Consider the following 57,671-nt stretch of genomic DNA (forward strand, 5'->3'; position numbering starts at 1 on the left):
GACATCCGCATCGCCTTTCGGCCCGGAAGTGTTTTGGTGGTGGGGCTCCCACTGCTTGTACGTACACGGTTTCAGGTTCTGTTTCACTCCCCTCGCCGGGGTTCTTTTCGCCTTTCCCTCACGGTACTGGTTCACTATCGGTCAGTCAGGAGTATTTAGCCTTGGAGGATGGTCCCCCCATCTTCAGACAGGATATCTCGTGTCCCGCCCTACTCATCGAACTCACAGCATGTGCATTTTTGTGTACGGGACTATCACCCTTTGTTGTGCGACTTTCCAGACGCTTCCACTAACACACACACTGATGATGGTTCTGGGCTCCTCCCCGTTCGCTCGCCGCTACTGGGGGAATCTCGGTTGATTTCTTTTCCTCGGGGTACTGAGATGTTTCAGTTCCCCCGGTTCGCCTCATCACACTATGTATTCATGTGATGATAGTGCAACGTATTGCACTGGGTTTCCCCATTCGGGTATCGTCGGGTATAACGGTTCATATCACCTTGCCGACGCTTTTCGCAGATTAGCACGCCCTTCATCGCCTCTGACTGCCTAGGCATCCACCGTGTACGCTTAGTCGCTTAACCTCACAACCCGAAGGTGTCTTTAAACACATTCGCGCTGCGATTTTTGAGAGACTCTGACGCAACAAAACCACTACCCTCGCGGATAATGTTCAGCTGCGTCGTTTCAAATTTCAGCTTGTTCCAGATTGTTAAAGAGCAATATCTTAAACACGACTCGTTAAAGTCATCTTTAAGATATTCGGTGATAATGTCTTTCACTCATTATCGGAATGGCGTCCCCAAGGGGATTCGAACCCCTGTTACAGCCGTGAAAGGGCAGTGTCCTAGGCCTCTAGACGATGGGGACCCGAAATCTGCTTATCGAATCAATGATTCGATAATTTCGGGTAAGGGCGAGATTTTTACACTAAAAATCAAGCGACATGGTTAGTTGTCACCGCCCTCACCTTGAGGTAATGCCTTGCTCGTTATTTTCATCAGACAATCTGTTGTGGACACTGCACTTTCCAATATCTCACTTCAGTTTAAGGAGGTGATCCAACCGCAGGTTCCCCTACGGTTACCTTGTTACGACTTCACCCCAGTCATGAATCACAAAGTGGTAAGCGCCCCCCCTAAGGTTAAGCTACCTACTTCTTTTGCAACCCACTCCCATGGTGTGACGGGCGGTGTGTACAAGGCCCGGGAACGTATTCACCGTAGCATTCTGATCTACGATTACTAGCGATTCCGACTTCATGGAGTCGAGTTGCAGACTCCAATCCGGACTACGACGCACTTTATGAGGTCCGCTTACTCTCGCAAGTTCGCTTCTCTTTGTATGCGCCATTGTAGCACGTGTGTAGCCCTACTCGTAAGGGCCATGATGACTTGACGTCATCCCCACCTTCCTCCGGTTTATCACCGGCAGTCTCCTTTGAGTTCCCGACCAAATCGCTGGCAACAAAGGATAAGGGTTGCGCTCGTTGCGGGACTTAACCCAACATTTCACAACACGAGCTGACGACAGCCATGCAGCACCTGTCTCAGAGCTCCCGAAGGCACAAACCCATCTCTGGGCTCTTCTCTGGATGTCAAGAGTAGGTAAGGTTCTTCGCGTTGCATCGAATTAAACCACATGCTCCACCGCTTGTGCGGGCCCCCGTCAATTCATTTGAGTTTTAACCTTGCGGCCGTACTCCCCAGGCGGTCGACTTAACGCGTTAGCTCCGGAAGCCACGGTTCAAGACCACAGCCTCCAAGTCGACATCGTTTACGGCGTGGACTACCAGGGTATCTAATCCTGTTTGCTCCCCACGCTTTCGCACCTGAGCGTCAGTCTTCGTCCAGGGGGCCGCCTTCGCCACCGGTATTCCTCCAGATCTCTACGCATTTCACCGCTACACCTGGAATTCTACCCCCCTCTACGAGACTCTAGCCTGTCAGTTTTGAATGCAGTTCCCAGGTTAAGCCCGGGGATTTCACATCCAACTTAACAGACCGCCTGCGTGCGCTTTACGCCCAGTCATTCCGATTAACGCTTGCACCCTCCGTATTACCGCGGCTGCTGGCACGGAGTTAGCCGGTGCTTCTTCTGCGGGTAACGTCAATCAACAAGATTATTAACCTTGTTGCCTTCCTCCCCGCTGAAAGTGCTTTACAACCCGAAGGCCTTCTTCACACACGCGGCATGGCTGCATCAGGGTTTCCCCCATTGTGCAATATTCCCCACTGCTGCCTCCCGTAGGAGTCTGGACCGTGTCTCAGTTCCAGTGTGGCTGGTCATCCTCTCAGACCAGCTAGGGATCGTCGCCTAGGTGAGCCTTTACCCCACCTACCAGCTAATCCCATCTGGGCACATCCGATGGCGTGAGGCCCTAAGGTCCCCCACTTTGCTCTCGCGAGGTTATGCGGTATTAGCTACCGTTTCCAGTAGTTATCCCCCTCCATCAGGCAGTTTCCCAGACATTACTCACCCGTCCGCCGCTCGTCACCCAAGGAGCAAGCTCCTCTGTGCTACCGCTCGACTTGCATGTGTTAGGCCTGCCGCCAGCGTTCAATCTGAGCCATGATCAAACTCTTCAATTTAAGATTTGTTTGATTCGCTACGTTAATAGCATGCTCAAAGAATTTATAACTGTTTATTCGTAATGAATTTACTGTCAGTCACTCTTCAAGACTTTTTATATCGTTTGCGGATATTGTCTTGTGAGTGTCCACACAGATTGTCTGATTAAATTGTTAAAGAGCAGTGCGCCGTGGCCTGAGCCGTTAACGCGAGGTGGCGTATATTACGCTTTCCTCTTGCAGAGTCAACGCTTATTTTAAGCGTTTTCCTCTTGCTTATCGACCCGGTTTGCATTCGCAGCGCCGTGTCGATGGAGGCGCATTATAGGGGGCAGATTCAGAAGCGCAAGCAAATATCTTGAACTTTCTTCCGGTTGCGCAACTTTCAGCCACCTGGTCGATTAAATGCGCGTTTTTATCCACTGAGGCAGATCCGCAAGGCTGTCGATGACGCCATCGGCCAGAGATTCGCCCAGTTCGGTGATCGGCTTTCCGCTACGAACCAGAACTTTTGTTCCCACCCCTGCGGCAATCGCCGCCTGCATATCTTCAGCCTTATCGCCAACAATATAGGAGGCAGCCATATCGATATTCAGATGGCGCTGGGCGGAAAGCAGCATTCCCGGTTGCGGTTTGCGGCAGTCGCATACCTGGCGATATTCCTCATTCCCTTGTTCAGGATGATGCGGACAAAAATAGATACCGTCTAAATCCACGCCGCGATCGGCCAAAGACCAATCCATCCATTCCGTCAGTTGCATAAACTGCTCTTCGCTAAACTTGCCGCGGGCAATGCCCGATTGATTGGTCACCACTACTAATGCGAACCCCATGCTTTTCAGTTCGCGCATGGCATCGATGACGCCCTCAATAAATTGGAATTGATCAATCTCATGTACGTAACCGTGATCGATATTGATCGTACCGTCACGATCGAGAAAAATTGCTGCAACACGCTGTGGCACTTACTTTGCTCCTGATGGCGTAAATTACCGCTAGTATCGCATGTTTTCATCGTCCGAGAGAATGCCGGGGTAACGACAATCCCGATTGACTCGGACGTCTAGACGCCCTAACATCCGACTAACATTCTGCTTAAACAGAATCTGATTTATCCAGCCATAGGCGCTTATAATAAAATATATGATTGAACTTTCTAATATTACCAAGATTTTCCAGCAAAACGGCCAAGCAATTACCGCACTTGCGGATGTCAGTCTTCATGTCCCGGCAGGACAAATCTACGGCGTAATCGGCGCATCAGGCGCCGGTAAAAGTACCCTGATCCGCTGCGTCAATTTATTAGAACGACCGACCCAAGGCAGGGTTCTGGTTGACGGACAGGACCTGACGCAGCTGACGGAGAGTCAGCTAACGCAGGCGCGTCGCCAGATTGGCATGATTTTCCAGCATTTTAATCTGCTCGCCTCGCGCACCGTGTTTGGCAATATCGCTCTGCCGCTGGAGCTTGATAACGCACCCAAGGCGGAAATTACGCGCCGGGTAAATGAATTACTGGATTTGGTCGATTTGTCGGACAAGCATGACGCCTACCCCGCCAACCTTTCCGGCGGGCAAAAGCAGCGGGTGGCGATCGCCCGCGCGCTGGCCAGTAATCCTAAAGTTTTATTATGCGATGAAGCGACCAGCGCGTTGGATCCGGCGACCACCCGCTCCATTCTGGCGCTGCTGAAAGATATCAACCGCCGTCTGAATCTGACCATCCTGCTGATCACCCACGAAATGGACGTGGTAAAACGAATTTGCGATCGGGTTGCGGTGATCAGCGGCGGACGCCTGATTGAAGAGGACACAGTGGGGCAATTGTTCTCCCATCCCAAAACGCCGCTGGCCCAGACATTTATCCAGTCCACGCTGCATCTGGATATCCCCGACGACTATCTTGCCCGCCTGACGCCAACCCAGCGGGAAGGCAGCGTGCCATTGCTGCGCATGGAGTTCAGCGGCCAGTCCGTCGATGCTCCGCTGCTGTCTGAAGTCGCCCGGCGTTTTAACGTTAATAACAATATTATCAGCGCCCAGATGGATTACGCCGGCGGGGTTAAATTCGGCATCATGCTGGCGGAAATGTACGGCCGGGAGGAAGATACCACCTCAGCCATACAGTATCTGAAGGATCACCATGCAAATATCGAGGTGCTAGGTTATGTCTGAAGCCATGATGTGGTTAATGGCCCGCGGCGTGTGGGAAACCGTGGCAATGACATTGGTTTCCGGCTTTTTTGGTTTTGTTCTGGGGCTGCCGGTCGGCGTTCTGTTATACACCACCCGTCCGGGGCAAATTATCGCCAACCCGAAACTTTATCGCGCGCTGTCAGCCCTGGTGAATATTTTCCGCTCCATTCCCTTTATTATTTTACTGGTGTGGATGATCCCCTTTACCCGGGTTATCGTGGGTACGTCCATCGGCCTGCAGGCGGCAATCGTCCCGCTCACCGTTGGCGCCGCGCCTTTTATCGCCCGCATGGTGGAAAACGCCCTGCTGGAAATTCCAACCGGCCTGATCGAGGCTTCACGCGCGATGGGCGCAACCCCGATGCAAATCATCAGAAAAATATTGTTGCCGGAAGCGCTGCCGGGCCTGATTAATGCCGCGACCATCACACTCATCACCCTGGTAGGCTATTCTGCAATGGGCGGAGCCGTTGGCGCCGGGGGACTGGGTCAAATTGGCTATCAGTATGGTTATATCGGCTATAACGCCACGGTAATGAATACGGTATTAATCTTGCTGGTTATTCTGGTTTATCTGATCCAATTCTGTGGCGACCGGGCAGTAAAGGCCGTCACGCATAAGTAAGCGTGAGAACACGCATGGGCCTTAGGTCCCATGCCATAAAGACTTTTAATTAGAGGTTAAGGATATGGCTATTAAATTGCGGTCCATCGCGACCATCGGCGCATTGATTGGAGCCCTGGCTCTGGCGGGATGCGGTCAGGAAGAGAAAGACCCGAATCATATTAAAGTGGGCGTTATCGTTGGCGCGGAACAACAGGTGGCTGAAGTTGCGCAAAAGGTCGCCAAAGATAAATACGGTCTGGACGTCGAATTGGTCACCTTTAACGATTATGTGCTGCCTAATGAAGCTTTGAGCAAAGGAGATATCGATCTGAATGCTTTCCAGCATAAGCCTTATCTGGATCAGCAAATTAAAGATCGCGGTTATAAGCTGGTCTCCGTGGGCAATAGTTTCGTTTACCCCATCGCCGGTTACTCCAAGAAAATAAAATCACTGGATGAATTGCAGAACGGCGATCAGGTCGCGTTGCCAAACGACCCGACCAACCTGGGCCGCTCTTTGCTGCTGTTGCAGAAAGTGGGGCTGATTAAACTGAAAGAAAATGTCGGCCTGCTGCCGACCGTTCTGGACGTGACCGAAAATCCGAAAAACCTCAAGCTGGTCGAGTTGGAAGCACCGCAGCTGCCGCGCTCGCTGGATGACGCGCAGATTGCATTGGCTATCATCAACACCACTTATGCCAGCCAGATTAATCTGACGCCGACCAAAGATGGTTTATTTGTCGAAGAGAAAGATTCTCCTTATGTGAATCTGCTGGTGGCGCGTGAAGACAATAAAGACGCTGAGAATGTGAAAAAATTCGTTCAGGCTTATCAATCGGATGAAGTGAACGACGCGGCCAACAAAATCTTTAACGGCGGCGCAGTAAAAGGCTGGTAAGCCAGTTATTATTTCTTTATAAAGTATATCGCTGAGACGGGCTGCGGCCCGTCTTGTTATTTATGCAATAGCTTGCTTCAATATCCGCTCTTTAAATAAAAAGCAGAGGAAATTTTATGCGTGCTCTACCTCTTGTGCTGTTAGCCATGTCGCTAACAGGATGTTCCCTGTTGCAGAAGTCACCGGCGCCCGCGCCTCAACCCGCCGAATCAAAAGTAGAGCCGGTTGCCAAACCCAAGCCAGTCCCGCGTCCCGCTCCCGCAGTGTTATACAAAAGCGCTGAAGAGCTGGTTGGTAAACCGTTCCGCGATCTGGGGGAAGTATCCGGCTCATCTTGCCAGGTAAGCGCCCAGGATGCGCCGCCCAATATCGCCAATGCCCGCAGAAGAATGCAAAACCGGGCCGCGGAGATAAAAGCCAATGCCGTTCTGCTGCATGAATGCCAGGTTATCAGCGGCGTGGCCGGCTGCTATCGTCAGGCCGTCTGTCAGGGCACCGCATTGAGAGTGTCTTCTCAATGACCCCATTTGTTTTCAATCAGATCGGCATTATCCGCTCGCCCTATAAAGAAAAATTCGCTATTCCGCGGCAGCCGGGTCTGATTGAAGATGGTGGAGGCGAACTCCGGCTATTATCACCCTACAATCAGGCGGAATGCGTACGCGGACTCGCTGACTTCAGCCATATCTGGATCCTGTTTGTTTTCCATCAAACCATGGAAGGAGGCTGGCGCCCTACCGTGCGGCCTCCCCGATTAGGCGGGAATGCCCGCATGGGTGTTTTTGCGACCCGTTCGACTTTCCGGCCGAATCCGATTGGGATGTCGCTGGTCGAACTGAAAACCATCCGCAGCGCAGGAGATTCCGTCACGCTGGAGCTGGGAAGCCTGGATCTGGTCGACGGAACGCCGGTGATCGATATCAAACCTTATCTGCCCTTTGCCGAAAGCCGGCCCCAGGCCCGGGCGGGTTTCGCCCAGTTGGCGCCAGAGGCCGAAATGGCGGTAACCTTCTCCCCGCTGGCGCAAAAGCAGATAGCCGGATATCAGAAGAAATATCCCAATCTGCAGCGCTTTATTACCCAGGTGTTGGCGCAGGACCCGCGTCCGGCTTATCGCCAGGGCGAAGATAGCCCACGGGAATATGCCGTTTTGCTGCTGGAATTTAACGTTCGCTGGCGGGTATCCGCCCGGCAAACCGAAGTGCTATGCCTTGAAACAACGGATTAGGGGAGGTCAAAACCCGAAAGCGTTTTTTAATTCCGCCGACTCTCTTTTGACGAACGCCCCACACTGGTAAACTAAGCCACTTTTTTATGCTTTCGGCTGCGCCGCAGCCCGATGTCATTTTCGTTTCCAACGGAAGTTAAAACACCATGCGTACTAGTCAATATCTGCTCTCCACGCTGAAGGAGACGCCCGCCGATGCGGAAGTGATCAGCCATCAGTTGATGCTCCGCGCCGGAATGATCCGCAAACTGGCCTCCGGCCTTTATATCTGGTTGCCGACGGGCTTACGGGTTCTGAAAAAAGTTGAAGCCATCGTGCGTGAGGAAATGAACCACGCCGGCGCCATCGAAGTCTCCATGCCGGTGGTTCAACCCGCCGATCTGTGGGTGGAGAGCGGCCGCTGGGAACAATACGGCCCGGAACTGCTGCGTCTTGTCGATCGCGGCGAACGTCCGTTCGTTCTTGGTCCCACGCATGAAGAAGTCATTACCGATCTGATTCGTAATGAAATCAGCTCGTATAAGCAGCTGCCGTTAAATTTCTTCCAGATTCAAACCAAATTCCGTGATGAAGTCCGCCCGCGGTTCGGCGTGATGCGTTCCCGCGAGTTCCTGATGAAGGATGCCTATTCTTTTCATACCTCGCAGGAATCATTGCAGGTCACCTACGATGCGATGTACGCCGCCTACAGTAAAATCTTCAGCCGTATGGATCTCGATTTCAGAGCGGTTCAGGCGGATACCGGCTCTATCGGCGGCAACGCTTCTCACGAATTCCAGGTGCTGGCGGCCAGCGGCGAAGACGATATTGTTTTCTCCACCGGCTCCGACTATGCCGCGAATATTGAACTGGCGGAAGCCACCGCGCCCAAGCTGGGACGCGCCGAAGCAACGGAAGAACTGCGTTTGGTGGATACGCCGAACGCCAAAACCATCGCCGCGCTGGTTGAGCAATTCAAGCTCCCCATAGAGAAAACCGTGAAAACGCTGCTGGTGAAGGCGGCGGAGGAAAGCGGCCATAAGCTGGTTGCCCTGCTGGTACGCGGCGATCATGAGCTGAATGAAGTTAAAGCGGAAAAACTTGCCCTGGTCGCCAGTCCGCTGACGTTCGCCACTGAAGAAGAGATCAGAGCCATTGTGGGCGCCGGCCCCGGCTCGCTGGGACCGGTCAATTTACCGGTTCCCGCCGTGGTCGATCGTACCGTTGCCGCTATGAGTGATTTTGGCGCCGGCGCCAACGTCGACGGCCAGCACTATTTCGGCATCAACTGGCAGCGCGATGTCGCGTTGCCGCTGGTGGCGGATATTCGTAACGTGGTGGAAGGCGATATCAGCCCGGATGGCAAAGGCACGCTGCAAATTAAACGCGGTATTGAAGTCGGCCACATTTTCCAGTTGGGCAGCAAATACTCCGAAGCGCTGAAAGCGACGGTGCAGGGAGAAGACGGGCGCAACCAGATCCTGCTGATGGGCTGCTATGGCATCGGCGTCACCCGGGTGGTGGCCGCCGCCATCGAGCAAAATCATGACGATCGCGGGATTATCTGGCCGGATGCCATCGCGCCTTTCCACGTGGCCATTTTGCCGATGAATATGCACAAATCTTTCCGCGTGAAGGAAGTCGCTGAAGATATCTATCGGCAATTACGGGCACAAGGGATCGAAGTGCTGCTGGACGACCGCAAAGAGCGCCCGGGCGTGATGTTCGCCGATATGGAGCTGATTGGCGTGCCGCACACTATCGTCATCGGCGATCGCAATCTGGACAATGAAGAGATTGAATATAAAAATCGCCGCAGCGGTGAAAAGCAGATGATTAAAACCAGCGAAATCATTGATTTCCTGCTGGCGAACGTCGTTCGCTAATCTTATAAAAAATGGTGGGTTTCCCCACCATTTTTATTCCGTCAAGACCTGCCGACCGCCGACGCTACTCACGGAACAACTCTTCAATATTCAATCCTTGCACCTGCAGGATTTCCCGCAAACGACGCAAGCCTTCCACCTGAATCTGCCGTACGCGTTCACGCGTTAAGCCGATTTCCCGGCCGACGTCTTCCAATGTCGCGGCTTCGTATCCCAGCAGCCCAAAACGCCGGGCCAGCACTTCACGCTGCTTGGCGTTCAGTTCAAACAGCCACTTAACGATATTCTGCTTCATATCGTTATCCTGGGTGGTGTTTTCCGGACCGTTGTCTTTTTCATCCGCCAGAATATCCAACAGCGCTTTTTCCGAATCGCCGCCCAGCGGGGTATCAACGGAAGTAATGCGCTCATTCAGACGCAGCATGCGGTTTACGTCATCTACCGGCCTATCGAGCTGTTCGGCGATTTCTTCCGCACTGGGTTCATGATCCAGTTTATGAGAGAGTTCGCGTGCCGTACGCAGGTAAACATTCAGTTCTTTAACGATATGGATGGGCAGGCGAATAGTTCGGGTCTGGTTCATGATTGCCCGTTCTATCGTTTGCCGGATCCACCAGGTGGCGTAAGTTGAAAAGCGGAATCCTTTTTCCGGATCAAATTTTTCAACCGCGCGGATCAGACCAAGATTGCCTTCCTCAATCAGGTCCAGCAATGCCAGCCCCCGATTGTTGTAACGACGGGCGATCTTCACCACCAGCCGCAGGTTGCTCTCAATCATCCGACGGCGTGATGGAATATCACCGCGTAACGCGCGCCGGGCAAAATAAACCTCTTCTTCCGCGGTTAAAAGAGGTGAATAGCCAATCTCTCCCAAATAGAGTTGAGTTGCATCTAAAACACGCTGTGGAACGCCCTGTGATGACAGCTCTTCTTCAGCTATCTCACTGGTTTCTTCCTCCGTCAGCGCTTTATCGTCAAAAACATCAAGTCCATTCTCTTCGAAATCAGCATCTTCATGTAACTCGTTAACTTTCAGCGTGCTTTGGCTCATAAGTGGCTCCTACCCGTGATCCCATGGCAGAATACCGGAATATTCCGCCCGATTTATCGCTGCGGAAGAAAACGCAGCGGGTTTACGGATTTCCCCTTGTAACGAATTTCAAAATGCAAACGAACCGAACTGGTGCCGGTGCTACCCATGGTAGCGATTTTCTGCCCCGCCGTGACCTCTTGTTGCTCCCGGACCAGCATATTTTCGTTATGGGCGTAGGCACTCAGGTAGTCATCATTATGTTTGATGATTATCAGATTACCGTAACCTCGCAGAGCGTTGCCCGCATATACTACGCGCCCGCTGGCGGTAGCTATGATGGATTGCCCACGTGAGCCGGCGATATCAATCCCTTTATTTCCCCCTTCTGATGCGGAGAAACTATCAATGACTTTCCCTTCGGTGGGCCAACGCCAACTGCCGACAGCGGCCGTATTACCGCTGGCAACAGCCGCTGGTGCGGTAACAGGAGCCGTCGCTGGCGCCCCTGTCGTAGGTAACATCTTACCTACATTCTGTTTACCCGAGTTATCAGAATACGCGTTCGTTGACTGAGAATCAACCGGCGTAGTTTGTATTTGGCTACTGGAAGGCGGAACAGGCACGCCGCTCGTCGTCGCATCCCTTGCCGCCAGCGCGCCGCCGCTGTTGTTTATGCTGCCCGGCACGGTGTTGCCCAGATTCAGCGTCTGGCCGACATTCAGGCTATAAGGTTCCGGAATATTATTGCGCTGAGCAAGATCCCGGTAGTCGTTGCCGGTAATCCAGGCGATATAAAACAGGGTATCTCCCCGTTTAACGGTGTAGGTATTACCGCCGCTATAGCTGCCCTTGGGAATGTTGTCATAGCTGCGGTTATAAACGATACGGCCGTCGCGGGTGGCCACCGCCGACTGACCCGAACTCGTTATCTGTGGGGAAGCAGACAGTATGCCGCCTCTGCTACCGCCCGCATTTCCGCCGACGCTGCTGATCGGCGCAGATTTGGAATCATTGTTGGAACATCCGGCCAATCCTAAAATAACAGCCGTACAAGCAGCGATCTGACGCAAATTAATCATTCGGCATCCCATGCGCCTTACTCCCCCATAACTATAAAATTCAGTAATCAGTTCAGACATTTGTGCCTCACATCCCTTGCAGCATAGCTGAGATCGGGCGTGTTGTTCGTCAGTCGGAACGAGAAAAGCGCCTTTTGTTGATCAATTGGCGCATAAGTAAAACCGGAGAGACAAAAACCGTCGCCTAATGCTAGCAATATCAGCAAGTTCGTACCAGAAAACAGTTGTATTGAAATCTTGGCTTCCCGACAATAAAACCAGCGTACGGCAACCGTATCAGGCTAATTCGCCTTTGACTAGCGGAACAAACCGAACTGCTTCAACCGTTTGGATAATAAACTCACCCGCATGGCGTTGAACCACCTGCAACGTTTGCGACCGCTCGCCGACCGGTAACACCATCACGCCGCCTTCATCCAGTTGATCCAGCAACGCCCGGGGAATTTCCGGCGGCGCGGCGGTGACGATAATGGCGTCAAAAGGCCCGCGCGACGCCCAGCCCTGCCAGCCGTCGCCATGACGGGTGGAAACATTATGCAAATCGAGCTGTTTAAGACGACGTTTGGCCTGCCACTGGAGTCCCTTAATGCGCTCGACGGAACAGACGTGCTTGACCAGATGCGCCAGGATCGCCGTTTGATAACCCGACCCGGTGCCAATTTCCAATACGCGGGAAACCGGCGTCAAACCCAATAACTCCGTCATTTTCGCCACCATATAGGGTTGCGAAATCGTCTGACCGGAGCCTATCGGCAGCGCCGTATTTTCATAAGCCTTATGCTCAAAAGCCTCGTCGACAAAGCGTTCCCTGGGCACGGCTTCCATCGCCCGTAGCAGGCGCTCATCCTGTATTCCCTGCTGACGCAGCTGCGCCAGCAACGTTTGCATGCGTTTGTTCACCATTCCCCGCTAACCTCAGCTTTGGTTAACCTTGTCGTCAATGCGCCCTTTTTTCCCGCATGGGATCAAAACCGTCGCCGCCGTCATCGTTGTCACAACCATTCGTTCAAGGAAAATAAACCGCGCCGCGTCAGTCGATGATATTCATCTCTTGCTGCAGGTTCATTATTTCACGTACCACGCTGGTGGCGAAACTTCCCGCCGGTAACCAGAATTTCAGCTCGACCGTTACCTCATCCTGCCAGTCCCAACGCATCTGCCGCGGATACAGCAATACCGCCCGACGGGCCGGATCGACCCGCTCACGCTGCAATAAAGACAGCAGCGTCTCCTGCCCGACCAGGCTCTGCTGCTCGAAGCGCAGCGCGTCATCCTGCGTGCCTAATGCGCCATCGCCCGGCAGCGGCGCGGTCACCTGCAGCTCCCCGGCATCAAGGCGCGCCTGCAACGCGGCCAGCTCATCCGGCCTGGCGACGAACCAGCTGCCGCGGCCGGTCAATTGTAAGGCGTCGCCGCACAACAGGGTTTTCGCCCGCTGCTGCGCCAGCCGGATACTGGCGACCTGATTAAACAGCGCGCTGCGGCTGGCGGAAAGATAAAAGCCGCGTTTAGCGCGCTCTTTAACCCGAATGTCATTGTTCGCCCAGAGACGGGCCTGTTCAAGGTTATTACCGCCCTTGCCAAAGCGCTGACTGCCGAAATAGTTAGGCACCCCGTCCCGGGCAATCCGCAGTAAACGCGCATCCACCGCCGCCCGATCGCTTATCTGGCGTAATATCAGCGTAAAATCGTTGCCCTGCAGCGCCCCAATCCGTAATTTACGGCGATGACGCGCAAATTCAAGCACTTCACAGCCTTCCAGCGTAAAACGGCTAAAATCAGGGGTTTCTTTACCGGGAATATGCAGGCAAAACCATTGCTCCGTCACGGCATGGCGATCTTTCAAACCGGCGTAGCTCACCGCGCGCGCGGGGATGCGGGCAAATTTCGCCAGCGCTTCGGCGACGAATTGCGTATTGCAGCCGCGCTTGCGAACGCGCGTCAGGATATGTTCGCCTTCGCCGTCCGGCTGAAAACCCAAATCCTCAATAACCGTGAAATCTTCCGCCGTGGACTTCAGCGCGCCCGACGCCTGCGGTTTGCCATGCAGCCAGGTAAGCTCTTCGCCGTTTTTCATGCCTACCATGCGACGATTTCACCCGCTTCGCTTTTCACCAATAACGCCACCGCTTCGCAGGCGATACCTTCACCACGGCCGGTAAATCCAAGCTGTTCGGTGGTGGTGGCTTTGACGTTCACATTATCCATATGGCTTTGCAAATCTTCCGCCAGATTGACCCGCATTTGCGCAATATGCGGGGCCATTTTAGGCGCCTGAGCAATAATCGTGACGTCCAGATTACCCAGCCGGTAACCTTTTTCGCCGATCCGCCCCCAGGCTTCACGCAGCAGGCCGCGGCTGTCGGCGTCTTTAAACGCCGCGTCGGTATCGGGAAACAGCTTGCCGATATCGCCCAGCGCGGCCGCCCCCAGCAGGGCGTCCGTCACCGCATGCAGCACGACATCGCCGTCGGAGTGCGCCAGCAGCCCCTGAGTATAAGGAATACGCACGCCACCGACCACCAGCGGACCTTCTCCACCAAATTTATGAACATCAAAACCGTGGCCGATACGCATCGCGCACTCTCCTTATATATTTATTCAATAGAATCATTATGGTGCAAGTTGGTTAAATAAAACGCGGCCAATGCCAAATCTTCCGGGCGGGTTACTTTGATGTTATCCGCTCGCCCGCTGACGATTTGCGGATGATAACCGCAATATTCCAGGGCAGAGGCTTCGTCGGTCACCGTTGCACCGTCGTGCAGAGCCTGTTGCAAACAGCGTTTCAGTAACGCTAATGGAAACAGCTGCGGCGTCAGGGCATGCCACAGTTCGCTGCGGTCTACGGTGTGTTCTATCACCGTTCCCGCACGGCGCTTCATGGTATCACGAACCGGCGCCGCCAAAATTCCGCCGACGTCGCTGTGCGCCGTAATACTCAGCAACCGTTCGAGATCGTCCATATGCAGACAGGGCCGGGCGGCGTCATGCACCAGCACCCAGTCGGCATCGGCGATCGTCCGCAGCCCCGCCAGTACCGAATCGGCGCGCTGTTTGCCGCCGTTCACCACGCTGACGCGCGGATCGGCGGCAATGGGCAAAGAATAAAAACGGGTATCCTCAGGGCTGATGGCGACGATCGCCCGGGTAACACGCGGATGAGACAATAATGCCTCGATGGCATGCTCAAGAATGGTTTTATTGCCGATGGTCAGATACTGTTTGGGGCGATCGCTTTGCATCCTGCTGCCGTTACCGGCAGCGGGTAAGACAGCAACAACCTCTGGCTGAAAAGCAATCTGTTTTAGCATTGGTTAGCGTGGCGTATTGTTAGGTATAGATGACGGGGTCGTTGCAGTGCGGCGCCCGGATTCCGGCACCAGGCGATAGAAGCTTTCACCGGGCTTAATCATGCCCAGCTCATTGCGCGCGCGCTCTTCAATCGCTTCCTGACCGCCGTTCAGGTCATCGATTTCGGCAAAAAGTTGTTCATTACGGGCTTTCAGCTTGGCATTGTTGCCCTGCTGGACAACAACGTCCGCGTTAACCCGCACGTGGTCATGGATACCATTCTTCCCCAGCCACAGCGAATACTGCAGCCAGCCAAGTATTATTAATAGCAACAGCGTAAGTTTTCCCATCCCGCCCCCTGAAAAGCCGCCTAATCATCCCATAACTTTCGCTTTGACTCCACTCTGTGTGACGAGATCCTTTTCCGGCAAGAAGACGAATTGTATATAACAGGGAGAAATCACGGCGTTGTTAAAAAGTATGTTCTCAGTTCAACTGATGGGTATAGGGATTAGCGTGACGAGATGACGTGTCGATTCAACTTCAACAATTTTCTCCATGCCCGGTTATGTAACATGTAACTCAACATCGAAAAAAAAGCTTCCGAGTTGATGCAACGAAAACTGATACTGATAAACGCCATCCCCAGAAGCGCGCTCAACAAATACATCCCCGAAGAAGGCTCATCATTAAAATAGCCAACCAATGATTTTATAAAATAGATTACCGAGCAAAGAAATGTCACCTGCGCCAGGAAAATGTGCGCTTTTACCGCGCTCATGGAGCCACGAGCTATCATAAAAACGATAATGCTATTCGCTCCCGCGAAAACAAGCGCTACGGGGACGATATAAGCAAACAGGGTATAAGGAGGCAGCGATAACCAAGCCAGAATTGCCGACCATAAAGACAGTTGAGGTATGGAGAAGCTCAAAATCATGAACAATACGCTGAAAATCAGCGGAACACCGATGGTGTGCATCCCGATAGGCATCCCCATGTCCGCCATTAGACGATCTTTGAGCATTACCAACTCATCCCGGCTGGCGCTGTTGATCGCCGCTTCAGACTCTTTACAATGTTGAAGGCGCGCTTTGCATGCTTTAGTTAACATTTTTTCATCCTTAGTTAGCAGAGAAGGATTGGATCGTGCCAATCACATATTTTCCCCCCTGAGCTAAATTTTGCGGATGGCGAATATTGCTCCGCAGGCAAATGTTGTTGAAGTAATCTCTATTGCAAGGAAAGGAGATGAGATGGTATCCACTTTGATTTGGCATCACCAGCCGGTAAGAAAAGAGAAAACCAGCCAGTACAGGGAAATGACCGACAGCCCTGTCGTCGCCAGGGTAGGCCAGAGGTTGCCGCCCAGCATAAAACCGCATCCCATCCCCACCAGGACCGACAGCGGCATCAGCGCCAGAAAAAACGGCCAGGTATAGAGCATAAAGAAAAACGTGGCGTTGGGACCGTAAACAATAAAGGGAATAGCGAACGCCAGCCAATAAAAAGAAAACCCGGCAACGGTTCCGATAAACGGATGCGGGATGCCGTCGTCGTCCCGCACCGGTCTGGTCTTGCCGATCGTTAGCTGAGTGGCATTTTGCATAATTTCACCCCTTATTTATCCTCCTCGCCCAAGGGCGAGGAAGAAAACGTCAGAGGTTGATAATAGCCCGCCGGCTGAGCAGATCTAATAGTTGGCCGGTCAAATTTGTTACCAATTGTTCGCCGTCCAGATGAATATCCGGCGCGTCCGGCGCTTCATAAACCGCGTCGATTCCGGTGAAATTACGCAGTTCTCCCGCGCGCGCCTTTTTGTATAGCCCTTTCGGATCGCGGGCTTCGCAGGTCGCCAGGGGCGTATCGACGAAGACTTCGATAAACTGCCCCTCGGCCAGCAGGTCCTGCACCATTTTACGTTCCGCGCGGTGGGGCGAGATAAAGGCCGTCAGCACCACCAGGCCGGCGTCCACCATCAGTTTGGCGACTTCGCCGACGCGGCGGATATTCTCCCGCCGATCGTCATCGCTAAAGCCCAAATCGCGGCACAGGCCGTGACGGACGTTATCGCCGTCCAGCAAATAGGTGCTGACGCCATGTTGATGCAGCGCCTGCTCCAGCGCGCCGGCCAGCGTCGATTTACCCGAGCCGGAAAGCCCGGTAAACCAGATAACCACGCCCCGGTGGCCGTGCAGACGCTCGCGCTCCTGACGCGACACAACGTGCGGATGCCATACGACGTTCTCATCGGCGGGCGGCGGTGAAGACGGCGGGCGTTGGGACATTATTTCCCTCCCAGCAGGTCACGGGCGCCCCAATGGGGGAAGTGGCGGCGCACCAGCGCATTCAGCTCCAGCTCAAAGGCGCTGTAAGCCCCCGGTTCCTGATAGGTCTGCTCAATGACCTCGCGCACCAGTCCGGCGCCTACGGTGACGTTGCTCAGGCGATCGATCAGGATCATGCCGCCGGTAACGTGATTCTGCTGATAGTTGTCCAGCACCAGAGGTTCGTCAAACGTCAGTTCAACCAGCCCGATGCCGTTCAGCGGCAGATTTTCCGCCACCCGCTGCGTCAGGGTATTGATTTCAACCTGATACTGGATATTCTCGACCCGGGCGCGGGCTTTCTTGCCGCCGACCTTGATGTCGTAACTCTGCCCCGGCACCAGCGGCTGTTCCGCCATCCAGACGATATCCACCAGCGCGTTCTGCACCGCCTTCAGGGTTTCGCCGCCATCAACCAGCAGATCGCCGCGGCTGATGTCAATTTCATCCGCCAGCACCAGGGTGATGGCTTCGCCGGCCTGCGCCTGCTGCAGGTCGCCGTCAAAGGTGACGATGCGGCTGACGGTCGATTCCACCCCGGACGGCAGCACCTTAACCCGTTGCCCCACCTGTACCGTGCCGGACGCCAGGGTGCCGGCGTAGCCGCGGAAGTCGAGATTCGGGCGGTTCACGTACTGCACCGGGAAACGCATCGGCAGCTTGAGGCTGCGCTGCGCCACGTTGACCGTTTCCAGCACGTCCAGCAGCGTCGGGCCGCTGTACCAGCTCATCGCGGCGCTCGGCGCGGCGACGTTATCCCCGTCCAGCGCGGAGATCGGCACAAAGGTGATGTTCAGATCGGTGGGCAACTGCTGGGCGAAATCCAGATAGTCCTGTTTGAACTGCTCAAAGACCGCCTGCTGGTAATCCACCAGATCCATTTTGTTTACCGCCACCACCAGATCGCGGATCCCCAGCAGGGTGGCGATAAAGCTGTGCCGCCGGGTCTGATCGAGCACGCCCTTGCGCGCATCGATCAGCAGGATCGCCAGTTCGCAGGTGGAGGCGCCCGTCGCCATATTGCGGGTGTACTGCTCATGCCCCGGCGTATCGGCAATAATGAATTTGCGTTTTTCCGTCGAGAAATAGCGGTAGGCGACGTCAATGGTAATGCCCTGCTCGCGCTCCGCCTGCAGGCCGTCCACCAGCAAGGCCAGATCCAGCTTTTCTCCCTGCGTGCCCAGGCGCTTGCTGTCGCTGTGCAGCGTGGTGAGCTGATCTTCATAAATCTGCCGGGTATCGTGCAGTAAACGGCCAATCAGGGTACTTTTACCGTCGTCGACGCTGCCGCAGGTCAGAAAACGCAGCAGGGTTTTGTCCTGCTGAGCGTGCAGATAGGCTTCGACGCCCCCCTGCTCAGCAATCTGTTTCGCAATTACACTATTTTTTACAACCGTATCTTTTGCCACAACCTGGTTCATTCGACGACTCCTCAGAAATACCCTTGACGCTTTTTCAACTCCATTGAACCGGACTGATCGCGGTCAATCATCCGTCCCTGGCGCTCGCTGGTGGTGGAAATCAGCATCTCTTCGATAATTTCCGGCAGCGTTTGCGCGCTGGATTCCACCGCGCCGGTCAGCGGCCAGCAGCCCAGGGTGCGGAAGCGCACCATGCGCTGTTCGATCACTTCGCCCGGTTGCAGGTCGATACGGTCGTCATCCACCATCAGCAGCATGCCGTCACGTTCCAGAACCGGCCGCTCGGCGGCCAGATAGAGCGGAACAATATCGATATTTTCCAGATAGATGTACTGCCAGATATCCAGCTCGGTCCAGTTGGACAGCGGGAATACGCGAATGCTTTCGCCCTTGTTGATTTGGCCGTTGTAGTTATGCCACAGCTCCGGGCGCTGACTTTTGGGATCCCAGCGGTGAAAACGGTCGCGGAACGAATAAATACGCTCTTTGGCGCGCGATTTTTCCTCATCGCGCCGCGCGCCGCCGAAAGCGGCGTCAAAGCCGTATTTATCCAGCGCCTGCTTTAATCCCTCGGTTTTCATGATATCGGTATGCTTGGCGCTGCCGTGAATAAACGGGTTAATGCCGAGCTGCTCCCCCTGCGGGTTGCGGTGCACCAGCAGCTCGCAGCCGTACGCTTTCGCCGTGCGGTCGCGGAACTCGTACATTTCGCGGAATTTCCAGCCGGTATCCACATGCAGCAACGGGAACGGCAGCGATCCGGGAAAGAATGCCTTACGCGCCAGATGCAGCATGACCGAAGAGTCTTTACCGATAGAATACATCATCACCGGGTTGGCGAACTCCGCCGCCACCTCGCGGATGATATGAATGCTCTCGGCCTCTAACTGCCGTAAATGAGTAAGTCGTTTCTCGTCCATAACCATTCCTTAAGCCAAATTCACTACCGCCGGCCGACCCTCTGGCCGCGCCGTCAGTTGACCAAACCAGGCGATCTGATGGTGCAGGTTCACCACCTCGCCAATCACCAACAGGGCCGGGGTCGGCGCCTGCCGGGCCAATTGTTCCAACTGCCGCAACGTGCCCGTCAGCACCTGCTGATCGTGCCGGGTGCCCCGGCCGATCACCGCCACCGGCGTCTCGGCGGCGCGACCGTGGGCGATCAATTGCCGGGCGATTTCGGCCGCCTTCACCGTGCCCATATAAATCGCCAGCGTCTGACGCCCGCGCGCCAGCGTCGACCAGTCCAGCGCGTCGCCGTCCGGCCGGCAATGCCCGGTGATAAACACCACGCTCTGGGCGTAATCCCGGTGCGTCAGCGGGATGCCGGCATAGGCGGTGGCGCCGGCCGCCGCGGTCACCCCCGGCACCACCTGGAAGGAGATGCCCGCCTGCGCCACCTGTTGCAGCTCTTCGCCGCCGCGCCCGAAAATAAACGGGTCGCCGCCTTTCAGCCGCACCACCCGCTTGCCCTGCCGCGCCAGTGAGACCAATAACCGGTTAATCTCCTCCTGGGTCACGGAGTGGGCGCCGGCGCGCTTGCCCACGCAAATGCGTTCGGCATCGCGGCGCACCAGTTCCAGAATGTCCGCGCTGACCAGTTGGTCGTAAAGCACTACATCCGCCTGCTGAATAACCTGCAAGCCGCGCAGCGTCAACAGCCCGGCATCGCCGGGACCGGCGCCCACCAGCGCCACCTCCCCCCGCACCTCCGCCGGCTGGCGTTGCGCGTGCTGCTGTTGTTCCAGCTGCTTTTGCAGTTCCTCTTCCGCCTGCGACAGTTGCCCCGCCGCCACCAGGCTGGAGAAACGCCCGGAGAAAAGACGCTCCCAGAAACGCCGGCGATCGCCGATGGAATGCAGGCGTTGTTTGATCCGCTCGCGCCAGCCGCCGGCGAGCTGCGCCATGGTTCCCAGACTGGCCGGCAGCAGCGCCTCCAGCTTTTCACGCAGCAGGCGCGCCAGCACCGGCGCCTGCCCACCGGAAGAGATCGCCACCATCAGCGGCGAACGATCGACAATCGACGGGAAAATAAAAGAACACTTCGGCTGGTCGTCCACCACGTTCACCAACAGGTGACGCTGATTGGCGGCGTCGGATACGGCGGCATTAAGCTCTGCGTCATCGGTGGCGGCGATAACCAGAAACACGCCGGACAGCAACTCCGGCGTAAAACGCTGCGCCAGCCATTGGATCCGCCCAGCCTGATGCCGTTCGGCCAGATTCGCCGACAACGACTGCGCCACCACCTTTATCTCGGCGCCGGCGCGTTGCAGCAGATCGATTTTACGCGCGGCCACGTCGCCGCCGCCTACCACCAGCACCGGACGTTGCCGAAGGTCAGCGAACAAAGGGAGATAGTTCACAAATGCCTTAATAAATATAAAAAATAGATAAAGCGACTATACGGTGCCGATAGAACACTTATGAAATGCCGAATTGGAATGACAAGTTCCGTAATGGAATAACCCGGGAAAAGCCATTCACTCTTCGTGCAGCCCGCATTCGCGCTTCAGGCCGAAAAAGCGGGTTTCCTCTTCGCTCATGCCGGGTTCCCATTTACGGGTGGTATGGGTGTCGCCCACGGATAAATACCCCTGATCCCACAGCGGATGATAGCTCAATCCGTTTTGTTTCAGGTACTGATACACCTGGCGGTTATCCCAGTCGATAATCGGCAGCAGCTTGAATACCCCGCGCTGCAGCGCCAAAACCGGCAGATGACCGCGGCTGGCGGACTGTTCGCGCCGCAGGCCGGCAAACCAGGTTTGCGCCCCAAGCTCGCTTAACGCCCGGTTCATCGGCTCCACCTTGTTCAGTTGGTTGTAGCGCTCGATGCCCTCAACCCCCTGCTCCCACAGTTTACCGAAGCGCGCCTCCTGCCAGGCGGGCGACAGCGCCGCGCGGTAGACCTGAAGGTTGAGCTGCAACTGCTCGGTCAAGGCATCGATAAACTGATAGGTTTCCGGGAAAAGATAGCCGGTATCGGTCAGGATCACCGGGATATCGGGCCGCTGGCGCGTCACCAGATGCAGGGACACGGCGGCCTGAATGCCAAAGCTGGAGGAGAGCACGTATTCCCCCGGCAGGTTTTCCAGCGCCCAGCTTACCCGCTCCTGCGCGGACAGCGCTTCCAGCCGATGGTTAACCGCCTCCAGCGCCGCCGCCTGCTCCGCTTTGGGTAACGCGTTAAGCGTTTCGAGATTAAGCTCAGCCATCAGGATCTCCTGTCAGTCATAGAAGTCACGCGCCGGATCCAGCACCGGTTTAATGATATTGGCACGAATGGTAAAATCGCCAAAGCCTTCATTCTCATTGCGCTCTTTCGCCCAGCGCCCGACCAGCCGATCTATTTCGCCGAGGATTTCCGCCTCGTTGATGTTCTCGCGGTACATACGCGGGATCCTCGTCCCCTCGCGGTTGCCGCCCAGATGCAGGTTATAGCGTCCGATGGCTTTGCCCACCAGGCCGATCTCCGCCAGCAGCGCCCGACCGCAGCCGTTGGGGCACCCGGTCACGCGCAGGATGATATGTTCATCCCCCACGCCATGCTGCTGCATTATATTTTCAACCTTGGTCACAAACTCCGGCAGGAAACGTTCCGCTTCCGCCATCGCCAGCGGACAGGTGGGATAAGAGACGCAGGCCATGGAGTTTTTACGCTGTTCCGTCACCGCGTCGTCTATCAGACCGTGCTGGCGCGCCAGCGCCTCAATCTTCGCCTTGCTGCGCGTCGGCACCCCGGCGACGATCAGGTTCTGGTTCGCCGTCAGACGGAAATCGCCTTTATGGATTTTGGCGATTTCCGCCAGCCCGGTTTTTAACGGCCGGCCGGGATAGTCAAGAATACGGCCGTTTTCGATAAACAGCGTCAGATGCCATTTATTATCGATGCCTTTCACCCAGCCGATGCGATCGCCGCGGCCGGTAAATTCATACGGACGAATGGCTTCAAACTTCACGCCGGCGCGCCTTTCCACTTCCTGTTTGAAGGTCTCCACGCCCACGCGCTCCAGCGTGTACTTGGTTTTGGCGTTTTTACGGTTGGTGCGATTTCCCCAGTCGCGCTGGGTGGTAACCACCGCTTCGGCAATCTCCAGCGTATGTTCAACCGGTATATAGCCCAGTTCGCTGGCGGTGCGCGCATAGGTCGCCTTATCGCCGTGGGCGATCGACAGCCCGCCGCCCACCAGCACGTTGAACCCCACCAGCCGGCCGTTATCGGCAATGGCGATAAAGTTGAGATCGTTGGCGTGCAGATCCACATCGTTCTGCGGCGGGATCACCACGGTGGTCTTGAACTTGCGCGGCAGATAGGTCGCCCCCAGAATCGGCTCCTCGTCCGTGGTCTCCACCTTCTCCTGATCCAGCCAGATCTCGGCATAGGCGCGAGTGCGCGGCAGGAGATGTTCAGAAATTTTCTTCGCCCACGCATACGCCTGCTGATGCAGTTCGGACTCCACCGGGTTCGAGGTACACATCACGTTGCGGTTAACGTCGTTGGCCGTCGCCAGCGAGTCCAGTCCCACGCTGTTCAGCAGCTTATGCGCCGGTTTCACATTCGGTTTTAGAATGCCGTGAAACTGGAACGTCTGACGGTTGGTCAGCCGGATACTGCCGTACAGGGTGTTGTCGGCGGCGAATTTATCAATCCCCTGCCACTGGGCGGGCGTAATAACCCCGCCCGGCAAACGGCAGCGCAGCATCATGGCATGGCGCGGCTCCAGTTTCTGCTCGGCGCGTTCGGCGCGGATGTCGCGGTCGTCCTGCTGATACATGCCGTGAAAACGGATCAGCAAAAAGTTATCGCCGTTGAAACCGCCGGTCAGGCCGTCCTGTAAATCATCGGCGATGGTGCCGCGCAGAAAATTGCTTTCCTCCTTAAGGCGTTCGGCATCAGCGAGTTTCCCTTCCACCACTAACGGGCCGGGATGTTTTTCACTTGTAGACAATTTTTCACTCATTAGTACACATCTCGCTGATAACGGCGCTCAAGGCGCAAATCACTTAAAAATTCGTCGGCCTGCTCGGTATCCATGCCACCGTGCTCGGCCACCACGTCCAGCAACGCCTGCTCGACGTCTTTCGCCATGCGATTGGCATCGCCGCAGACATAAACATGGGCGCCATCTTGTAGCCAGCGCCAGACTTCCGCGCCTTTTTCCCGCAGTTTGTCCTGTACGTAAATCTTGTGCGCCTGATCGCGCGACCAGGCCAGATCGATATGGGTCAGCAGCCCCTCTTTCACATAGCGCTGCCATTCAACCTGATAGAGGAAATCCTCGGTAAAGTGCGGATTGCCGAAAAACAGCCAGTTCTTGCCGCCGGCGCCATCAGCCTCGCGCTGTTGCAAAAAGGCGCGGAACGGGGCGATGCCGGTGCCGGGCCCAATCATGATCACCGGCGCGTCCGGGTTGGCGGGCAGGCGGAAATTATCGTTATGTTCGATAAATACCCGAACGGCGTCGTCTTCCTGCAGCCGATCGGCCAGATAGCCGGACGCGCCGCCGGTGCGGGGACGGCCGTCGACGTCATAGCGCACCACCCCCACCGTTATATGCACTTCGCTTTCCGCTTCCGCCTGCGAAGAGGCGATAGAATACAGACGCGGCGTCAGCGGACGCAACAGGCCGACCAGCTGCTCGGCGCTCAGCTCCGCCGGCGCCTGGCGCACCATATCCACCAGCGGCGTACGCTGGGCGTACCGCTGTAGCGCGGGCTTATCGCTCGCCAGCGCCAGCAGCGTTTCATCCCGCGCCAGGGCGGCATATTTTTCCACAATCGGCGCCGTATTCTGCGTCAGTTCAAAATGGCCGAGCAGCGCCTGCGTCAACGGCAGCGTTTTACCATCGACGCTAACCGGCTCATCCCCTTTCAACCATAGTAGCTCAAGCAGTTCCTGTACCAGCGCCGGGTCGTTTTCAAACCAGACGCCCAGCGCGTCTCCCGGTTGGTAGCGCAGGCCGGAATCGCCCAGATCGATTTCAATATGGCGTACGTCTTTTTCCGAATTGCGGCCGGTGATTTTCTGATTAACCGACAATAGCGCCTGTAGCGGCGCTTCCTTGCTGTAAGGGCTGCTGGTAATTTCATCCAGCGCGCCGCCGGCGCTGGCCTGAGCCACCGCCTCGCCCTGCGCGGGCGCCCGCGCCTGGAGCACATCCACCACCTGGCGGCGCCACTGTTCCGCCTGAGCCTGATAATCCACGTCGGCGTCAACGCGATCCAATAGCCGCTCCGCGCCCAGCTCAGCCAGACGGCTGTCGAAGTCCTTGCCGGCCTTGCTGAAAAATTCGTAGGAGGTATCGCCCAGGCCGAACACCGCAAAGGCGGTCTCTTTCAGCTGCGGCGCTTTTTTGGATAACAGGAACTTATGCAACGCCACGGCTTCTTCCGGCGGCTCCCCTTCCCCCTGGGTCGAGGTCACAATCAGCAGCAGTTTTTCCTGGGCGATTTGCTTGAATTTGTAGTCGCCGGCGTTCACCAGATTCACCGCCAGCTTGGCGCTTAGCAGGTCATCGCGCAGCTGTTCGGCCACCCGCCGGGCGTTGCCGGTCTGCGAGGCGGAAATCAGGGTGATGCTTGGAACGGGAACCGAGATCGTCGACGATACGCCCGCACTCGCGGCCGTCGGCGCCGCGCCGGGCAGCTGTTGTCCCGTCGGCTGCTGTAGCAGGCCCCAAAAATAACCTGACAGCCAGGCCAGCTGCGTGGGTGAAAAATCACCGGTCGCCGCCTGTAGACGCGTTAATTGCTCCGCACTCAACGGGAGCAACGAAGTCGGAGAAACCGGAGTTGTCATTATGATCTCTATTTCCTTGTGCTTATGACCGGGGTAATACAAATTCATGCGATAAAATTGAATGGAATCTAAGGGTAACCATCCGCATCTTAACAATTAAAGAAATGATGGACATATAAAATAACCAAAATGACTAAATGGTTTTTCTGATAATCCTTATTGCTTAAAGTGTTATAGGGCGTATGTTACCGCGCTGCCGGACGATAAGCCTGCGCGCGGAAATGCCGGCGGAGATTTCCCGAACCTTGGAGATAGGTGCTTCACAGGGCAATTTCCGGTAGTATGCGACGGTTTTTGAGTCGTAATTTAAAAAGCTATTTTTGAGAAACCGGGATCATCGCCATGGCTACCACGCTATTTAAAGATTTTCAGTTCGAAGCCGCCCACCGCCTGCCCCACGTTCCGGCCGGGCATAAATGCGGACGCCTGCACGGACATTCCTTTATGGTTCGACTGGAAATTACCGGCGAAGTGGATGCGCACACCGGCTGGGTGATGGATTTCGCCGAATTAAAAGCCGCCTTTAAACCAACGTGGGAAAGGCTGGATCACCACTACCTGAATGATATTCCCGGTCTGGAGAATCCGACCAGCGAAGTGCTGGCCCAGTGGATCTGGCAACAGGTAAAACCAGCATTGCCTGAACTGAGCGCGGTGATGGTGAAAGAAACCTGCACCGCGGGCTGTGTGTATAAGGGTAAGTAAGCGGGCGTTCCCAGCAACGCCGAGCCGACTGCGCCAGCAGATCCCCGCCTACTGCCGCGGGGATGACCGGTGGTCATAGTCGGGATGACCGGTGACCATAATCGGGATGTCCGGTGACCATAATCGGGATGTCCGGTGACCATAATCGGGATGTCCGGTGACCATAATCGGGATGTCCGGTGGTCATAACCGGGATAACGGATTGGCAGGACTAGGCGATATTCAAATACTTATGCGTTTGCATGGAAAGCCGCCAGTTGCGGGCGATACAGGTGGCGATGCACAGTTTGGTCGCCTCCGCTTTCTGGCTGATGGGCTGTAGCGCCACAATGCGCGATTTGTCATCTTCCAGCCGGGCCAGCAGGGCGTCCAGCGCTTCGATATCCCGCTCGCGGGCGACCGGATGCTTGATTTCATCCGCCCGCTGCAACGCCTGATCGATAACCTTCATACCGCCGCGCATATTCACCTTCGGGGAGACCGTCACCCAGGTTTTGGGCGAGCAGCGCACCTCATGGGTGCCGCTGGTTTCTATCTGGCAGCTGAACCCCTGCTTTTCCAGCAGCAGCGTCAGCGGCGCCAGATCGTGAATGCAGGGTTCTCCTCCGGTGATCACGATATGGCGCGCGGTATAGCCTTCGCGCGCGATCAGCGCCAGAACGTCTTCGGCGCTGGCGGCGCCCCAGCCGTCGTTTTCCTGCGTTTTCACCAGCACCTGATCCAGCGGAATTTCCCGCAGCGCCAGTTTGTCCCAGGTATGTTTGGTATCGCACCAGCTACAGCCGACCGGGCACCCCTGCAGGCGCACGAATACCGCCGGAACGCCGGTAAAATAGCCTTCGCCCTGTAACGTCTGGAACATTTCATTAATCGGGTACTGCATGTTTTTCACTATACCGGTTACTTAAAAGTGCATTATCGCAGATCGGCGATAACACGCCAAACCTTGCGCCGCGATCGCCGTGCGGCAAGCGCTAACGGCCTTCGATTTGAGTAATGGCGCGTCCCGGTTAATACTCAACGGGCAGTATTGATGCTTTTCCAACCGTCGCCACGCTGACAACTCAACAAGGAAAGAAAAACATGAATCAAATGAAATCGCTTGCCTTACTATTGCTGGCGTTTATTTCCGTCCCCGTTATCGCCACGGCGCAGCCGGTGGCCCAGATTAAAACCCAGGCGGGTTTTTACCGGCTACTGCTGGGGCAATTTGAAATTACCGCCCTGGCCGACGGCACCAACGCCATGCCGGTGGATAAACTGCTGGCGCGCGCCTCGGCGGAGCAAATCAACAGCCTGCTGGCGCAACAGTCGCTGGCCGCGCCCGTCGATACCTCGATCAATGCCTATCTGATTAATACCGGAAAAAACCTGATTCTGGTGGATAGCGGCAATGGCAAGCAGGGCAATCAGTCCGTCGGCAAGGTGGTGAATAACCTCAAAGCCGCCGGCTATACGCCGGAACAGGTGGACAGCGTCTTGATCACCCACCTGCACGGCGACCACTTCGGCGGCCTGGTTAACGATGGCAAACTCGCCTTCCCCAACGCCACCGTCTACGTCAGCCAGGCCGAGACCGACTATTGGCTCAGCGAAGCGAATCTGCAACAGGCCGCCGACGCTCGCAAGCCGGCTTTTCAGCGGGTGCAGGAGACGTTCCGGATCATTAAGGCGGCCGATAAGCTGAAAACCTTTACCGGCGAACAAGCGCTCTTCGCCGGCATCACGCCGCAGCCGACCCCCGGACACACGCCCGGCCATACCGCTTTCCTGGCGGAGAGCGATGGAGAGAAGTTGCTGCTGTGGGGCGATATCATTCACGTCGCGGCGGTACAGTTCCCGCTGCCGGCCACCACCATCAGTTTTGATTCCGATATGGACGCGGCGGCGCAAACCCGCCATAAGGTGCTGGAAGATGCCGCCAGTCAGGGTTACCTGGTGGCGGGTTCGCATATTTCCTTCCCCGGCATCGGCCGCGTCAAGGCGGTAAAAACCGATGACGGCAAGCCGAACGGCTATCGCTGGGTGCCGATTAACTACAGCGTGGCCGGGCTGACGCAGTAAGCCCGCCGGCGGACATCCCGCGCGCCGGGGATGTCCGCCCCGTGATTACAGGTAAACCCGCAGATACTCCGCCAGACAGAGGATCGCCATCGCCTGTCCGTACGGCATGGAAGTCAGCGCGATTTCACGGTAAAAATCGAGATCGTCGCCCATCGCGGTGCCGAACGAGACCTGCGTCAGCTCTCCCTCGGCGTTGACGTGGTTTATCACGCCGCGAATCGCTTTCTCCGCCACCGCCGCATAGCGCTGGTCCACATAGCGCTTGCGCACCGCTTTTAAAATGCCGTAGGCGAAGCCGGCGGTTGCCGAGCTTTCCAGATAGGATTGCGGATCGTCAATCAGCGTGTGCCACAGGCCGCCGTCATCCTGATATTTCGCCAGCGCCTCAATCTGGCTTTCCAGCACCTGCAACAGGAAACGGCGCGTGGCATTGTGCTCCGGCAGATCCAGCAGTTCGATAAACTCGGGGATCGCCACCGTCAGCCAGCTATTGCCCCTCGCCCAGCGCGCCTTGGCGAAGTTGTGCTGTTCGGCGAACGTCCAGCCGTGGAACCACAGACCGCTTTCGCGATCCATCAGATACTGGACGTGCAGCAGGAACTGATAGGTCGCCTCTTCCACAAACTCCGGACGGTTCAACAGCTTGCCGATTTTCGCCAGCGGCAACACGCTCATCATCAGCGTGTCGTCCCATAGCTGCTCGGTATTCTCACTGTTATAGACAATGTGCTGCAACCCGCGCTTCCGGGTGCGCGGCATTTCATACATCACCCATTCGGCCCAGCGCTCCAGATACGGCAGCCAGCGGGGATCCCGCGTTTCCTCGTAGCGGTAGGCCAGCGTCAGGAAAGGGCAAACGGTATTCACATTCTTGGTCGGCGTGCCCTCGGCGAGCCGCGCGGCGAACCAGTCGTCGATAATGGCCCGCATCTGCTCGTCGCCGGTCTGCTGGTAATACTGATAGATACCGTACAACCCGATGCCGTGCGTCCATTCCCAACCGGCCCAGCCCTTGGTATCGATTACCCGGCCGTCGTCCAGCCGTAACAGAAACTCGCCGGTTTTATCTTCAATATTCACCAGATTATCGGTGATGCGGCAAATCAGCGCTTTCAGCCCCTCGCGGGAGATGAAACGCTCAGGCTGACGTAAAAGCGGGCTGTGTTTTACACTGAATACGGTCATAGTCAATTATCCTATTACGTTATCGTTTATCAGGACTGGGTAACATGGGTGGTGGATATCTTCGCCTTATGGCGGTTGAGATAGCCGACATTGTTGTTGCCCCACAGCGACTCATAAGGCATGCCGGCCAACATTTCGACGGTCTCCCTGGCCTGCGGGGTGATATTTTCAGGCACCGGGCGGCCCGCTTCGCGCATCTTCTGCGTTTCTTCCCGCAGTACGCTATGCGTCTGCAGATTGAGCTTAAAGCGCAGGGAAACCAGGAAGCCCAGCGCCAGCACCCCGACGGTGCCGAAACTGAGGATCATCAGGATGGTATGGCTGACGCTCGGCGCCTGTACGCTCTGCCCCGAGACAAAGCCGGACAATTGCAGCACGATCCCCACCAGCATTACCGCGCCGGCCTGAGAGGCCTTGCGGGTCAGGGTCATGATGCCGGCGAAAATCCCTTCGCGGCGCTGCGCGGTAATCACTTCATCCACATCGGCGATATAGGTATAGGTGTTCCAGGGAACGTAGTTGATGCCGCCGCGGCCCAGGCCGGCCAGCGCGGAAATCAGCAGCAGCAGCGAGAAGGCGTCATGCATGCCGCTGTACCAGAGGACGGCGTAAGAGACGGCGCTAATCCCGAACAGGCACACCACCAGGCGGTAAGACGGCGCGGGCCCGAAACGGATGCACAGCGGGATCATGCCGATAACCGAGATAAATTGCAGGATCGCCATGGTGCCCATCAGGTTGGAGGCCATCGTCGGGCTCTGCATCAATACAAAGACCACGTAATAGGTAAACACGGCGTTGAACACGTCCTGGGCGATATAACCGCCCAGATACATGCCCAGATGCTGACGGAAAATACGGATACGCAGCGTCGACAACAGCTCGACGTTCAAACGTTTCAGGCTGTCCACCAGCGAGAGGGACTGGCGTTCCTTTTCCGCCCGCAGCGACGCTTCCGACATCAGTTCGCGCGGCCGCTCCCAGGTAAACAGGTAGACCAGCGTCAGCACCAGCGCGCAGATAACGGAGAACACCAGGCTGGAATAGAAAAACGAGACGGCGTTGTCTTTACCAAAATGGCTGAGCAGAATACCGGGCAGGAAGGCGGCCAGAATGGCGGAAAGCTGCGCCAGCGCGATACGCGCGCCGGAGAATTTGGTTTTCTGCTTAAAGTCGTCGGTCATTTCCGGCACCAGCGTTTCATACGGCACCAGAATCATGGTGTAGACGATATCGAACAGCAGATAGGTCAGCAGGTAGTACCAGTACCCCATGTCGCCGACCCACATAAAGCTGTAGCTGAACACGCAGGGGATGCCGAGCAGGATAAAGAATTTACGCCGGCCGAAGCGTTTGCCCAGCCAGGTGGAGCCGAAGTTGTCGGTCAGGAAGCCCATCAGCGGGCTGACGACGGCGTCCAGCACCCGGGCCATGGCAAAAATAAACGTGGCTTCAATGGGCGTCAGGCCGCAGAAGGTGGTGTAAAAATAAAGCAGCCAGGCCGCCGTCAGCGCCGTGGTGCCGGCCCCAAGAAAGTCACCCGAGCCATAGGCTAAATAGTTAGCCAACCCGATCTTACGTGTTTTCATTACCATCCTTCCCGGTCATTGTGTTTATAAACATTGCGCGGCAGGGGCCCCTTGCCGCTATTTTCATAACCTACCCCTCGGTCAGCCGGAAAACCTTTGTCCTTTTGCCACCCCCCTTGATGCACTGGCAGCCGAAAGAAGAACATGGCGATCGGCTTCAAAGTTTTTATAAAAAGGCATTTTATATTTTAAAAACCACGAGTCCGATTAATGTAATAACCAACGAAAAGGAATGCACGCCCAGGGATGGCGTTTTGCGAACGGGAGCAATTTCCGGGCGGTGGAAAACGAGAAAACGGCTCTGCAACGAGCCGTTGATTATTGTGCGGACGGCGGCGGGAGCCAGGTTTTTCCCGCCTCGGGCGGATGATTACATCACGCCAAGCAGCCGTGGTAAAAACAGGGTCAATTCGGGCAGGTAAGTGATAAGCAACAACACCGCGATAATGGCGGCGTAAAACGGAATCAACGCCTTGATCAACGCCTCCACCTTCACCTGCCCAACGCTGGCGCCGACGTACAGACCGCTGCCGGTAGGCGGCGTAATGGTGCCGATGGCCAGGTTGTAGACCAGCAGAATGCCGAAATGCACCGGATCAACCCCGAGTTGCTGCACTATCGGCAATAAAATCGGGGTGAAAATCAAAATGCCGGGCCCGATATCCATAAACATGCCGATGATCAACAGGAAAATCATCACCACCAGCAGGATCACTCCCGGGCTTTCCGAGATCCCCAGTATCATGGCGCTGAGCGCCGCCGGAATGCCGGTCATCGACATGGCGAACGACATGGCGGAAGAGGTCGCCAGCAGAAACATGATAACGCCCGTCATCGAGAAGGTCTGGATAAGAACTCTGGGCACATCTTTCCAGGACAGCGTCTTGTAGAGGAACAGCGTCAGCCAGGTGGTATAGACCACGGCGACCGCGGAGGCTTCGATGGCGGTGAAGATCCCCCACACAATGCCGCCGATAATAATGAACACCAGCAGCAGGCTGGGGAGCGCGTCGCGCGTTACCTTCCAGGCCACGCCCTTTTGCAGCACGAAGAAGCTGGTGTAATTATGGCGTTTGGCAATCACATAGGTCACCAGCATACAGCCGGCGCCCCACAAGACGCCCGCCACCAGCCCGGCGGCAAACAGCGCGGCGATGGAGGTTCCGCCGCTGGCCAGCGCGTACAGAATGAATCCGGTGCTGGGCGGAGTCAGCATCCCGGTCGGCGCGGAGGCGGTATTGACGGCGGAAGCGAAGTCGCGGTTATAGCCCTCCCGGGCGCTCATCGGCACCATCACGCCGCCGATGGATATCGACGCCGCAATCGCCGAACTGGAAACCGCGCCGAACATCATATTGCCGACGATATTGGTATAGGAGTGCGAACCGGGAATACGGCCGGTAAAAAGTTTGGCGAAATTCACCAGCCGGGCGGCAATGCCGCCGTTGTTCATGATCACCCCGGAGAGAACAAAAAACGGCACCGCGAGCAGCGCAAAACTGTCCAGACTGGAAAACATCTTCTGCGCGGTGGCGAACATCGCGATATCAAACGGCAGCACCAGCATAATGGTGGCGCCGGAGGCGATAACGATGCACAGCCCGATGGGCGTTCCCAAAGCAAGCAACACCACAAAAATACCCACCAGCACGCTGGCCGCGATCATCGGATCAATCATGCCGTTCTCCTTCTATCCTTAAGTCCTGTGCCGCATCCGCGGGCCTCTTGCCGGGCGGCGTTCCTCTGAGCATGTCGACGATATTCAACAGACAATAAATAATCGTCAGCACGCCGGACAGCGGCAGGGCGTAATACACCTTACCCATCGAAACCTGCAGGCTGGGGGAGATCTGCATCATGGCGGTGGCCGAGACGCGCCAGCCGCCGATAATCATGATGTAGATCGCAAACAGGATAAACACCACCTGAATGACGATGTTCCAGCCGACGGTCAGTTTTCTGGGACATTTGTCCAGCAACAGCGTCAGGCTGATATGCTCATGCTTGCCCGCGACGTAAGCCACGCCGATGACGGACAGCCAGACCAGGGAAAAACGCAGAAACTCTTCGGAAAAGGTGCTGGGCGCGTTGAATATATAGCGGCTGACCACCTGCCAGCAGGCGATTGCCACCATGACGATAATCAGACCGCAGCCAAAAACCTCAATGATCTTATCCAGCCATTTTCGAATGATATTCATAAGATCCTCAACCATCATGCCGTTGCGGAGAAGGGCTCCCCTTCCCCATGGTGAAAGTTATTGACTCGCCTGGCTGATTTTCTGATACAGCTCATAAACCTGCGGCTTGCCCTGCAGTTTTTCATAAATGGGTTGCACCGCGGCTTTGAAGGGTTCGGTATCAATATTGAAAAACTCGACGCCAAATTGTTTTTGCGCCTGTACCCGCGCTTTATCGATCTCTTCGCGCCAGGCTTTTTTCTCCACCTTTATCGATTCATCGATGGCCTCCTGCAACGCCTGCAGCTGATCCGGCGTCAGCTTGGTTTTGGTCAGGTTGCTCATGATGACGATATCGGGAATGCGGGTGTGCATGTCATAGGTATAATATTTGGCGACTTCGCCGTGGCGGGCGATGGTGAGGGCGAATTCATTATTCTCCGCGCCGTCGATGATGCCCTGCTGCAGGGAGGTATAAACCTCACCCTGACTCATGGCGATGGCGGAAGCGCCAAGCAGTTTTATGGTCGCGATGGAGGTTTCGCTTTGCATCACGCGAATTTTCTTCCCTTTCAAATCGTTGATGCTCTTGATCGGGGCCTTGCTGGTATAAAAGCTGCGCGCGCCCGAGTCATACCAGGCTACGCCGGTAAACCCCTGCGCCTCCGTGGCGCGATACACCGGCTCCATGATTTCCGGGTTATCCATCACCCGATAGAAACGGTCCTGATCCTTGAAGAGGTAGGGTAATGAAAAGACGCCGTACAGCGGCGAAAAACTTTCCAGCAGACCCGACGACACTTTCGTCAAATCGATAGCGCCGACCTGCGTCATCTCAACCAGCTCCCGTTCGCCGCCGAGTTGGCTGTCGGGGAAATACTGAATCTTCACTTCGCCGTTGGTTTTTTGCTCAACGGCTTTTCCGATGTATTGCAAAGCCTGCTTCACCGGCTCGCTGTTTTCCGCATACGCCAGTTTAAGCACGGTTGCCGCGTAAGCGCCGTGACCGAGCGAGACGAGCAGAGCCGCGGAAAGCAGTTTCAACAGAACAGAGGTTTTAGCTATTTTCATCGCCATCTTTCTCCTATCGTTTTCTTTATTATGTTGCCGCCACGGCAAACGCCGCCTGCCGTCGAGCCACTGTAACCAGCGCATATGGGGAAAACCTTTGCGTTTTTGCCACCTTCAGCCTGACGCTGGCAAAATTTTCAAGAGCGGGCCGATCGAATTCATGGTTTTATCAAAAAGGCGTTTTGAATTTTAAAAAACCAGAAATTGATAAACATGCCACGTTGTTTTGAGGGGTAAAAGACGGGGGTGCCGGCGTCACGACGCGGATAAAAAAAACGGCCCCGAAACGGGGCCGTGAGCAACACATTATTTTAAGCGAAAGAGGCGATTAAGCCTGGCCTTTCACTTCTTTCAGACCGTTGAACGGCGCACGGTTGCCCAGCGCTTCTTCGATACGGATCAGTTGGTTGTATTTGGCAACGCGGTCAGAACGGCTCATGGAACCGGTTTTGATCTGGCCGGCCGCGGTACCTACCGCCAGGTCGGCGATGGTAGCGTCTTCGGTTTCGCCGGAGCGGTGAGAGATAACCGCCGTGTAACCCGCATCTTTCGCCATCTTGATGGCGGCCAGGGTTTCGGTCAGAGAACCGATCTGGTTGAATTTGATCAGGATGGAGTTGGCGATGCCTTTATCGATACCTTCTTTCAGGATCTTGGTGTTGGTTACGAACAGATCGTCGCCAACCAGCTGGATTTTGTCGCCCAGCACTTTGGTCTGGTAAGCAAAGCCGTCCCAGTCGGACTCATCCAGGCCGTCTTCGATAGAGACGATCGGATATTCTTTGGTCAGGCCTTCCAGGTAGTGGGTGAATTCCTCGGAAGTGAAGGTTTTGCCTTCGCCTTTCAGTTCATACTTGCCGCTTTCTTTGCTGTAGAACTCGGAAGCCGCACAGTCCATCGCCAGGGTAACGTCTTTACCCAGCACATAACCGGCTTTTTCCACCGCTTCTTTGATAGCGGCCAGCGCCGCGGCGTTGGATTCCAGGTTCGGCGCATAGCCGCCTTCGTCGCCGACCGCGGTGTTCAGGCCTTTGGCTTTCAGCACTTTCGCCAGGGTGTGGAAAACTTCGGAACCGATGCGAATCGCTTCCTTAACCGTTTTCGCGCCGACCGGCTGGATCATGAATTCCTGAATATCAACGTTGTTATCAGCGTGCTCGCCGCCGTTGATGATGTTCATCATCGGCAGAGGCATGGAGAATTTACCCGGAGTGCCGTTCAGTTCGGCGATGTGTTCGTACAGCGGCTGGCCTTTGGATGCCGCGGCCGCTTTGGCGCTTGCCAGAGAAACGGCCAGAATGGCGTTGGCGCCGAATTTGGATTTGTTTTCCGTTCCGTCCAGGTCGATCATGATCTTATCGACGTTGGCCTGATCTTTCGCGTCCTTACCCAGAATAGCCTGAGCAATCGGGCCGTTTACCGCGGCAACCGCTTTGGTTACGCCTTTGCCCAGAAAACGGGATTTGTCACCGTCGCGCAGTTCCAGCGCTTCGCGAGAACCGGTGGAAGCCCCTGACGGCGCGGCGGCCAGACCGACAAAGCCGCCTTCCAGGTGCACTTCGGCTTCAACAGTCGGATTTCCGCGTGAGTCGATGATTTCGCGACCGATGACTTTAACAATTTTGGACATTAGATTTTCCTCAGTACAAGTTAACTAAAACCTCAGACGAACAGCGCGCGATCGTTCAGGTCGCGCGCTGCTGACAAAAAGCTTACTTCACCTGACGCTTTTGGTACGCGCCAGCGGCTTTGACAAAGCCGGCAAACAGTGGATGCCCGTCACGCGGCGTCGACGTAAATTCCGGATGGAACTGACAGGCCACGAACCATGGATGATCGGGTAATTCCACGATCTCCACCAGTTTGCGGTCGGCGGAAAGACCAGCAACACGCAATCCCGCCGCTTCAATCTGTTTCAACAGCATGTTGTTGACTTCATAACGATGACGGTGACGTTCAATAATCGTCGGCTCACCGTAAAGCCGGCGTACCAGGCTGCCTTCGGTCAGATGACATTGCTGCCCGCCGACCCGCATGGTGCCGCCCAGATCGCTCGCCTCATCGCGTACTTCTATATTGCCGTCTTCATCGCGCCATTCGGTGATCAGCGCAATCACCGGGTACTTACAGTCTGGCACAAACTCGGTAGAGTTTGCCTCATCCATCCCGGCAACGTTACGGGCAAACTCCATTAATGCGACCTGCATCCCCAGGCAAATGCCCAGATACGGGACGTTGTTTTCGCGGGCATAACGCGCCGCCATCACCTTGCCTTCCACGCCGCGGTAGCCAAAGCCGCCGGGGATCAGGATAGCGTCCAAATCTTTCAGCATCTCGACGCCGCGGGTTTCCACATCCTGCGAGTCGATAAGCTTGATGTTCACCGTCAGACGGTTTTTCAAGCCGCCGTGCTTAAGCGCCTCAATAACGGATTTATAGGCGTCAGGCAACGCCACGTACTTGCCGATCATGCCGATGGTGACTTCACCGCCCGGATTGGCCTCTTCGTAAACCACCTGCTCCCATTCCGACAGGTCGGCTTCCTGACAGTTCAAGCTGAATCGTTTACAAATATAATCGTCCAGCCCCTGGGATTTCAAGAGCGACGGGATTTTATAAATGGAATCAATGTCTTTAAGGGAGATTACCGCTTTTTCCGGCACATTGCAGAATAAAGCAATCTTTGCCCGCTCATTGGCCGGTACGGTACGGTCGGAGCGGCAAATCAGCACGTCAGGCTGGATACCGATGGAAAGCAGCTCCTTAACCGAGTGCTGCGTGGGCTTGGTTTTCACTTCACCGGCGGCGGCCAGATAAGGCACCAGCGTCAGGTGCATAAACAGCGTATGCTCGCGGCCCACTTCAACCGCCATTTGCCGAATCGCTTCAAGGAACGGCAGCGATTCGATATCGCCGACGGTGCCGCCGATTTCAACCAGCACCACGTCATGCCCTTCGCCCCCCTCAAGGATGCGCTCTTTGATGGCGTTGGTAATATGAGGGATAACCTGAATCGTGGCGCCCAGGTAGTCGCCGCGACGCTCTTTGCGCAATACGTCGGAGTAGATACGGCCGGTGGTGAAGTTGTTGCGGCGCGACATTTTGGTGCGGATAAAGCGCTCGTAGTGGCCCAGATCGAGATCGGTTTCCGCGCCGTCTTCGGTGACGAACACTTCGCCGTGCTGTGTCGGGCTCATCGTGCCCGGATCCACGTTGATGTACGGGTCCAGTTTCATGATGGTAACGTTGAGGCCACGGGCTTCAAGAATAGCCGCCAGAGAGGCTGCGGCAATGCCTTTACCCAGAGAGGAAACGACCCCGCCGGTCACAAAAATATAATTAGTTGTCATGCTGAACCTGAGAGTTTAGGTTTAAAGACGATGGAACGACCAAGACGGGAAAGTAGTATACCGGAACCTGATGAGCGCCACAAATGTTCGTTTTACTCATCGCCGGGATCCCAACCCGCCGGCCATAGAGATTTAACCCCGCCCGACGCCGATATATAATTAATTCAAAATCAAATAGTTATACAGTAAATATAGTAAAAATAACGGGATAACGGCAAAATCAGGCTCAATGGTTTATTTCCTGCCGTTTAACCTGCCGCCACGCCGCTTCCATCTCTTCGAGCGAGGCCTGTTCCAGCGTTTTGCCGGATGCGGTAACGATTTGTTCTACCTCGCGAAAACGGCGGCTGAACTTACGGTTGGCGGTTTGCAACGCCCGCTCGGCCTTGTGCCCCAGATGGCGCGACAGGTTAACCGTGGCGAACAATAAATCGCCGATTTCCTCACCCAGTTTTTCTTCATCAACAACGGCTTGCCGCGCCTCATGCAGCACTTCGTCGATTTCCTCGTAAACCTTGTCGACAACCGGTGCTAAACTGTTCCAATCAAAGCCCACCGACGCGACGCGCTGCTGAATTTTTTGTGCTTTCATCAGCGCCGGCAGCGCCTCGGGAATATCATCCAGCGGCGAATGGCGATCCTTTTCCGCCCTTTCCCGCGACTTGGTTTGCTCCCAGTTGGCCAGCACGGCGTCGCTGTCCGCCAGTTGGGCATCGGCAAAAATATGCGGGTGCCGGCGCACCAGCTTGTCGCTGATGGCGTCACAAACGGCGGAAAAATCAAACAGCCCTTGCTCCTGCGCCATCTGCGCGTAAAACACCACCTGAAACAGCAGATCCCCCAGTTCGCCGCGCAAATCATCAAAATCCTTGCGGCTGATGGCGTCCAGCACCTCGTAGGTTTCTTCCAGCGTGTAAGAGGCGATGGAGTCGAACGTCTGTTCCCGATCCCACGGGCAGCCGTTCTGCGGATCGCGCAGGGTTTTCATAATGGTGAGTAGGCGCTCAATAGCGGGTGAAGTCATAGTGTTCCTAATTATGGGGCTGTGCCCGAACAAAGTTAATAACAACGGCAAGGGAGTCAGAATATTTCACCGTTTTGTTCTTTCGGGCGTAAAAAATTGTGCTGAGGTGAACATGACCGCCGAGTGAGCCGCATGGACGCGGCGAAAGCCAGTGCCGCGTCGGGAACGCGTCACTGGCGGCTCGATAAGCGGACATGGGCACCGAAGGAACCGCGCAGCGGCACAATTTCCGCCCAAAGCCTGGGTTCTGAGGGATGTGGCGATTGAGCATCCCTCAGTCGGGCGTGACGGTGGAGCCACAAAAAACTACGTCGCTCAACACGCACGAAACCCTCCACCGCAACGACATAAACAAGATTTTTATAACCTACGGTTTAAAAAACCGAAGACTCCATTCACCCCCCCTGCTGCCGGCGCGCATCGATCACATCCGGCAACTGGTTGAGTTTGGCCAGAATACGGCTCAGCACCTGCAGGTTATAAATCTCGATATCCATATCAATGGTGGCCAGCTGCTGTTTGGTATCGCTGCGGCTCGCCACGCCCAGTACATTGACCTTTTCGTTCGCCAGAATGGTGGTGATATCGCGCAGCAATCCGCTGCGATCGTTGGCGGTCACCCTTACCACCAGCGAATAGCCGCTGGAATAGCTTTCGCCCCACACGGCGTCGACAATGCGCTCCGGCGCGTGGCTGCGCAGATCGTCCAACTGCTCGCAGTCGGCCCGGTGGATGGAGATCCCCCGGCCGCGGGTGATAAAACCGGTGATCTCATCGCCCGGGATCGGCTGGCAGCAACGGGCGATGTGGTGCATCAGGTTGCCGACCCCTTCAACCACCACCCGCCCCTTATCTTTATTACGCGCGGCCGGCTGCGGGGATTTCTGCGTCAGTTGGCGCAGCGCCTGGCGGTCCTGCTCTTCCGCGCTGGGCTGATTCAGTTGCGCCTGCAGGAAATTCACCATCTGGTTGAGGCGAATATCCCCCCCGCCAATCGCCGCCAGCAGTTCATCCAGAGAATTCACGTTATAACGCGGCAGCAGCAGTTTCTCCGCGGCCTTGAGGCCGATACCCAGATGCGCCAGTTCATCATCCAGAATCTGCCGGCCGGCCAGAATGTTCTTGTCGCGATCCTGCTTGCGGAACCAGTTGTGAATTTTTGAACGCCCGCGGCTGGTGGTGATATAGCCCAGATTCGGGTTCAGCCAGTCGCGGCTGGGATTCGGCTGTTTCTGGGTGATCACCTCGATCTGATCGCCCATCTGCAGCTGGTAGGTGAACGGGACGATGCGTCCGCCGATTTTCGCGCCGATGCAACGATGGCCGATATCGCTGTGAATGTGATAGGCGAAATCCAGCGGCGTTGAGCCGGCCGGCAAATCCACCACGTCGCCTTTCGGCGTAAACACGTAGACCCGGTCGTCGAACACCTGGCTGCGCACCTCATCCAGCACCTCATCCGAGTCCGCCATCTCCTCCTGCCAGGCGATCAGCTTACGCAGCCAGGCGATGCGGCCTTCGTAACCGGAACGACCGCCGACCACCGTGCCCTCTTTGTATTTCCAGTGCGCCGCTACGCCCAGCTCGGCGTCTTCATGCATCTGCCGGGTGCGGATCTGAATTTCCAAAGTTTTGCCGCGCGGTCCCAGCACCACCGTATGAATCGACTGATAGCCGTTCGGCTTCGGATTGGCGACATAATCGTCAAACTCATCCGGCAGATGGCGGTAATGGGTATGCACGATACCCAGCGCGCCGTAGCAATCCTGCAGGCGCTCCACCACGATGCGCACCGCCCGCACGTCGTACAGCTCGTCAAACGACAGCGATTTTTTCTGCATCTTGCGCCAGATGCTGTAGATATGTTTGGGGCGGCCGTAAATTTCCGCCTGCACGCCCTCTTCTTTCATGGCGGCGCGCAGCGTGTTGACGAAGTCGTCGATGTACTGTTCGCGATCGATACGCCGCTCGTGCAGCAGCGTCGCGATACGCTTGTACTCTTCGGGATGAAGGTAGCGGAAGCAAAAATCCTCCAGCTCCCATTTAAGCTGCCCGATACCCAGCCGATTAGCCAGCGGGGCATAAATATTGGTACATTCTTTCGCCGCCAGCACCCGCTCTTCTTCCGGGGCGTCTTTAACTTCGCGCAGATGCGCGATCCGCTCCGCCAGCTTGATCACCACGCAGCGAAAATCTTCCACCATCGCCAGCAGCATGCGACGGATATTATCCACCTGTTCGGAGGCGACGGAGTCATGCTGCGTGGCTTTCAACTGGCGGATGGCATCCATATCGCGCACGCCGTGCACCAGATCGACGATGCTTTTGCCGAATTTTTCCTGCAGCGTGGTTTCATCCACCACGTTGGCGTCGGCGATGGGAAACAGCAGGGCGGCGCGCATGCTGTCATTGTCCATGCTCAGCGTGGACAGAATTTCCACCATTTCGATACCGCGCCACAGCAGCAGCATGGCATCGGGATGATCCTGGGTTTGTTGTTCACAGTAATGCCAGGTTTCGGCTAAACGTTCACACGACTGCTGACTGGTTATGCCAAGCGAAGCAATCCACGCGTCAGGTACAAACTCACCAGCCGTATTCAAATGCGCACTTCTTACCGCAACCATAATTTCTCCCTACTTTACCGCGCCGCCGCATCACCTATAAACAACGCCATCGACTCAAGGTGGCCGGTATGTGGAAACATATCCAGCATGGCGACATTCGCCAGCCGATAACCGGCGGCGAGTAATATTTTGCTGTCACGCGCCAGCGTGGTCGGGTTACAGGAAACGTAAACCACGCGCCGGGGAGCCAGACGGACAATCTGCGCCATGACCCCCGCGGCACCCGCTCGTGCCGGGTCCAGCAATATCTTATCAAAACCTTGGGCAGCCCAAGGCTGTTGAGTGACATCATCTTCAAGATTTTGGTGAAAAAATGTGACATTGGCGAGCGAATTGCGCCGGGCGTTCTCGCGCCCTTTTTCCACCAGCGCCGCCACGCCCTCAACGCCGACGACGCTGGCCGCCCGCCGCGCCAGCGGAAGGGTAAAATTGCCCATGCCGCAGAACAGATCCAATATCCGGTCCTGCGGCTGAACGTCCAGCCAGGCCAGCGCCCGTTCGACCATTTGCTGATTGACCGCATCATTGACCTGAATAAAATCCCGCGGGCTGAACGCCAGCGTTAATCCGGCGATATGATACAGCGGCGCCTCGCCGTGCAGACAGGTCACCGAGTCCGCATCGGGCGCCAGATAAACCGACACTCCGTACTGCCGCGCAAAGTCGCTCAGCGCCTGGCTGTCCGCCTGGCTCAGCGCATCCAGATGGCGCAGCACCAGCAACGGGCCGTTATCCGCCTGCACCAGTTCCACATGCCCCAGCCGCTTTACCGCCCGCAGGCGGCTCAGGCAGTCACGCAGCGGCGCCAGCAGTTTCTCCAGCTCCGGCCGTAATATCGGGCAGGCCCGGATATCGACCAGCTCATGCGACCCCGCCTGACGGTACCCCATCAACATCCGTTGCTGTTTAGCCTGATAGTATAACGCAAGCCGGGCCCGCCGCCGGTAGGCGTAAGACGGCCCGGCGATCGGCGCCGCGGGCGGCAGCTCCACCCCCGTTTCCCGCGCCATCAGGCGCGCCAGCGCCGACGCTTTGCTATGCTGCTGCAGCGCAATATCGGCATGCTGCTGCTGGCATCCGCCGCAGTCGTTGAAATGCGGGCAGCGCGGCGCCACGCGCTGCGGGCTGCTGGTTAATAATCGTTTAAGTTTGGCATGGGCAAACTGACGCTTTTCTTCCGTCAGCCGTACTTCAGCCTGTTCGCCCGGCAGCACGCCGGCGACAAAAATCGTCTTGCCCTGATGACGCGCCACGCCCTGCCCGAAGGGGTCAAGGCTGTCTACCGTCACGGTTATCGTTTGCCGGGTCGTCACGCGCCGGTTTGGAGAGTAGAATTGCGCCATAATTTACAATCGTTTTATAAATACAATAATTTTTAAGCTTAATTCTCCCACATTGGACCCTTATGACCAAATACAGTCTGCGTGCGCGCATGTTAATACTGATTTTGGCGCCGACGTTAATGATCGGACTGTTGCTCAGTACCTTTTTCGTGGTACACCGCTATAACCAGTTGCAGGAACAGTTGGCCGACGCGGGAGCCAGTATCATCGAGCCGCTGGCCGTCACCAGCGCTTACGCCATGGCAAAAAACCAGCAGAACACGCTGCAACCGCTGATTAATACGCTGCATCGGCGGCACTCCGGCATCATCCGGGCCATCAGCATTTTTGATGATAAAAATCAGCTAATTGTCACCACCAACAATCGCCATAGCCTATGGTCGCCGCACCTGAGCGAAGACACCCCGGCCGACAACCGCTTGCACCTGCACCATAGCGGGAACGCCCTGATCCTGCATATGCCGATTACCGCCGACGGCGAGTTCGCCGATGACGGTTTGACATCGCCGCGGCCCGGCGCAATACCCCCTATCGGCTACCTTGCCGTCGAGCTGGATATCAACTCCATCAAGCTCCGGCAGTACCAGGAAATTTTTATCGCCGCCCTGATGCTGCTGCTGTGTATGGGCGTAGCGGTGCTATTCGCCTATCGCCTGATGAAGGACGTTACCGCGCCGATCGGCAATATGGTGGAAACGGTCGATCGCATCCGCCGCGGACAGCTGGATAGCCGGGTTGAAGGCCATATGCTGGGCGAGTTGAATATGCTGAAAAACGGCATCAACTCCATGGCCATGTCGTTGACCGCCTACCACGAAGAGATGCAGCAGAATATCGATCAGGCGACCTGCGATCTGCGGGAAACGCTCGAACAGATGGAGATCCAGAACGTCGAGCTGGATCTGGCCAAAAAGCGGGCGCAGGAAGCGGCGCGCATCAAGTCCGAGTTTCTGGCCAATATGTCTCACGAGCTGAGAACGCCGCTCAACGGCGTAATTGGTTTTACCCGCCAGACATTGAAAACGTCGCTGAATCCGACCCAGACCGATTATCTGCTGACCATCGAACGCTCCGCCAATAACCTGCTGAATATCATTAACGACGTACTGGATTTCTCCAAACTGGAGGCGGGCAAGCTGGTATTGGAAAATATTCCGTTCTCGCTGCACAACACGCTGGACGAAGTCGTCATGCTGCTGGCCCATACCGCCCATGAAAAAGGGCTGGAACTGACGCTCGACGTCCAGCAGGACATTCCGGAGCAGTTTATCGGCGATCCGCTGCGCATTCAGCAAATCATCACCAACCTGTTGGGCAACGCCATCAAGTTTACCGAGCAGGGCAACATTGATATCCGGGTGGAAAAACGCCGCCAGGAAGGCAACCAGGTTCAGTTGGAAATTCAAATCCGCGACAGCGGCATCGGCATCGCCGAACGCCAGCAGTCACAGCTCTTTCAGGCATTCCGCCAGGCGGACACCAGTATTTCACGGCGCCATGGCGGAACCGGGCTGGGGCTGGTGATCACCCAAAGGCTGATCAAAGAGATGGGCGGCAATATCGGCTTTCACAGCCAGCTAAATAAAGGCTCTACCTTCTGGTTCCATATCAATCTGCCGTTAAATCCCCACGCCGCGCCGGCAAACAACGAATACCGCATGCTGCGCGACAAGCACCTGGCGTATATCGAATCCGATCCGGCGGCGGCGCAGGCCACGCTGAACATTCTCAGCCAAACGCCCTTGACGGTCAGCTATAGCCCGACGCTGGAACAACTTCCCGAAGCCCCCTTCGATATTTTGCTGTTGGGCATTCCGGTGCATTACCGCAACACGCTGCTCGATTACACGCCCCAATTACGCGACGTCTGCCGACGCGCGCCCTACGTGATCCTGGCGCTGCCCAGCTTTGCGCAAATGGATGCCGAGCAGTTGAAAATATTCGGCGTTCACGCCTGCCTGAACAAACCGATCTCCGCTCCCCGCCTGCTGCCGCTGCTGCAGGACAGTGCGGTTTTCCAGCTGTCGCTGCTGCCGGAAAACATCACCGCGCCTCAGCCTCCATTGCCGCCTCGCGCACGACTACCGCTAAGCGTGATGGCCGTGGATGATAATCCGGCCAATCTGAAGCTGATCGGCGCCCTGCTGGAAGAGCAGGTGGAAACCATCATTCTGTGCACCAACGGCGCGGAGGCGGTGTCCCAGGCCAAAGATCGCGATATTGATCTTATCCTTATGGATATCCAGATGCCGGGGATGGACGGTATCCGCGCCAGCGAAATCATCCGCCAGTTCCCCAGGCATGGCAAAACGCCGATTGTCGCCGTTACCGCCCACACCATGAGCGACGAACGCGAACAGCTGTTACAGGCCGGTATGAATGATTGTCTGGCAAAACCGATTGACGAGCAGATGCTGCAAAAAGTGCTGTCCCGCTACACTCCCCAGGAAGAGGCGCGTCCGCCGCAGGAGCGGCGCCGCGATAGCCAGCCGTCCCTGGACTGGACGCTGGCGCAGCGCCAGGCGGCCAATAAACCGGAACTGGCGCGCGAGCTGCTGCAGATGCTGCTGGATTTTCTGCCGCAGGTGCGCCGGCAGGTTGAAAACCTGCTGCACGATCGGCCCGACGACAACATCATCGAGGTGATCCACAAGCTGCATGGCAGCTGCAGCTATAGCGGCGTGCCGCGCTTGAAACAGATCTGCCGTTATCTGGAACAGCAGCTGCGCGAGGGGGTTAGCGCCAGCGAACTGGAGCCGGAATGGCTGGAACTGCTGGACGAAATCGATAACGTCAGCGAAGCCGCGCGCGCGCATCTGAACCATACCGCCTAGCGATACCGGCGCAACAATGCGCCTGACGATGGCCGGACCGACGGCGGCGGCCTATTCCCGGCGCGCCCCTCGCGGCACGGCGTAAATCACGCGGATAAATCTTGCGCCAGCTTGATGGTCGCCGCGATATTGCGCGCCGTCATGCGCACATTTTCCGCGGCGTTTTCCAGCGCTTCGTCCAGTGAACAGACGTTGTACAGCACGCTGAATACCGCATCCAGACCGTGCTGGTGGACAATCCCGACGTCGGCGGTCAGGCTGCCGGCGATACCGATCACCGGTTTATGATGGCGTTTCGCCACCCGGGCAACGCCAATCGGCACCTTGCCGTGAATGGTCTGGCTGTCAATACGGCCTTCGCCGGTAATCACCAGCGCCGCATCGCGCACCAATTCATCCAGCCCCAGCGCTTCGGTAACGATCTCTATTCCCTGCCGCAGGTCGGCGCCGCAGAACGCCCGCAGCGCGGCGCCCATTCCGCCGGCGGCGCCGGCGCCCGGAACATGCTCGACGTCCATATCCAGATCGTCGCGGATAACCGCGGCGTAATGCTTCAGCGCATTATCCAGCCGTTCGATCATCTCCTCCGTCGCCCCCTTTTGCGGGCCAAAAATAGCGGAGGCGCCCTGTTCTCCGGTCAGCGGGTTGGTGACGTCGCAGGCCACTTCAAAGCGGCACTTTTTGATACGCGGGTCCAGTTCGCCGATATCGATACTTGCCAGCTTGTCGAGCTCTCCGCCGCCGAAGCCGATCTGCGCGCCGGATTCGTCAAGCAACTTGGCGCCCAGCGCCTGCGCCATTCCCGCGCCGCCGTCATTGGTGGCGCTGCCGCCGATGCCGATGATGCAATGCCGCACCCCATGGTCCAGCGCGCAGCGAATCAGCTCGCCGGTGCCGTAGCTGGTCGTCAGCAGCGGATTACGCCGCTGCGCGGGCACCTGCTCCAACCCGCTGGCGGCGGCCATCTCGATAAAAGCCGTCTTTTTATCGCCGGACAGCCCGAAAAACGCGTCGACGTTATCGCCTAACGGACCGGTAACCTTAACCTTGACGATCTCGCCGTGCGTCGCCGCCACCATGGCTTCAACGGTCCCTTCGCCGCCGTCGGCGACCGGCAGTTTGATATAGCAGGCATCGGGAAAGATCTCACGGAATCCCGCTTCAATTTGCGTGGCAACCTCTTGTGCAGACAGGCTTTCTTTATAAGAATCCGGTGCGATAACTATTTTCATAAACGATCCGATTTCATAAACGTTTCGGTTTCACCAATAATCCGCGCTGCTGAATCGGCGCTTATCAGAATGATTACCCCGACAACCAGAGCGGCATACGGTCACCTATGCCGCTCCGACAACCATCAAGCCTTATCGCGTCACTTCAATCTTAGCTAACTTCTCGTAATAGCAGGCCAGCGCGCTGTGATCGGCGGAGCCCAGATCGTCCGCTTTCAGCGCCTGCATCATCTCCATGACGGCGGCGGTCAGCGGCAGCTGCGCGCCCACGCCGTGCGACGTATCCAGGGCGTTGGCCAGGTCTTTAATATGCAAATCAATGCGGAAACCCGGTTTAAAGTTGCGATCCAGCACCATAGGCGCTTTGGCATCCAGCACGGTGCTGCCCGCCAGCCCGCCGCGAATCGCCTGATAGACCAAATCCGGATTGACGCCGGCTTTGGTCGCCAGCACCAGGGCTTCGGACATCGCCGCGATATTCAGGGCCACAATCACCTGGTTCGCCAGCTTGGTGACGTTGCCGGCGCCGATATCGCCGGTATGCACCACCGATCCGGCCATCGCCTTGAGGATGTCGAAACAGCGTTCGAACAGCGCTTTGTCGCCGCCGACCATCACCGACAGGGTGCCGTCAATCGCCTTCGGCTCGCCGCCGCTGACCGGGGCGTCCAGCATGGCGATCTCTTTCTCGGCCAACGCCGCCGCGATTTCACGGCTGGCCAGCGGCGCGATCGAACTCATATCGACCACGATGGTGCCGGCGCGCGCGCCTTCAATCACGCCGTTCTTGCCCAGCACCACCTCTTTCACATGCGGAGAGTTGGGCAGCATGGTGATAACCACGTCGCTCTGCGCCGCCACCGACTTCGGCGTTTCCGCCGCCGTGGCGCCGGCCGCGACCACCTCGGCCACCGCCTCCAGATTTCTGTCCATCACGACTAATGAGTAACCCGCTTTCAGCAGGTTTTTACTCATCGGTTTTCCCATGATACCGAGCCCAATAAAACCAATTTTCATCGTTATAACCTCATTGTCTGATGTAATTAACACGCGCGATTTACTGCAAAATTACCCTTTGAACCTGTCGCGCAGCGCCTGGGTGGCGCCGCGGAACACACCCAGATCGCTGCCGACGGCAACGAAAGTCGCTCCCCATTCCAGATAGCGCCTGGCATCGGCCTCGGCCGGCGCCAGAATGCCGCTGGGCTTACCGTGCGCGGCGGCGCGTTCGAAAATATGGCGGATAACGCGCTGCACTTCCGGGTGGTTGGGCTGCCCCAGATACCCCAGCGCCGCGGAGAGATCGCCCGGTCCGACAAAAATGCCGTCGACGGCGGCGACGGCGGCGACGGCATCCAGATTGTCGACTCCCTGCTGGCTTTCGATCTGTACCAGGACGGTGATGTTGTCGTTAATGGTGGCGAAATAGTCGGGCTCGGTCCCATAGGCATTGCTGCGATGCGCCACGGAAACGCCGCGGATCCCGGCGGGCGGATAGCGCGTCGACGCCACAGCGCGGACGGCTTCTTCCTCGCTTTCCACGAAAGGGATCAGGAAGTTATTGAAGCCGATATCCAGCAGACGTTTGATGATGACCGGCTCATTGCTCGGCGGACGGACGACAGGGGCGCTGTGGCTGCCTTTCAGCGCCATAAGCTGCGGAATAAAGGTCAGGATATCGTTCGGCGCATGCTCCCCATCCAGCACCAGCCAGTCGAATCCCGCCAGCCCCAGCACCTCGGTGGAGATGGGATTGCCCAGCGCGCACCAGCAGCCAATCAGGGTTTTCCCCTGGCGTAACTCCTGACGAAAGCGGTTAGGTAATAGCGTATTACTCATAATAACCTTCTATTTAATTACGGTTCGTGAATTAACATGCCTGGTCATTGACGGATGATAAAAGTGCTTCATCAATCATCAACTTTCTTCAATTCCATGCGTTTGATTTCACCTACCACCAGTAAGTAGCACAGCATTGCCATCAGTGCGGAAATACCGACAAAAACCAGCGCGCTGTTAAATGAATGCAGTTCTTTGACTAAATAACCGATAACCAGCGGGGTAACGATTGACGCAACGTTGCCAAAGACATTAAATACGCCGCCGCACAGGCCGATTATCTCTTTAGGCGCGGTATCGGAGATAACCGGCCAGCCCAATGCCCCGAATCCTTTGCCAAAGAATGCCAGCGCCATCAGTGAAACAACCACTACATTACTATCGGTGTAATTACAGAGAATAATGGTTGAAGCAAGCAGCATACCCAGCACGATAGGAATTTTACGCGCGGCGGTTAACGTGAAGCCGCGTTTCAGCAACATATCCGACACCACGCCGCCCAGCACGCCGCCGACAAAACCACACAGCGCCGGAATTGCCGCAATCAAACCCACTTTCAGAATAGACATGCCCTTTTCCGAAACCAAGTAAATGGGGAACCAGGTAAGGAAGAACCAGGTAATACTATTAATAAAGTATTGCCCCAGAAATACCCCCAGCATCATGCGGTTGGTAAGAAGCTGTTTAACATAGTTCCATTTAGGACCGTCTTTTTTGTCGCCCTCTTTTTTATGATCCATATCGACAACGGCGCCGCCTTTGGAAATATATTCCAACTCCTGCGGGCTGATACCGGGGTGATCGGTGGGGTTATGGATAAACTTAAGCCATATCGCGGTCAATACAAACCCTAATCCGCCCATCACCAGGAAAACATGTTCCCAACCCCATTGGTAGGTTAACCAGCCGAGGATCGGAGAGAAAATCGCCAGTGAGAAGTATTGGGCCGAATTGAAAATGGCGGATGCCGTACCGCGCTCCTTGGTCGGGAACCACGCGGCGGTGATACGGGCATTGGCGGGAAAAGACGGCGCTTCGGAAAATCCCAGCATAAAGCGCAGAGCAAAAAGGGTTAACGGAGCCCACACCAAAGGAACCCAATCCACAAATCCTTGCAGGAAGGTGAACAGGGACCAGAAGAAGATACTATAGGCATAAACCTTTTTGGAGCCGAAGCGGTCGAGCAACCAGCCGCCGGGTATCTGCATTACTAAATATGACCAGCCAAATGCGGAAAAAATATATCCCATATGCACCGCGTCCAGCTGTAACTCTTGCGCTACTGCCGAACCCGCTATCGACAATGTCGCGCGGTCCGCATAATTTATAGCCGTAACCGTAAATATGATTAATAGGATAATGTAACGAACATAAGTTTTTCTTGTTGTAAGAAGTGCATCGGAATTCATAAAATCCCCTTGGCTCTCGTTATTAGTATGTTAACTCAAATAAACCAACATCATGCCCGTCATTGAAAATTTGAGTATTTTTTAATAATTTGGATAAAGACTATTTTAATAAAATCTTGCATGACCATCTTTATCCGCAAAGATTTGGAAAACATCATCAGTATAAAAATAGCGCCGCCGAATAGCATTGTTAAAATGCACAACAATCAGCGCTTCATTACATCTATTTTATGGGTTACGCACAGAAAAAAGCGACCAACATCACATTATTGTCAGTGGCAGAGTTCATTTAAATAGGTAGAGTGAGACAGATCACAGTATATTGGCTATTCGCCAGATTATCGGTCGTTAAAAACAAAAAATACTATTCAATTGCACAATTCAGTGGGATTAAAAATCAGATACTATGTATATAAAATCCGTATTACCCCAACAATAAAAACTGATTTTCTGAAAATTAAGTATTTACTGGAGACGTTATGTCGCAGAACAAACAGAATTCCGCTCAGGCATTTTACATTAAAGTTCACAGTGATGATAATGTCGCCATCATTGTTAATGATAATGGTTTACGTGCCGGCACCCGATTTGATAACGGACTGGAATTAATTGAGCATATCCCCCAGGGGCACAAAGTCGCTCTGGTCAATATTGATAAGTCCGGCCCTATTATTCGCTACGGTGAAATCATCGGCTATGCGTTAAGAGATATTCCCCAGGGAAGCTGGATTGATGAATCGCTGGTGGAATTGCCCCAGGCCCCGGCGCTGGAAACCCTGCCGCTGGCCACCAAAGTCCCCGTCGCCCTTCCCCCGCTGGAAGGCTATACCTTTGAGGGCTACCGTAATCCCGACGGCAGCGTCGGTACGAAAAATCTTCTCGGTATTACCACCAGCGTACACTGCGTCGCCGGCGTGGTGGACTATGTGGTTAACATCATTGAACGGGATTTACTGCCCAGGTATCCGAACGTCGACGGCGTTGTGGCCCTCAATCATCTCTACGGCTGCGGCGTGGCCATCAATGCCCCGGCGGCGGTCGTCCCGATACGTACCATTCATAATCTGGCGCTGAATCCCAACTTTGGCGGCGAAGTGCTGGTTGTCGGCCTGGGGTGTGAAAAACTTCAACCCGAACGCCTGCTGGAAGGCACGCCCGACGTGCAGGCCATCTCGCTGGAAGACAGCAGCATCGTCCGTTTGCAGGATGAACATCACGTAGGCTTTAAATCGATGGTGGATGATATTCTGACCATGGCCGATCGGCATCTGCAGCGGTTGAACCAGCGCCGGCGTGAAACCTGCCCGGCATCCGAGCTGGTGGTCGGCATGCAGTGCGGCGGCAGCGACGCCTTTTCCGGCGTGACGGCAAACCCGGCGGTCGGATTCGCCTCCGATCTGCTGGTACGCTGCGGCGCGACGGTAATGTTTTCAGAAGTCACCGAAGTGCGCGACGCCATCCATTTACTGACGCCGCGGGCCGTTAACCAGGAGGTCGGCAAGCGTCTGCTGGAAGAGATGGCCTGGTATGACGCCTACCTCGAGAGCGGCCAAACCGACCGCAGCGCCAACCCGTCGCCCGGCAACAAGAAAGGCGGCCTGGCCAACGTGGTGGAAAAAGCGCTTGGCTCCATTGCCAAATCGGGCACCAGCCCCATTGTCGAAGTCCTGTCTCCGGGGCAGCGCCCGACCAAACGCGGCCTGATTTACGCGGCGACCCCGGCCAGCGACTTCGTTTGCGGCACGCAGCAGCTGGCTTCCGGCATCACCGTGCAGGTATTTACCACCGGCCGCGGCACGCCCTATGGCTTACTGGCGGTACCGGTCATTAAAATGGCGACCCGTACGGCGTTGGCAAAACGCTGGCACGATCTGATGGATATTGATGCCGGCACCATCGCCACGGGCGACGCGACGATTGAAGACGTCGGCTGGCAGCTGTTCCACTTTATTCTCGACATCGCCAGCGGCAGAAAGAAAACCTGGTCCGATCAATGGGGTATTCACAACGCCTTGGCGGTTTTCAACCCGGCGCCGGTAACCTGATTACGACATTATCTTCTTATGGCCGGAATATTTTCCGGCCATTTATTAAATCAACAAGCCTTTTTTGATCCATGATCAATTTAATAAAGATTCATATTTGAAAACCCGCCCCGAAAAAGCAAAAAAAACAACGCCCGGCAACATTTCACGCCAAATACGTAAAGAATCTCCTAATAAAATTTAACAAAACCAGCGTATCTCTCCGTTATTGAATATAGCTGCCATTGATGCTTAATCCTGTTAATCATTATCTTTAATCAATGAATTACTTATGATCAAATGAATTTATTGACAGCAGGATCCTCCCCATCATAAATTCATCCATAGCTGATAACCGGGTAATTGCATTCGGTAAACGATTATCAAATAGCGCAAAACAAATTCAGCGTACCCAATTGAATATCTTGAATTAATTTAAACAGCAATAAACTGCCGGGGTTTCCGATGCGATTAAATACGCCTGTCACACAGCAGGAGTATCTGTTGGATATGGATACGACGTTAATGTCCACCACAGATACTCACAGCCATATCACCTATGCCAACTCCGCATTTATCAACGTCAGCGGCTTTTCCGAGGAGGAATTAATCAGCCAGCCGCACAATATCGTGCGCCATCCGGATATGCCGGCCGAAGCCTTTGCCGATATGTGGTTTACCCTACAGCAAGGAGACAGCTGGACCGGGCTGGTAAAAAACAGGCGGTGCAATGGCGACCACTACTGGGTCCGCGCCAACGTTACCCCGGTTTATCATCACAATCAACTCACGGGTTATATCTCCGTGCGCAATACGCCAAGCGCCGATGAGATCAAATTTGCGGAACCCTTATATCAGGCCGTAAAGAAAAAGCAGGCCGGGCACCGTGGATTTTACAAGGGCTTAGTGGTTCGCTCCGGCATATTCGCCCCGCTGTCGATATTGCAGAAGCTGCCCGTGCGCTGGCGCCTGCGGATGGCGATTGTTGCCGCGGGAATGGTTCCCGCGCTGCTCTCTCTCGGCGGCATAAACCCGCTCTGGTCGCTGGCCGTAACGCTTGTTTTAATCTTTCTGCTGGATCTTTTTCTGCAACGGCAGATTGCCCAACCGCTGAAAATGCTGCTGAAACAGGCCCGACATATTGTTTCCGGCCGCAAAGGAGAGTCTCTGCGCCTGAACCGGGTGGATGAAATAGGTATGCTGCTGCGGGCAATCAACCAGTTCGGACTCAACCTGCACTCCCTGGTGGATGATGTCGGCGCTCAGGTGCAGGGAATGACCGATGTCAGCCAGCGGCTGGCCGCAAACAATAGCGCGCTGAATAGCCGCACGGAAGATACCTCCGCCAACCTGCAGCAGACGGCCGCGGCCATCGAGCAAATTACCGCGGCGGTGCGGCAAAGTTCTGAAACCGCCGTCCAGGCGACGCAGATGGCGGAAACCGCCAACCGCACCGCGGTAAAAGGCGGGGAGATTATGCAGGAAACCATCGGCATGATGGATTCCATTTCCGACGCCAGTAATAAAATCGTCGATATTATCAGCGTGATCGACAGTATTGCCTTTCAGACCAATATCCTCGCCCTGAATGCCGCCGTTGAAGCGGCCCGCGCCGGGGTGCAAGGCAAGGGATTCGCCGTGGTGGCCGCCGAAGTGCGCAATTTGGCGCAGCATTCCGCCTCGGCCGCCAAGGAGATCAAAGCGCTGATCGACGCCAACGTGGCCAGCGTCAAATCGGGCGGGCAGATGGTGGAAAATGCCGGCAGGCATATCAACGACATCGTGCAGGAAGTCCGCCAGGTTTCCACCATGATCAACGAGATCAGCCACGCCGCCGGCGAGCAGACTTCCGCGCTGGGCTTAATCAACACTTCCATTGCGCAGATTGAAGAAATGACCCAGCGCAATACGGATATGGTCGCCCAAGCCACCGAGGCGGCGGAAAGGCTGAATCGTCAGGCGATGCGCCTGAATAGCGCCATCAATGTCTATGGCGGGTAATCCGAGAAAAAACACACTTTGTTACATCTGACGTTGTTAACCTGACAAGATGGTTGGCATTTGGCGTCAAAACGCAGGCAAAGAAAAAACACAATCAGCCGATAATAAGTAAGTACATTGGGTACGCATTTATCAGGAGGAAAAATGTCGGACATAAGCGCAATTTCATCGGTGAGCGGTTCATCGACCAGCACTGAAAACTACGCGCAAAAAATCAGTAAATTAACCCAACAGCTTGAAAAGCTGACGGAGAAACTGGCGGACGTGACGAACTCTTCCGGCAGCGCGGAAGAGATTGAAACAGAAAGCCAAATGTTACAGGCGCAGATTCAAGCCATTCAGGCTCAGATTGCTCAGCTTCAGTCGGCGCAACAAGCTCAGCAAAGCGCGCAAGCACAGCAAAGCGTAGATGAAACAAACACCACCAGTACTCAGGCCGACGGCGTTAATCGCCCGACGGAAGAAAATCAGATCAATGTTTATATCTGAGTTCGAAAATAAGGCATGAGGTAACAATCATGCCTTATTATTACGCTTCAACGGCTTAACCAGCCCTTGCAGACCTTCTATCTTGATCGCCAGCGTCATTTGCATCAGTTCGCCCAGGCGTCCCTGGGGAAACTCGCCTTTACGGGCAAACCACAGCAGGTACTCTTCCGGCAGGTCGATCAGCGCCCGCCCCTGATACTTGCCAAACGGCATCGGCATATTGGCGATTTCAATCAGGTCTTCTTTTTCCACCGGCCTACTCCCCCAGCAAACGCATCATTTCAGCTTCGTCAATCACCGGGATCCCCAGCTCCTGCGCTTTGGTCAGCTTGGATCCCGCCGCTTCGCCGGCAATCACCATATCGGTTTTTTTCGATACGCTGCCGCTGACCCTGGCGCCCAGCGCCGTCAGCCGATCTTTGGCCTCATCGCGGGACAGAATACTCAGCGACCCGGTCAGCACCAGCGTCTTGCCGGCAAACGGACTGTCGATCGCTTCCGCCTTCACCGCCAGCGGTTGCGGCCAGTGGATATTGATGCCGTCGGGATCGACCAGTTCGCGGATCACCTGCTGGTTGTGCTCTTCCTCCAGGAAATGCCGCACGCGGGCGGCGACCACCTTGCCCACGTCGGGCACCTCCAGCAGCGACTCTTCATCCGCGGCGAACAGCGCCTCAAGCGAACCAAAATGCGCGGCCAGATTGGCGGCGGTCGCTTCTCCGACGTCGCGGATGCCCAGAGCAAACAGGAAGCGCGCCAGGGTGGTGCTTTTCGCCTTCTCCAGCGCGCCGACCAGATTCTGCGCCGACTTCGGCCCCATGCGGTCGAGACCGGTCAATATCCCGGCGCTGAGCCGGAAAAGGTCGGCCGGCGTTTTGACATACTCTTTTTCCACCAGTTGGTCGATGATTTTGTCGCCCAGGCCGTCGACGTCCAGCGCCCGGCGGGAAACAAAGTGCTTCAGGGCTTCTTTGCGCTGCGCCCCGCAAATCAGGCCGCCGGTGCAACGGGTGACCACCTCGCCCTCCACCCGCTCCACGTCGGAACCGCACACCGGGCAGACGTCGGGGAACACAATCGGCCGGGTATTTTCCGGCCGTTCCGTTTCCACCACGCCGACAATCTGCGGAATAACGTCGCCGGCGCGGCGCACCGTCACCCGGTCGCCGATGCGTAGGCCAAGCCGTTCGATTTCATCGGCGTTATGCAGCGTGGCGTTACTGACCATCACCCCCGCCACCGCCACCGGCTCCAGACGCGCCACCGGGGTAATCGCCCCGGTGCGGCCGACCTGAAATTCGACGTCGCGCACCCAGGTCAGCTGCTCCTGCGCCGGGAATTTAAACGCCACCGCCCAGCGCGGCGCGCGGGCGACATAGCCAAGGCGCGCCTGCAGCGCCAGATCGTCCACCTTGACCACCACGCCGTCGATATCGAAATCCAGCGCGCCGCGCGTCTGTTCGATATGGCGATAAAAATCGAGCACTTCCTCGCTGCCGGTACAGAGCTTGATACGGTCGCTGACCGGCAGTCCCCAGCGCCTGAATTGCATCAGGCGCTGCCAGTGGCTGTCCGGCAGTTCTCCGCCCTCCAGCAAACCGACGCCGTAGCAAAAAAAGGTCAGCGGACGTTTGGCGGTGATGCGGGGATCGAGCTGCCGCAGCGAGCCGGCCGCCGCGTTGCGGGGGTTGGCAAATACTTTGCCGCCGGTGCGCCGGGCTTCCTCGTTGAGTTTCTCGAAACCGCTGTGCTTCATAAACACTTCGCCGCGCACTTCCAGCCGGCGCGGAATGTTATCTCCCGCCAGGCGCAGCGGGATGGCGCCGACGGTGCGGATATTCGCGGTGATATTCTCGCCGGTGGCGCCGTCGCCGCGCGTGGCCGCGCGCGTCAGCACGCCGTCTTCGTACAGCAGGCTGACGGCCAGGCCGTCCAGCTTCAGCTCGCAGCAGAAGGTCAGATCGTCGCCGTTTTTCAGCCGGTCGCCGATGCGTTTGCTGAACGCCAGATAGCTCTCTTCGTCAAATACGTTATCCAGCGACAGCATCGGCACTTCGTGACGCACCTGCTCGAAGGCCGCCAGCGGCGCGGCGCCGACGCGCTGCGTCGGCGAGTCCGCCGTCACCAGTTGGGGATAGGCCTCTTCCAGGCTTTTCAGCTCACGCATTAGCCGATCGTATTCGGCGTCCGGGATTTCCGGCGCATCCTCCACGTGATACTTGTATTCATGATGACGCAATACGCTGCGCAACTCCGCTGCCCGCGAGCTTGCCTCGCGCACTTCGGCCGACTCTATATTCAATGGATTCATACTTATTTCAGTCAGTTATTCAGATTTACCGGCTTTAATGGCGTTAATAATATTGGTGGTGGAGCAGCCGTCTTCAAAATTCAGCACCCGGACCTCGCCGCCGTTGGCCCACACCTCTTCGCTGCCGGCGATTTCGTGCGGCTGATAATCGCCGCCTTTGACCAGAACATCCGGCAACACCTCGGCAATCAGACGCTGCGGGGTATCTTCCTCAAAGGGCACCACCCAGTCGACGGCTTCCAGCGCCCCCAGCACGATCATGCGCTGCGGCAGCGGATTAACCGGCCGGGTCGGCCCTTTCAGCCGTTTGGTCGACGCATCGCTGTTCACCGCCACAATCAGGCGATCGCCAAGCTTGCGGGCATTCGCCAGATAGGAAACGTGCCCCGCGTGCAGGATATCGAAACAGCCGTTGGTCATAACGATTTTTTCGCCGCGCTGCCGCGCCTGCGCCACCGCCTCTTTCAGCTGCGCTTCGCTCATTACGCCGAAGCCGGTTTCCGCGCGCCCGCGGATGGCGTTTTCCAGTTCGATGGGCGACACAGTTGAGGTCCCCAGCTTGCCCACCACCACGCCGGCGGCGGCGTTAGCGAGGAAACAGGCCTCTTCCAGCGAGTTGCCGGCGGCCAGCGCGGCGGCCAGCACGCCGATCACCGTATCTCCGGCGCCGGTCACGTCGTACACTTCCTGCGCCTGGGTCGGCAAATGCAGCGGCGCCTTGCCCGGCTGCAGCAGGGTCATCCCCTGCTCCGAGCGGGTGATCAGCAGGGCGGACAGCTGATAATCGGCCACCAGTTGCATCCCGCGGGACACCAGCTCATCTTCATTTTTGCAGCGTCCGGCCACCGCCTCGAATTCCGACAGGTTGGGCGTCAGCAGCGTCGCCCCGCGGTAGCGGGAAAAGTCGGTCCCTTTCGGGTCGATCAGCACCGGCACGCCCGCCGCTTTCGCCGTCTGGATCATGGTTTGCACGTGGACAAGCGCCCCTTTGGCGTAATCGGACAGCACCAGCGCGCCGATATTGGGCAGCGCCTGCTGGATACGCTCGATCATCGGCTGCGGATCGACGCCGCC

Annotated in this window: 47 protein-coding genes, 1 tRNA gene and 2 rRNA genes (1 of these 50 running past the window's edge); 12 read left to right on the forward strand and 38 right to left on the reverse strand. The window is 56.2% G+C overall.

What is annotated here, in order from left to right:
- From MFP24_RS03250 to gmhB, 4 genes are all read right to left on the reverse strand, one after another.
- Window positions 1–584: ribosomal RNA gene (locus tag MFP24_RS03250) — 23S ribosomal RNA — on the reverse strand; the annotation flags it as partial.
- Between the two features lie 210 nt (window positions 585–794).
- A tRNA-Glu gene (locus tag MFP24_RS03255) sits at window positions 795–870 on the reverse strand.
- Between the two features lie 179 nt (window positions 871–1,049).
- Window positions 1,050–2,591, reverse strand: a 16S ribosomal RNA gene (locus MFP24_RS03260).
- 380 nt (window positions 2,592–2,971) lie between these two features.
- Complete coding sequence (gene gmhB, locus MFP24_RS03265; RefSeq protein WP_249229269.1) at window positions 2,972–3,535, reverse strand: D-glycero-beta-D-manno-heptose 1,7-bisphosphate 7-phosphatase; 564 nt, start codon at window positions 3,533–3,535, stop codon at window positions 2,972–2,974.
- Window positions 3,536–3,713: 178 nt separating this feature from the next.
- Between gmhB and metN the strand changes: the two genes are divergently transcribed.
- From metN to proS, 6 genes are all read left to right on the forward strand, one after another.
- Complete coding sequence (gene metN, locus MFP24_RS03270; protein WP_249229268.1) at window positions 3,714–4,745, forward strand: methionine ABC transporter ATP-binding protein MetN; 1,032 nt, start codon at window positions 3,714–3,716, stop codon at window positions 4,743–4,745.
- Entirely contained in the window at window positions 4,738–5,391 is a 654-nt protein-coding gene (locus MFP24_RS03275; RefSeq protein WP_249229267.1) for a methionine ABC transporter permease MetI, read from the forward strand. Before metN ends, MFP24_RS03275 begins: the two co-directional genes overlap by 8 nt.
- 64 nt (window positions 5,392–5,455) lie before the next feature.
- Window positions 5,456–6,271 (forward strand): MetQ/NlpA family lipoprotein, encoded by an 816-nt coding sequence (locus tag MFP24_RS03280; protein ID WP_249229266.1) that lies wholly within the window; start codon window positions 5,456–5,458, stop codon window positions 6,269–6,271.
- A 116-nt stretch (window positions 6,272–6,387) separates the two neighbouring features.
- A complete protein-coding gene (gene rcsF, locus MFP24_RS03285; protein WP_249229265.1) occupies window positions 6,388–6,792 on the forward strand; it encodes an envelope stress sensor lipoprotein RcsF in 405 nt (134 codons plus the stop codon).
- Window positions 6,789–7,499 carry a tRNA (N6-threonylcarbamoyladenosine(37)-N6)-methyltransferase TrmO gene (gene tsaA / locus MFP24_RS03290; protein WP_249229264.1) on the forward strand — a complete coding sequence of 237 codons (711 nt, stop codon included), beginning with the start codon at window positions 6,789–6,791 and terminating at the stop codon, window positions 7,497–7,499. The genes rcsF and tsaA overlap by 4 nt, the downstream gene beginning before the upstream one ends.
- A 146-nt stretch (window positions 7,500–7,645) precedes the next feature.
- Window positions 7,646–9,364: a proline--tRNA ligase gene (proS, locus tag MFP24_RS03295; RefSeq protein WP_249229263.1), complete on the forward strand. Its 1,719-nt coding sequence runs from the start codon at window positions 7,646–7,648 to the stop codon at window positions 9,362–9,364.
- A 64-nt stretch (window positions 9,365–9,428) separates the two neighbouring features.
- Here proS and rpoS read toward each other — a convergent pair whose 3' ends face one another.
- The 16 genes from rpoS to cysJ form a co-directional block, all read right to left on the reverse strand.
- Complete coding sequence (gene rpoS, locus MFP24_RS03300; protein ID WP_249229262.1) at window positions 9,429–10,415, reverse strand: RNA polymerase sigma factor RpoS; 987 nt, start codon at window positions 10,413–10,415, stop codon at window positions 9,429–9,431.
- Between the two features lie 53 nt (window positions 10,416–10,468).
- Window positions 10,469–11,476, reverse strand: coding sequence for a murein hydrolase activator NlpD (gene nlpD / locus MFP24_RS03305; RefSeq protein WP_249229278.1), 1,008 nt, complete (start codon window positions 11,474–11,476; stop codon window positions 10,469–10,471).
- Window positions 11,477–11,752: 276 nt separating this feature from the next.
- Window positions 11,753–12,379, reverse strand: coding sequence for a protein-L-isoaspartate(D-aspartate) O-methyltransferase (locus MFP24_RS03310; protein WP_009111625.1), 627 nt, complete (start codon window positions 12,377–12,379; stop codon window positions 11,753–11,755).
- Window positions 12,380–12,506: 127 nt separating this feature from the next.
- Window positions 12,507–13,553, reverse strand: coding sequence for a tRNA pseudouridine(13) synthase TruD (gene truD / locus MFP24_RS03315; RefSeq protein WP_249229277.1), 1,047 nt, complete (start codon window positions 13,551–13,553; stop codon window positions 12,507–12,509).
- A 2-nt stretch (window positions 13,554–13,555) separates the two neighbouring features.
- Entirely contained in the window at window positions 13,556–14,053 is a 498-nt protein-coding gene (ispF, locus tag MFP24_RS03320) for a 2-C-methyl-D-erythritol 2,4-cyclodiphosphate synthase (protein ID WP_249229261.1), read from the reverse strand.
- 20 nt (window positions 14,054–14,073) lie between these two features.
- Window positions 14,074–14,790 (reverse strand): 2-C-methyl-D-erythritol 4-phosphate cytidylyltransferase, encoded by a 717-nt coding sequence (gene ispD, locus MFP24_RS03325; protein ID WP_249229260.1) that lies wholly within the window; start codon window positions 14,788–14,790, stop codon window positions 14,074–14,076.
- Between the two features lie 3 nt (window positions 14,791–14,793).
- Window positions 14,794–15,120, reverse strand: a complete 327-nt coding sequence (gene ftsB / locus MFP24_RS03330; protein ID WP_249229259.1) for a cell division protein FtsB — start codon at window positions 15,118–15,120, stop codon at window positions 14,794–14,796.
- Window positions 15,121–15,281: 161 nt separating this feature from the next.
- Window positions 15,282–15,884 carry a hypothetical protein gene (locus MFP24_RS03335; protein ID WP_249229258.1) on the reverse strand — a complete coding sequence of 201 codons (603 nt, stop codon included), beginning with the start codon at window positions 15,882–15,884 and terminating at the stop codon, window positions 15,282–15,284.
- A 165-nt stretch (window positions 15,885–16,049) separates the two neighbouring features.
- On the reverse strand, window positions 16,050–16,379 hold the full coding sequence (locus MFP24_RS03340; RefSeq protein WP_249229257.1) for a DUF3561 family protein: 330 nt from the start codon (window positions 16,377–16,379) through the stop codon (window positions 16,050–16,052).
- Window positions 16,380–16,428: 49 nt separating this feature from the next.
- Complete coding sequence (cysC, locus tag MFP24_RS03345) at window positions 16,429–17,058, reverse strand: adenylyl-sulfate kinase (RefSeq protein ID WP_249229256.1); 630 nt, start codon at window positions 17,056–17,058, stop codon at window positions 16,429–16,431.
- Window positions 17,058–18,518 (reverse strand): sulfate adenylyltransferase subunit CysN, encoded by a 1,461-nt coding sequence (cysN, locus tag MFP24_RS03350; protein ID WP_249229255.1) that lies wholly within the window; start codon window positions 18,516–18,518, stop codon window positions 17,058–17,060. The genes cysC and cysN overlap by 1 nt, the downstream gene beginning before the upstream one ends.
- A gap of 11 nt (window positions 18,519–18,529) precedes the next feature.
- A complete protein-coding gene (cysD, locus tag MFP24_RS03355) occupies window positions 18,530–19,438 on the reverse strand; it encodes a sulfate adenylyltransferase subunit CysD (RefSeq protein ID WP_249229254.1) in 909 nt (302 codons plus the stop codon).
- Window positions 19,439–19,447: 9 nt separating this feature from the next.
- Window positions 19,448–20,884, reverse strand: coding sequence for a siroheme synthase CysG (cysG, locus tag MFP24_RS03360; protein ID WP_249229253.1), 1,437 nt, complete (start codon window positions 20,882–20,884; stop codon window positions 19,448–19,450).
- 117 nt (window positions 20,885–21,001) lie between these two features.
- The gene (locus MFP24_RS03365; protein WP_249229252.1) at window positions 21,002–21,736 is read right to left on the reverse strand and encodes a phosphoadenylyl-sulfate reductase; all 735 of its coding nucleotides are present in this window, start codon (window positions 21,734–21,736) and stop codon (window positions 21,002–21,004) included.
- 12 nt (window positions 21,737–21,748) lie between these two features.
- Entirely contained in the window at window positions 21,749–23,482 is a 1,734-nt protein-coding gene (gene cysI / locus MFP24_RS03370) for an assimilatory sulfite reductase (NADPH) hemoprotein subunit (RefSeq protein WP_249229251.1), read from the reverse strand.
- A complete protein-coding gene (cysJ, locus tag MFP24_RS03375) occupies window positions 23,482–25,320 on the reverse strand; it encodes an NADPH-dependent assimilatory sulfite reductase flavoprotein subunit (RefSeq protein ID WP_249229250.1) in 1,839 nt (612 codons plus the stop codon). The genes cysI and cysJ overlap by 1 nt, the downstream gene beginning before the upstream one ends.
- A 342-nt stretch (window positions 25,321–25,662) precedes the next feature.
- Between cysJ and queD the strand changes: the two genes are divergently transcribed.
- Complete coding sequence (gene queD / locus MFP24_RS03380; protein WP_249229249.1) at window positions 25,663–26,025, forward strand: 6-carboxytetrahydropterin synthase QueD; 363 nt, start codon at window positions 25,663–25,665, stop codon at window positions 26,023–26,025.
- A 211-nt stretch (window positions 26,026–26,236) separates the two neighbouring features.
- Here queD and queE read toward each other — a convergent pair whose 3' ends face one another.
- Window positions 26,237–26,908 (reverse strand): 7-carboxy-7-deazaguanine synthase QueE, encoded by a 672-nt coding sequence (gene queE / locus MFP24_RS03385; RefSeq protein WP_249229248.1) that lies wholly within the window; start codon window positions 26,906–26,908, stop codon window positions 26,237–26,239.
- Between the two features lie 200 nt (window positions 26,909–27,108).
- On the opposite strand from queE, the gene MFP24_RS03390 reads away from it, so the two are divergent.
- The gene (locus MFP24_RS03390; RefSeq protein WP_249229247.1) at window positions 27,109–28,089 is read left to right on the forward strand and encodes an MBL fold metallo-hydrolase; all 981 of its coding nucleotides are present in this window, start codon (window positions 27,109–27,111) and stop codon (window positions 28,087–28,089) included.
- Between the two features lie 45 nt (window positions 28,090–28,134).
- Here the strand turns inward: MFP24_RS03390 and bglB are convergent, their stop codons facing one another.
- The 10 genes from bglB to rlmD form a co-directional block, all read right to left on the reverse strand.
- A complete protein-coding gene (bglB, locus tag MFP24_RS03395) occupies window positions 28,135–29,274 on the reverse strand; it encodes a beta-galactosidase BglB (RefSeq protein WP_249229246.1) in 1,140 nt (379 codons plus the stop codon).
- A 29-nt stretch (window positions 29,275–29,303) separates the two neighbouring features.
- Entirely contained in the window at window positions 29,304–30,863 is a 1,560-nt protein-coding gene (locus MFP24_RS03400) for an MFS transporter (RefSeq protein ID WP_249229245.1), read from the reverse strand.
- A 370-nt stretch (window positions 30,864–31,233) separates the two neighbouring features.
- The gene (locus MFP24_RS03405) at window positions 31,234–32,541 is read right to left on the reverse strand and encodes a TRAP transporter large permease (protein ID WP_249229244.1); all 1,308 of its coding nucleotides are present in this window, start codon (window positions 32,539–32,541) and stop codon (window positions 31,234–31,236) included.
- On the reverse strand, window positions 32,534–33,064 hold the full coding sequence (locus tag MFP24_RS03410; RefSeq protein ID WP_249229243.1) for a TRAP transporter small permease: 531 nt from the start codon (window positions 33,062–33,064) through the stop codon (window positions 32,534–32,536). Before MFP24_RS03410 ends, MFP24_RS03405 begins: the two co-directional genes overlap by 8 nt.
- Before the next feature lie 57 nt (window positions 33,065–33,121).
- Window positions 33,122–34,114, reverse strand: a complete 993-nt coding sequence (locus tag MFP24_RS03415) for a TRAP transporter substrate-binding protein (RefSeq protein WP_249229276.1) — start codon at window positions 34,112–34,114, stop codon at window positions 33,122–33,124.
- A 328-nt stretch (window positions 34,115–34,442) separates the two neighbouring features.
- Complete coding sequence (gene eno, locus MFP24_RS03420) at window positions 34,443–35,744, reverse strand: phosphopyruvate hydratase (protein WP_249229242.1); 1,302 nt, start codon at window positions 35,742–35,744, stop codon at window positions 34,443–34,445.
- Window positions 35,745–35,826: 82 nt separating this feature from the next.
- Window positions 35,827–37,464, reverse strand: a complete 1,638-nt coding sequence (gene pyrG, locus MFP24_RS03425; RefSeq protein ID WP_249229241.1) for a glutamine hydrolyzing CTP synthase — start codon at window positions 37,462–37,464, stop codon at window positions 35,827–35,829.
- A gap of 226 nt (window positions 37,465–37,690) precedes the next feature.
- Window positions 37,691–38,488 carry a nucleoside triphosphate pyrophosphohydrolase gene (gene mazG / locus MFP24_RS03430; protein WP_249229240.1) on the reverse strand — a complete coding sequence of 266 codons (798 nt, stop codon included), beginning with the start codon at window positions 38,486–38,488 and terminating at the stop codon, window positions 37,691–37,693.
- Between the two features lie 395 nt (window positions 38,489–38,883).
- On the reverse strand, window positions 38,884–41,115 hold the full coding sequence (relA, locus tag MFP24_RS03435; protein WP_249229239.1) for a GTP diphosphokinase: 2,232 nt from the start codon (window positions 41,113–41,115) through the stop codon (window positions 38,884–38,886).
- Window positions 41,116–41,129: 14 nt separating this feature from the next.
- Complete coding sequence (rlmD, locus tag MFP24_RS03440; protein WP_249229238.1) at window positions 41,130–42,458, reverse strand: 23S rRNA (uracil(1939)-C(5))-methyltransferase RlmD; 1,329 nt, start codon at window positions 42,456–42,458, stop codon at window positions 41,130–41,132.
- 62 nt (window positions 42,459–42,520) lie between these two features.
- On the opposite strand from rlmD, the gene barA reads away from it, so the two are divergent.
- On the forward strand, window positions 42,521–45,292 hold the full coding sequence (barA, locus tag MFP24_RS03445) for a two-component sensor histidine kinase BarA (protein WP_249229237.1): 2,772 nt from the start codon (window positions 42,521–42,523) through the stop codon (window positions 45,290–45,292).
- An 86-nt stretch (window positions 45,293–45,378) separates the two neighbouring features.
- Here the strand turns inward: barA and MFP24_RS03450 are convergent, their stop codons facing one another.
- The 4 genes from MFP24_RS03450 to MFP24_RS03465 form a co-directional block, all read right to left on the reverse strand.
- Window positions 45,379–46,524 carry a glycerate kinase gene (locus tag MFP24_RS03450; protein ID WP_249229236.1) on the reverse strand — a complete coding sequence of 382 codons (1,146 nt, stop codon included), beginning with the start codon at window positions 46,522–46,524 and terminating at the stop codon, window positions 45,379–45,381.
- 132 nt (window positions 46,525–46,656) lie between these two features.
- Entirely contained in the window at window positions 46,657–47,547 is an 891-nt protein-coding gene (gene garR, locus MFP24_RS03455; RefSeq protein ID WP_249229275.1) for a 2-hydroxy-3-oxopropionate reductase, read from the reverse strand.
- 45 nt (window positions 47,548–47,592) lie between these two features.
- Entirely contained in the window at window positions 47,593–48,363 is a 771-nt protein-coding gene (gene garL / locus MFP24_RS03460) for a 2-dehydro-3-deoxyglucarate aldolase (protein ID WP_249229235.1), read from the reverse strand.
- Between the two features lie 71 nt (window positions 48,364–48,434).
- Window positions 48,435–49,772, reverse strand: coding sequence for an MFS transporter (locus MFP24_RS03465; RefSeq protein WP_249229234.1), 1,338 nt, complete (start codon window positions 49,770–49,772; stop codon window positions 48,435–48,437).
- Between the two features lie 479 nt (window positions 49,773–50,251).
- Here MFP24_RS03465 and garD point away from each other — a divergent pair, with 479 nt between their 5' ends.
- The 3 genes from garD (at window position 50,252) to MFP24_RS03480 (ending at window position 54,286) form a co-directional block, all read left to right on the forward strand.
- The gene (gene garD / locus MFP24_RS03470; protein WP_249229233.1) at window positions 50,252–51,817 is read left to right on the forward strand and encodes a galactarate dehydratase; all 1,566 of its coding nucleotides are present in this window, start codon (window positions 50,252–50,254) and stop codon (window positions 51,815–51,817) included.
- A gap of 444 nt (window positions 51,818–52,261) precedes the next feature.
- Window positions 52,262–53,797, forward strand: a complete 1,536-nt coding sequence (locus MFP24_RS03475; RefSeq protein ID WP_249229232.1) for a methyl-accepting chemotaxis protein — start codon at window positions 52,262–52,264, stop codon at window positions 53,795–53,797.
- Between the two features lie 144 nt (window positions 53,798–53,941).
- Complete coding sequence (locus MFP24_RS03480; RefSeq protein ID WP_249229231.1) at window positions 53,942–54,286, forward strand: FlxA-like family protein; 345 nt, start codon at window positions 53,942–53,944, stop codon at window positions 54,284–54,286.
- Between the two features lie 27 nt (window positions 54,287–54,313).
- Here MFP24_RS03480 and MFP24_RS03485 read toward each other — a convergent pair whose 3' ends face one another.
- The 3 genes in view from MFP24_RS03485 to hldE are tightly spaced (at most 15 nt apart) and all read right to left on the reverse strand, a layout consistent with a single transcriptional unit that may run on beyond the window.
- A complete protein-coding gene (locus tag MFP24_RS03485) occupies window positions 54,314–54,538 on the reverse strand; it encodes a DUF3820 family protein (protein ID WP_009111592.1) in 225 nt (74 codons plus the stop codon).
- Window positions 54,539–54,542: 4 nt separating this feature from the next.
- Window positions 54,543–56,597: an NAD-dependent DNA ligase LigA gene (gene ligA, locus MFP24_RS03490; RefSeq protein ID WP_249229230.1), complete on the reverse strand. Its 2,055-nt coding sequence runs from the start codon at window positions 56,595–56,597 to the stop codon at window positions 54,543–54,545.
- Between the two features lie 15 nt (window positions 56,598–56,612).
- Window positions 56,613–57,671, reverse strand: partial view of a bifunctional D-glycero-beta-D-manno-heptose-7-phosphate kinase/D-glycero-beta-D-manno-heptose 1-phosphate adenylyltransferase HldE gene (hldE, locus tag MFP24_RS03495; RefSeq protein WP_249229229.1) — the 3' portion only. The gene runs 375 nt beyond the window's last position; the window shows 1,059 of its 1,434 coding nt (coding positions 376–1,434); its start codon lies off the right edge, out of view; the stop codon is at window positions 56,613–56,615.

The sequence above is a fragment of the Brenneria tiliae genome (assembly GCF_023347575.1).
In the GTDB taxonomy this organism is placed as follows: domain Bacteria; phylum Pseudomonadota; class Gammaproteobacteria; order Enterobacterales; family Enterobacteriaceae; genus Brenneria; species Brenneria corticis.

What these genes read in the sequence shown, in the direction of transcription:
- metN (WP_249229268.1), top strand. Translation starts at nt 3,714, where the DNA reads ATGATTGAACTTTCTAATATTACCAAGATTTTCCAGCAAAACGGCCAA.
- MFP24_RS03275 (WP_249229267.1), top strand. Translation starts at nt 4,738, where the DNA reads ATGTCTGAAGCCATGATGTGGTTAATGGCCCGCGGCGTGTGGGAAACC.
- MFP24_RS03280 (WP_249229266.1), top strand. Translation starts at nt 5,456, where the DNA reads ATGGCTATTAAATTGCGGTCCATCGCGACCATCGGCGCATTGATTGGA.
- rcsF (WP_249229265.1), top strand. Translation starts at nt 6,388, where the DNA reads ATGCGTGCTCTACCTCTTGTGCTGTTAGCCATGTCGCTAACAGGATGT.
- tsaA (WP_249229264.1), top strand. Translation starts at nt 6,789, where the DNA reads ATGACCCCATTTGTTTTCAATCAGATCGGCATTATCCGCTCGCCCTAT.
- proS (WP_249229263.1), top strand. Translation starts at nt 7,646, where the DNA reads ATGCGTACTAGTCAATATCTGCTCTCCACGCTGAAGGAGACGCCCGCC.
- rpoS (WP_249229262.1), bottom strand. Translation starts at nt 10,415, where the DNA reads ATGAGCCAAAGCACGCTGAAAGTTAACGAGTTACATGAAGATGCTGAT.
- nlpD (WP_249229278.1), bottom strand. Translation starts at nt 11,476, where the DNA reads ATGATTAATTTGCGTCAGATCGCTGCTTGTACGGCTGTTATTTTAGGA.
- MFP24_RS03310 (WP_009111625.1), bottom strand. Translation starts at nt 12,379, where the DNA reads ATGGTGAACAAACGCATGCAAACGTTGCTGGCGCAGCTGCGTCAGCAG.
- truD (WP_249229277.1), bottom strand. Translation starts at nt 13,553, where the DNA reads ATGAAAAACGGCGAAGAGCTTACCTGGCTGCATGGCAAACCGCAGGCG.
- ispF (WP_249229261.1), bottom strand. Translation starts at nt 14,053, where the DNA reads ATGCGTATCGGCCACGGTTTTGATGTTCATAAATTTGGTGGAGAAGGT.
- ispD (WP_249229260.1), bottom strand. Translation starts at nt 14,790, where the DNA reads ATGCTAAAACAGATTGCTTTTCAGCCAGAGGTTGTTGCTGTCTTACCC.
- ftsB (WP_249229259.1), bottom strand. Translation starts at nt 15,120, where the DNA reads ATGGGAAAACTTACGCTGTTGCTATTAATAATACTTGGCTGGCTGCAG.
- MFP24_RS03335 (WP_249229258.1), bottom strand. Translation starts at nt 15,884, where the DNA reads ATGTTAACTAAAGCATGCAAAGCGCGCCTTCAACATTGTAAAGAGTCT.
- MFP24_RS03340 (WP_249229257.1), bottom strand. Translation starts at nt 16,379, where the DNA reads ATGCAAAATGCCACTCAGCTAACGATCGGCAAGACCAGACCGGTGCGG.
- cysC (WP_249229256.1), bottom strand. Translation starts at nt 17,058, where the DNA reads ATGTCCCAACGCCCGCCGTCTTCACCGCCGCCCGCCGATGAGAACGTC.
- cysN (WP_249229255.1), bottom strand. Translation starts at nt 18,518, where the DNA reads ATGAACCAGGTTGTGGCAAAAGATACGGTTGTAAAAAATAGTGTAATT.
- cysD (WP_249229254.1), bottom strand. Translation starts at nt 19,438, where the DNA reads ATGGACGAGAAACGACTTACTCATTTACGGCAGTTAGAGGCCGAGAGC.
- MFP24_RS03365 (WP_249229252.1), bottom strand. Translation starts at nt 21,736, where the DNA reads ATGGCTGAGCTTAATCTCGAAACGCTTAACGCGTTACCCAAAGCGGAG.
- cysI (WP_249229251.1), bottom strand. Translation starts at nt 23,482, where the DNA reads ATGAGTGAAAAATTGTCTACAAGTGAAAAACATCCCGGCCCGTTAGTG.
- cysJ (WP_249229250.1), bottom strand. Translation starts at nt 25,320, where the DNA reads ATGACAACTCCGGTTTCTCCGACTTCGTTGCTCCCGTTGAGTGCGGAG.
- queD (WP_249229249.1), top strand. Translation starts at nt 25,663, where the DNA reads ATGGCTACCACGCTATTTAAAGATTTTCAGTTCGAAGCCGCCCACCGC.
- queE (WP_249229248.1), bottom strand. Translation starts at nt 26,908, where the DNA reads ATGCAGTACCCGATTAATGAAATGTTCCAGACGTTACAGGGCGAAGGC.
- MFP24_RS03390 (WP_249229247.1), top strand. Translation starts at nt 27,109, where the DNA reads ATGAATCAAATGAAATCGCTTGCCTTACTATTGCTGGCGTTTATTTCC.
- bglB (WP_249229246.1), bottom strand. Translation starts at nt 29,274, where the DNA reads ATGACCGTATTCAGTGTAAAACACAGCCCGCTTTTACGTCAGCCTGAG.
- MFP24_RS03400 (WP_249229245.1), bottom strand. Translation starts at nt 30,863, where the DNA reads ATGAAAACACGTAAGATCGGGTTGGCTAACTATTTAGCCTATGGCTCG.
- MFP24_RS03405 (WP_249229244.1), bottom strand. Translation starts at nt 32,541, where the DNA reads ATGATTGATCCGATGATCGCGGCCAGCGTGCTGGTGGGTATTTTTGTG.
- MFP24_RS03410 (WP_249229243.1), bottom strand. Translation starts at nt 33,064, where the DNA reads ATGAATATCATTCGAAAATGGCTGGATAAGATCATTGAGGTTTTTGGC.
- MFP24_RS03415 (WP_249229276.1), bottom strand. Translation starts at nt 34,114, where the DNA reads ATGAAAATAGCTAAAACCTCTGTTCTGTTGAAACTGCTTTCCGCGGCT.
- eno (WP_249229242.1), bottom strand. Translation starts at nt 35,744, where the DNA reads ATGTCCAAAATTGTTAAAGTCATCGGTCGCGAAATCATCGACTCACGC.
- pyrG (WP_249229241.1), bottom strand. Translation starts at nt 37,464, where the DNA reads ATGACAACTAATTATATTTTTGTGACCGGCGGGGTCGTTTCCTCTCTG.
- mazG (WP_249229240.1), bottom strand. Translation starts at nt 38,488, where the DNA reads ATGACTTCACCCGCTATTGAGCGCCTACTCACCATTATGAAAACCCTG.
- relA (WP_249229239.1), bottom strand. Translation starts at nt 41,115, where the DNA reads ATGGTTGCGGTAAGAAGTGCGCATTTGAATACGGCTGGTGAGTTTGTA.
- rlmD (WP_249229238.1), bottom strand. Translation starts at nt 42,458, where the DNA reads ATGGCGCAATTCTACTCTCCAAACCGGCGCGTGACGACCCGGCAAACG.
- barA (WP_249229237.1), top strand. Translation starts at nt 42,521, where the DNA reads ATGACCAAATACAGTCTGCGTGCGCGCATGTTAATACTGATTTTGGCG.
- MFP24_RS03450 (WP_249229236.1), bottom strand. Translation starts at nt 46,524, where the DNA reads ATGAAAATAGTTATCGCACCGGATTCTTATAAAGAAAGCCTGTCTGCA.
- garL (WP_249229235.1), bottom strand. Translation starts at nt 48,363, where the DNA reads ATGAGTAATACGCTATTACCTAACCGCTTTCGTCAGGAGTTACGCCAG.
- MFP24_RS03465 (WP_249229234.1), bottom strand. Translation starts at nt 49,772, where the DNA reads ATGAATTCCGATGCACTTCTTACAACAAGAAAAACTTATGTTCGTTAC.
- garD (WP_249229233.1), top strand. Translation starts at nt 50,252, where the DNA reads ATGTCGCAGAACAAACAGAATTCCGCTCAGGCATTTTACATTAAAGTT.
- MFP24_RS03475 (WP_249229232.1), top strand. Translation starts at nt 52,262, where the DNA reads ATGCGATTAAATACGCCTGTCACACAGCAGGAGTATCTGTTGGATATG.
- MFP24_RS03480 (WP_249229231.1), top strand. Translation starts at nt 53,942, where the DNA reads ATGTCGGACATAAGCGCAATTTCATCGGTGAGCGGTTCATCGACCAGC.
- ligA (WP_249229230.1), bottom strand. Translation starts at nt 56,597, where the DNA reads ATGAATCCATTGAATATAGAGTCGGCCGAAGTGCGCGAGGCAAGCTCG.